This window comes from Planotetraspora sp. GP83, from assembly GCF_041262585.1.
Lineage (GTDB): Bacteria > Actinomycetota > Actinomycetes > Streptosporangiales > Streptosporangiaceae > JAOEGB01.
In genome coordinates this window covers 55,964-113,634 of record NZ_JBGCBZ010000022.1, presented here as the reverse complement: position 1 = coordinate 113,634, position 57,671 = coordinate 55,964, and the positions used below count along the sequence as shown (strand labels likewise).

The following is a 57,671-nucleotide window of genomic DNA, read 5'->3' as shown; positions in this document are numbered from 1 at the left end:
CATCCTCGACGAGCCGACGGCGCAGCTCGATGGTCCGGCGATCCAGCGGCTGTTCACGCGCATGCGCGCCCTGAAGGAGCAGGGCGTCACGATGCTGTTCATCTCGCACCACCTGAACGAGGTCTACGAGGTGTGCGACGACGTGACGGTGTTCCGTGACGCGCGGCACGTGCTCACCACGCCCGTGGCGGAGCTGCCGCACGGTGACCTGGTCGCGGCGATGACCGGTGACGCCGTCACGCTGGGCGAGCGATCCGACCGAGCCGCACCGGCGCCGGAGATCGTGCTACGCACCGACGAGCTGAGCCTCAGGGGGCACTACGAGGACGTCAGCCTGGAGATCCACCGGGGCGAGGTGCTGGGCCTCGCGGGGTCGGGCAGCAGCGGCAAGGTGGCGCTGGCCGAGACCCTCGCCGGGCTGCGCGGGGCCGGCCGTGGCATGGTGTCGATCGACGGCGTACGGCTCCGCCCCGGCGACGTGGCGGCCTCGGTGGAGGCGGGCCTGGGATTCGTCCCCGAGGACCGAAACAAGGAGGGGTTCGTTCCTCTGCTGTCACTCGCGGAGAACGTCACGCTGCCAGTCACGCGAAGGCTCGGCCGGTACGGCGCGGTCTCGGCGGCCAGGCAGCGGGCGTACGCCTCCCGGATGATCGGGGAGCTCGACATCCGCGCGAGCGGGCCGGAGCAGCCGGTGGGCGAGCTGTCCGGCGGCAACGCGCAGAAGGCCGTGATGGCCCGGGCCCTCTCCAACGAGCCGAAGGCCCTGGTCGTGGTGGACCCGACGGCAGGGGTTGACGTCCGGGCGAAGGAGGCGCTGCTCGGCGCGATCGAGGACGCGGCACGCCTCGGCTCGGGCGTGCTCGTCGTCTCCGACGACCTCGACGACCTGCGCGTCTGCGACCGGGTGCTGGTGATGTTCCACGGCCGCGTCGTCCGGGACCTGCCGCGCGGCTGGACCGACCAGGAACTGGTCGCCCTGATGGAAGGCGTCGCATAAGTGAATCGCATAGGTGATCAGCGTGAGTGTGTGGCATGACTGAGCGGAGTGAGCGGATGAGGGTCGCGCCGGTCGCGTTGCGGCTCGGCAGGTTCAGGGATCTCACGCTGGTGCCGGTGATCCTCGTCCTGCTCGGGGCGGGCGCGGTGGTGAGCCCGACGTTCCTGACGGCCGAGAACCTCATCAACGTCATGCAGCAGCAGACGGCGCTCGCGCTGGTCGTGCTGGCCGAGGCGCTGATCCTGATCACTGGGAAGTTCGACCTCTCGCTGGAGTCGACCGTGGGCCTCGCGCCCGCGCTGGCGGTGATGCTCGTCATCCCGTCGTCGGCCGGAGGGTTCGGCATCGGGCTGCCCACGTTCCTCGCCATCCCCCTGTGCCTGCTGATCGGGGCCCTCATCGGGACGGTCAACGGTTTTCTGATCCTGCGTTTCCAGCTCTCGGCGTTCGTCGTCACGCTGGCGATGCTGATCGTCGTGCGGGGGCTCCAACTCGGGCTCACCGGCGGCAAGAGCCTGTTCGAGCTGCCGCAGTCGTTCCTCTATCTCGGCAGCGCCACGTGGCTGGGCCTGCCCGCGTCGATCTGGATCACCGGGGCGCTGTTCGCCGTCGGCATCGTCGCTCTCGGCTACTTCCGGCTGGGCCGGTCGCTGTACGCCATCGGCGGCAACGCGGACGCGGCGCGGGCGGCGGGCGTGCGGGTGGAGCGGGTCGTGTGGGGCGTGTTCGTCATCGGCGGGGTGCTGGCGGCCCTGGCCGGGGTCCTCACCACTGGCTGGCTGGGCTCGATCAGCGCCAACCAGGGCAACGGCTGGATCTTCATGGTGTTCGCGGCGGCGGTGATCGGCGGTGTGAGCCTCGACGGCGGCAAGGGCACGGTGTTCGGCGCGCTGACCGGCGTGCTCGTCATCGGCCTGGTGGAGAACATCCTGACCCTGCGCGGAGTGCCGGGTGAGTGGAAGCAGCTCGTCTACGGAGTGATCATCCTCGTGGCCCTCATGATCAGCCGCCTCGCCGGAGGAAAGGCGCAGGACTAGGCGCTAAGGTCCGATGACTTTGGGTCCTTACAGCACGTATTGCATATCCGTTAAGGTCCTTAACAACAAATAGATCCGATGTGTGAGGTGCGCATGGACGATGGCAACTGCCCCACCGATGACCACTCCGCCGACAAATACCCCGCTGACAAGTACCCCCTGTCGCGGCGGACGGTTATCGGCATGGCGGTCGGAGGCGCGGCCGTCGCGGTCCTGTCCCCCAGGGCCCCGGCAGCGGCAGCGACGGCGAGCCGGGCGTCCGGCCTGCCCGCGCAGGTCCTGGCGGGAGTGCCGCTCGACAACCGAATGGCCACCGACACGCAGTGGGCGGACTTCCTGCGCGGGCAGGACCTGATCTGGAAGCGGCTGCCCACGGTCTGGCACGAGGGCCCCTTCCTCGGCGACGGCCGGCTCGGCTCGATGGTCTACAAGGAGCCGAACCAGAACCAGGTCAGGTTCACCGTGCAGCACGGCGAGGTCCAGGACCACCGGCCGCAGTTCGGCAGCGGGTGGGGCACCGCCCGCCTGCCGGTGGGCCACCTCACCCTCCAGCCGGTCGGCACGATCTCGTCGGTCAACTGGCGCCTCGACCTGTGGAACGCCGAACTGGTCGGCACCATCACGACCAGCTCCGGCACGCTGACGCTGCAGGTGTCCATCCACGACCAGGTCTTCGTGGCCTCGGTCACGCCGAGTGGCTCCGAGAAGGTCAAGTGGGTGTTCACCCCGGAGAAGGCGATCACCCCGAGATCGGCGTCGGAGGCGCCGCCCACCGGGTACACGGAGAACCCGGCGTGGACGACGAAGACCACCGGTGACGTGAAGCAGGTCATCCAGCCGCTCACCGGCGGCGGCCAGACCGCCACCGCGTACCGGGAGATCGCCGGGCCCTCCTCCGGCCAGCGCCTCCTCTATCTGTCCGTCGCGCACAGCTATCCGGCCACCACGGCCGAGGCGACCTCGCTCAACCGCGTGCAGACCGCGAGCGCCGTGCCGTACGACACCTATCTGGGCACCCACCGATCGTGGTGGCACGACTTCTACAAGAAGAGCTTCCTGTCGATCCCCGACCAGCGCCTCCAGGCGTTCCACTGGATCCAGCTCTACAAGGTCGCGTCGGCCACGCGGGCCGGGGCTCCCGTCATGGCGACGACCGGGCCGTGGCTGGAGCCGACGCCGTGGCCGGGGGTGTGGTGGAACCTCAACGTGCAGCTCGAATACTGGCTGATCCACGGCTCCAACCACCTCGAGCTCGACTCGGTCACCTCCACGCTCGCCGACAACAAGCAGCAACTGATCAACAACGTGGGCAGCGCGTACCGCTCGGACTCCGCAGGCGTGGGCCGCAGCTCCGACATGTTCGCCAACCGGAGCGTGGGCGCCCCGGGGTCCGGTGCGGAGGTCGGCGACCTCACCTGGGCCCTCCACAACGTGTGGCTGTCCTACCGCCACACGATGGACGACACGATGCTGCGGGACACGCTGTTCCCGCTCCTGCGCCGGGCGATCAACTACTACCTGCACTTCCTCACGACCGGCAGCGACGGCAAGCTGCACCTGCCTTCCACGTTCTCGCCGGAGTACCCCGTCACCCCGAGCGGTGACACCAACTATGACCTCGCACTGATCCGGTGGGGCTGCCAGACGCTGCTCGACTCGGCGGTGAGGCTGGGCATCGCCGACCCCCTCGAGAACAAGTGGCGGCAGGTGCTCAGCACGCTCACGCCGTACCCGACCGACTCCAACGGCTTCATGATCGGCGCGGGCACGCCGTACGACCAGTCGCACCGGCACTACTCGCACCTGCTGATGATCTATCCGTTGTACCTGGTCAACTGGGACCAGCCGCAGAACTGGGCGCTGATCGAGAAGTCGATCGTCCGCTGGCACGCGCTCACGGGCGCGCAGCGCGGCTACAGCTACACCGGCGCCGGGTCGATGTACGCGATGATGGGCCGGGGCGACACCGCCCTGTCGTATCTCATGAAGTTCTTCGACCCCGCGACGTCCTTCCCGTGCCGGGCGAACACCCACTACACCGAGGCCGGCCCGGTGATCGAGACGCCGCTGTCGGCCTCGCAGACCATCCACGACATGCTGTGCCAGAGCTGGGGCGGGGTGATCCGGGTGTTCCCCGGCGTGCCGACGGCGTGGAAGGACGTCACGCTGCACGACTTCCGCGTGCAGGGCGCGTTCCTCGTCAGCGCGGTCCGCTCCGGAGGGGTGACCAAGTTCGTACGGCTGCGCAGCCTCGCGGGCGAGCCGCTCCGGTTGAAGCACGGCCTGGCCGTGTCCACGTCGTCGGACGTCTACCAGGCCGAGAACGCGACCATCTCGCAGGGCATCCTGGAGACGCTGCACACCGGGTTCACCGGCACCGGCTACGTCAACCTCGACAACATCGTCGGCAGCTACCTGGAGTTCACCGTGAACGCGGCGACGGCCGGCCCGGTCAACCTGCGCCTGCGCTTCGCGAACGGGACCACCGCCAACCGCCCGACGGCCATCGCGGTCAACGGCACGACGGTGGCCACCCCCGACTTCCCGCCCACCGTAAACTGGGACACCTGGCAGACGGTCTCGATCCCGGCCACCCTCAACGCCGGGGCCAACAAGATCCGGGCCACCTCCACCACGGCGAACGGCGGCCCCAACCTCGACTCGCTGGAGGTCGAGCCGCAGAGCGCCACCACGAGCTACCAGGCCGAGAGCGCGACCATCTCCCAGGGCGTCGTCGAGTCCAACCACCTCGGCTTCACCGGGACGGGCTTCGTCAACCTCGACAACGTCACCGGCAGCTCGATCGAGTTCACCGTCAACGTGGCGGCCACCACCCGCGCCACTTTCACGTTCCGGTACGCCAACGGCACGACCGTGGAACGACCGATGGCCATCACGGTGAACGGCATGAACGCGGGCACCATCCTCTTCCCCGGGACGGCCAACTGGGACACCTGGCAGACCCTCTCGTTCACCGACACCCTCACCGCCGGGACCAACCTCATCAAGGCCACGTCCACGACCGCCAACGGCGGCCCCAACCTCGACCGGCTGGACGTCACGCCCCAGCAGCAGGACTCCACGCTGACGGTCACGCTGGACGACGGCTCGCCCGCCACGTGGCGGGACACCGGCGGCGGCGTGATCGAGATCGACCTGGCGAAGAACCGGGAGGTGCTCGTGTACCCCGCCGGTTCCACTCCCCCGCTGACGATCGCCCCCGTCCCCATCAGCCAGCCCGGCGCCGCCTGGGGCCTGCCCACCTGACCGGTTGGAGCGCCCCGTCCCCGGCCCGCCGACCGGCGGGCCGGGGACCAGGCATTTCACGCCAACGCCCCACGCGGCACGGGGGCGGGCCCCGGCCGTCTGGGATAATCGGTGGAATAGGGCGATCCTGGGCGCCGTTCGCATCCAGGTCTGCCCCAGGCGGGTAGGCACGATTACGAGGGACGGCTCCACGCGCCGCGCGGCCACGCGCGCTCCCCGTGATTAGGACGACACGGCGGAACGGCTGCCGCGCGACGACAGGAGATAGCTTGCGCCCATCAACGGCCGGAACCACGGTTGGAACAGCGGACCTCCTCGCGACGGAAGGACCGTGGGAGACGCCCGCGGTGTTCCCCTCGCGCGGAGAGACCCCGGTGGCCCGCACCCTGCTCGACGTGCTCGACCGCACGGCCCGACGGCACCCCCACCAGCCCGCGCTGGACGACGGCACGGTCACCCTCGACTACGCCGGTCTGCGCGCGGAGGCGGATCGGCTCGCGGCCCGGCTGCGCGAGATCGGCGTCGGACCCGGCGACCGCGTCGGCGTGCGCGTGCCGTCCGGCACCGCGGACCTCTACATCGCGATCCTCGGGGTGCTGGCGGCGGGCGCGGCCTACGTGCCGGTCGACGCCGACGACCCGGACGAGCGCGCCGCCCTGGTCTTCTCCGAGGCCGCCGTCTGCGCCTCCATCGGCGCGGATTCGGTCATCACCACGCACCACGCGCCGGCGGGCCGTACAGGAGCGCCGGGGCCGGGCGACGACGCGTGGATCATCTTCACGTCCGGGTCCACCGGCACGCCGAAGGGCGTCGCGGTGACGCACCGCAGCGCCGCCGCGTTCGTGGACGCGGAGGCACGGCTGTTCCTCGCGGACGCGCCGATCGGCCCAGGAGACCGGGTGCTCGCCGGGCTGTCCGTCGCCTTCGACGCCTCCTGCGAGGAGATGTGGCTGGCATGGCGGCACGGCGCGTGCCTGGTGCCCGCTCCGCGCGCGCTCGTGCGGACCGGCATGGACCTGGGTCCCTGGCTGGTCGGCAAGGACATCACCGTCGTCTCGACCGTGCCTACCCTCGCGGCGCTGTGGCCGGTGGAGACGCTCGACCGCGTCCGCCTGCTCATCTTCGGCGGCGAGGCCTGCCCGCCCGAGCTGGCCGAACGCCTGGCCGTGCCGGGACGCGAGGTGTGGAACACCTACGGCCCGACCGAGGCCACCGTGGTCGCCTGCGCGGCCAGGCTGGACGGCGGGGGGCCCGTGCGGATCGGCCTGCCGCTCGACGGCTGGGACCTGGCCGTCGTGGACAAGACCGGGGAGCCGGTCGCCATGGGCGCGACCGGAGAGCTGGTCATCGGCGGAGTGGGGCTCGCCCGCTACCTCGACGAGGCGAAGGACGCCGAGAAGTACGCCCCGCTTCCCGCTCTCGGCTGGGAACGGGCCTACCGCAGCGGCGACCTCGTGCGGGCGGACCCGGAGGGGCTGGTCTTCGTCGGACGGGCGGACGAGCAGGTCAAGCTCGGCGGCCGCCGGATCGAGCTGGGCGAGGTGGACGCCGCTCTGCAGGCGCTGCCCGGTGTCGCGGGCGCGGCGGCGGCAGTGCGCACGGCCGCCGCCGGGCACCAGTTGCTCGTCGGCTACGTCGTCCCCGGCGAGGGCTTCGACGAGGCCGCCGCCAGGACGCTGCTGCGCGAGTCGCTGCCCGCCGCGCTCGTCCCCCGCCTGGCGACCGTGGACGCCCTGCCGACGCGGACCTCCGGCAAGATCGACCGTGACGCGCTCCCCTGGCCGCTGCCGACGTCGGCCGGCGCACCCGACGCCGAAGGCCGGGAACTGCCGGAACTGTCGGAAACCGAGAGATGGCTCGCCGAGCGCTGGGCCGAGATCCTCGGCGTCACGACGAGCGACCCGGACGCCGACTTCTTCACCGAGGGCGGCGGCAGCCTCGCGGCGGCGCGGCTGGTCTCGTCCCTGCGTGAGAGGTATCCCACCGTCGCCGTCGGCGATCTCTACGACAACCCGACTCTGCGCGGGCTCGCGGCCCACCTCTCGGGAACGGACACCGCTCCCGTCCGGACGATCGAGCGAACCGTACGGCCGATGCCGGCGCGGGCGTCGGTCGCGCAGGCGGCGCTGATGGTGCCGCTGCTGACCGTCGGCGCGCTGCGCTGGGTGACGGTGCTGGCCACGCTCAACAACTTCTTCTCCTTCCCATGGGCACCCGCCGTGCCCTGGGGCTGGGTGCTCGCGGGCTGGCTGCTGTTCCTCACCCCGGCGGGCCGGATGGTCATCGCCGCCGGCGGCGCCCGCGCGCTCCTCCGGGGCCTCACGCCCGGCACCTATCCGCGCGGCGGCGGCGTGCACCTCCGCCTGTGGGCCGCCGAGCAGCTCGCCGCCCGGCTGGGTGTCGCGGGGGTGTCCGGCGCGCCCTGGATCACCTACTACGCGCGGGCGCTCGGCGCGCAGGTCGGCGAGGACGCCGATCTGCACTCGCTGCCGCCGATCACGGGCATGCTGAAGCTCGGAGCGAACTCCGCCGTCGAGCCCGAGGTGGATCTCAGCGGCCACTGGCTCGACGGTGACCTCCTGCACGTCGGCGAGATCCAGGTGGGCGCCGGCGCGACCGTCGGCTCCCGCGCGACGCTCTTCCCCGGCGCGCGGATCGGCAAGAACGCACAGGTGGCGCCCGGGTCCGCGGTGACGGGCGGCGTTCCGGCCGGCCAGCGCTGGGCCGGAGCTCCCGCCATCCGGAAGGGCAAGGCCAGGCGGCACCCGGAGCGACCGGCGCGTTCCCGGCGATGGATCGCGTTGTACGGCCTGTCCGCCCTGGTTCTCAGCCTGCTCCCGGCGCTCGCGGCGCTGGCCGGGCTCGTCGTCCTCAGCCGGTTCCTGCGCGGCACGGCGACGCTGGGCGAGGCGCTGACGGCCGCGCTGTACGGCGTGCCCCTCGCGACGATCACCGGGATGGCCGCGCTGGCCTTCGCGATCCACGCGTGCGTCCGCCTGCTGGCGATCGGCCTGCGCGAGGGCAGCCACCCCGTCCACAGCCGCGTGGCCTGGCAGGCCTGGGCCACCGGCCACCTGATGGCGATGGCCCGCGTCTGGCTGTTCCCGCTGTACGCGAGCGTTCTCACGCCCGCGTGGCTGCGCGCCCTCGGGATGCGGGTGGGCCGCGACGTCGAGCTGTCGACCGTGCTGGCCCTGCCGTCCCTCACCTCCGTCGGAGACGGGGCGTTCCTCGCCGACGACACGATGGTCGCGCCGTATGAGCTGGAGGGCGGGCGGCTGCGGCTGGCCGGCGCGCGCATCGGGAAGCGCGCGTTCCTCGGCAACTCGGGCATGACCGCGCCGGGCCGCAAGGTGCCGAAGGACGGTCTCGTCGGAGTGCTCTCGGCGACGCCGAAGAAGGCCAAGGCCGGCTCGTCCTACCTCGGCATGCCGCCGGTCGAGCTCCGCCGTACCGCCGAGGGCGGCGACCGGAGCCGCACCTACGACCCGCCGCTCGGCCTGAAGGTGGCCCGCGCCGCCGTCGAGCTGTGCCGGCTCGTCCCGGCGATGGCGACCGTGGGCCTCGCCGTTCTGGTGGCGGCGGCCCTCGAATGGCTCGCGGCGTCGTACGGCTTCGCGGCGGCGGCCCTGCTCGGCGGTGTGACGCTGCTGGCGGCGGGGGCCGTGGCGGCGGTGACCGCGAGCCTGGCGAAGTGGGCTCTGGTCGGCCGGATCCGCGCCGGCAACCGCCCGCTGTGGAGCTCGTTCGTGTGGCGCAACGAGCTGGCGGACAACTTCGTCGAGGTGCTGGCCGCGCCGTGGTTCGCCGAGGCCTGGCTGGGGACCGCGCCGCTCAACCTGTGGCTGCGGTCGCTCGGCGCGCGGATCGGGCGAGGGGTGTCGTGCCACACCTACTGGCTGCCCGAGGCGGACCTGATCGAGCTCGGTGACGGGGTGAGCGTGAACCGGGGCTGCGTGCTGCAGACCCACCTCTTCCACGACCGGGTGATGAGCATCGATACGGTGGTGCTGCGGGAGGGCGCGACGCTCGGCCCGCACGGGGTCGTCCTCCCCGCGGCGGAGGTGGGGGCGAACACCACGATCGGGCCCGCGTCCCTGGTGATGCGCGGCGAGTCCGTGCCCGCGCGGACCCGCTGGCTCGGGAACCCGATCGCGGCGTGGGCCCCGTCCGAGTGACGCGGTTTGAAGTGACCGCCTGAAGTGCCGCTGAGCAAGGGAACCTGAACGAACGTGAGCGTGGCCCACTCCTACTTTCCGAATCGAGGCGACGACGGGTATCGGGTCGAGCATTACGACCTGTCCCTCGACTACCGGATAGGGTCGAACAAGCTCACCGCCGTGGCGCGGGTCTCGGCGGTGGCGACGCGGCAGGCCGAGTCGTTCGGGCTAGACCTGGGCGCGTTCCGCGTCGGGAAGGTCCTCGTGGGGGGTGCTCAAGCCCGGCATGCCCGCCGGGGTGACAAGCTCGTCGTCACCCCGGCCACCGCTCTGCGGGAGGGCGAGCCGTTCGTGGCCGAGGTGCACTACGCCGGGACCCCGCGGCCGATCTCGACGCGCTGGGGCGAGCTGGGCTGGGAGGAGCTCAGCGACGGCGTGCTCGTCGCCAGCCAGCCGATCGGCGCACCGTCGTGGTTCCCGTGCAACGACCGCCCGGACGACAAGGCGGCCTACCGGATCTCGGTGACGACCGCCTCGCCGTACGAGGTCGTCGCGACCGGAGCCCTGGTCGGCAAGCGCCGCGCGGGATCGGCCACCACGTGGATGTACGAGCAGCGCGAGCCGATGGCGACCTACCTCGCGAGCGTGCAGATCGGGCGATACCGCCAGGAGGTGGTGCCGGGTCCGGTGCCGCAGAGGCTCGCCTTCCCCTGGCGGGCCGCGGCCCGGGTCAGGCACGACTTCGGCCGCCAGGGGCAGATGCTGGAGGCGTTCGCGAAGCGGTTCGGGCCCTACCCCTTCGGCGGCTACACCGTCGTCGTGGCGGGCGACGAACTGGAGATCCCGATCGAGGCTCAGGGCATGTCCGTCTTCGGCGTCAACCACGCGGACGGCCGCCGGGGCAGCGAGCGGCTGGTCGCCCACGAGCTGGCGCACCAGTGGTTCGGCAACAGCCTGACGATCGGCGACTGGCGGGACATCTGGCTGCACGAGGGCTTCGCCGCGTACGCCGAGTGGCTCTGGTCCGAGGACTCCGGAGGAGACTCCGCCGACGAGCACGCCCGGCGGGCGCACCGGAAGCTGGCCGCGCTGCCGCAGGACTTCTCTCTCACCGACCCGGGGCTGGACCGGCTGTTCGACGACCGCGTGTACAAGCGCGGCGCGCTCGCCGTGCACGCCCTGCGCCGGACACTCGGAGACGCGGCGTTCCACCCCATGCTGCACGAATGGACGGCCACGCACCGATATGGGACCGTCAGCACGCGGCAGTTCACCAGCCACGCCGAGCGCTACAGCGCGCGCCCTCTGGAGACGTTCTTCTGGACCTGGCTCCGCGACCCCCGGCTCCCCTTCCTCCCGTAGAGCGCCGGCCGTGCGGCCGCCCGGCGAACCCAAGAGATCCGATCAATGCTGATATTGACAGCCGAAACTTGCCATATCTAGCATCTGATCAGCGCGATATCCAACTTTTTCCCACATGACCCGAGATAATCCCACGTAGAGGGTGGGATGTGGTCGGAGGACTCGACGGGGTCACGGCACCACGGTCAAGGCGCAGGGTCTAGGCAGCACGGTCGGGAGGAAAATGACCGGCGACGGGGACGACGGACGCCGTGTGGGGGTCGGGGTGATCGGGTGTGGCGACGTGTTCCCTCGCTACATCCAGGGCATGCGGAGGTTCGCGGGCCTCGAGGTCGTGCGGTGCGCGGACATCGACGGGTCCCGCGCCGAGCGGGCGGCCAAGCAGGCGGGGCTCTCCGTCTGGGGATCGGTCGAGGAACTCCTGGCCGACCCGGCGGTGGACATCGCGGTGAACATCACCCCGCCCTCGGTCCACGCGGCCGTGACGATGGCGGCGCTCGACGCGGGGAAGCACGTATACGTCGAGAAGCCTCTGGCCGCCACGCTTCCGGACGCCGCCGGCGTGCTGGCCCGCGCCGAGGCGACGGGAAGACGCCTGGGCGTGGCTCCCGACACGTTTCTCGGCAGCGCCTGCCAGACGGCGCGCTCGGCCATCGACCAGGGGCTGATCGGCCGTCCGGTAGGCGTCACCGCCTTCCTGACCCACAACAGGGCGGAGACCTGGCATCCCGACCCGACATTCCTGTTCAAGCCCGGCGGCGGGCCGGTGCTGGACATGGGTCCGTACTACCTGAGCTGGCTCGTCACGTGTCTCGGCCCGGTCATGGAGGTGATCGGGGCCACGACGACCGGCTCGCGCCGGCGCCAGGTCACGACCCCGGGCCGCCTGGTGGACACGATCGACGTGGAGGTGGCCACCCACGCGTCGGCGGTTCTCCGGTTCGCCTCCGGGGCGGTCGGCACGGCGATGATGAGCTTCGACGTCTGGGACGCGCATCTGCCCTCCATCGAGATCTACGGCACGCAGGGCACGCTGTCCCTGCCCGACCCGAACGGCTTCGACGGGGACGTGCTGCTCAAGCGCTGGGACAGCGAGGGATGGCGCCTGCTCCCACCGGTCACGCCGCCCGGCGGCCCGGACGAGCAGCGATTACGCGGCCGGGGCGTCGCGGACCTCGCCGCGTCCCTCTCGACCGGTGTGCAACGCGCCACCGGAGCCCTGGCGTACCACGTCCTGGAGGTTCTCACGGCCATCGAGACGTCGAGCCGCGAGCGCCGGGTCGTGGTGATCGGCAGCACCTGCGACCGGCCGGAGCCGGTGTGATGGGACACGCGATGGGCGCCGGGATGACGGACGTCCGCCTGGTCTTTCCCGAACGGGGCGTGGTCGAGCCGTGGCCGCACGAGGCTCCGGACCCCGGCCCGGGAGAGGTGCGGGTGACCAGCACGCTCACGCTCATGTCGACCGGCACCGAGAACATCGTCTTCAACGGCGACTTCTCCCGCGGCACGCACTTCGCGGCGTGGGGCACGCTGCCCTTCCATCCGGGCTACCTGACCGTCGGGGTGGTCGACGCCGTGGGGCCGGAGGTGTCCGGGCTCGCTGAGGGAGTCCGGGTGTTCCATCGCGCCGGGCACGGCTCCCGCTTCACCGTGCCGAGCGCGGCCGTCAACCCGATCCCGGACAAGGTGGATGACGAGCAGGCCGTGTGGGCGGGCCTCGCCAAGATCGGCTTCCGGGCAGCGCACCGGACGCCGTTCCGGCTCGGCCAGCGGCTCGTCGTCATCGGCGCCGGACCGGTGGGGCAGATGGCCGTCCGCTGGGCGTCCGCCGCCGGTTGCGAATCCATCGTGGTGGTCTGCCCGTCACGGGAACGCCTGAGGTTCGCGGCGGCCGGGGGCGCGACGCACCTCGTCGAGGCGACGGTGAGCGAGGCGGCCCCCGCGGTGCTCGACGCGATCGGCGGACCGCCCGAGGTCGTCGTCGACGCCACCGGCAACGCCGAGGTCTTCAGGAGCGCGCTCGCCCTCGCCGGGCGTTACGGCACGGTGGTCCTGCTCGGGGACACCGGCCATCCGGGGGCGCAGCGCCTGTCCTCTGAGGTCATGACCAAGGGGCTGACGGTCACGGCGGTCCACGACACGCACGACCGGCCCGGCTGGGACGAGCCGCGGCTGCTGCGCTACGTGCTCGGCATGATGGAGCGCGGATCGCTGGACTGCTCCGGCCTGATCACCCATCGCTTCTCCTGGCGGGACGCGCCCGAGGCGTACCGGCTCGTCAACGAGCGCCGCGGCGAGACGATGGGCGTCGCCTTCCTGTGGGACGCCGCCTGATGCGGATCGCCCACGTCTGCCGCGACCTCGCCGCCGATCGGGCGACGGGCACCGGCGCCCAGGTGTTCGCCACCGCGCTCGCCCAGGCGGGGCAGGGGCACGAGGTGTGCCTTGTCAGTGAGGCGCTGCCCGGCTCCCGCCTCCGGCCACCCCTCACGTGGGTGCGCCTGAGCCCTCCGCGCCCGGACCACCGCTATTTCACCGAGCAGCTCGAGTACGCCGACCGGGTCTACGACACCCTGCGCGAGCACGGGCCGTTCGACGTGATCGAGTTCTCCGACGCCGGCGGGGAGGCGCTCACCGTGCTCCGCGCGCGGCGGCTGCTCGGCGAGTTCGCGCCGGCCACGATCGCGGTGACGCTCACACCCTGGCTGTCAGCGACAGGGGCGGGCGCCAGGTCGGGTCCGGGAGCGCATCGGCCCGTCACCTACCAGAGCATGATCGCCGAGTTCGCGGAGGGCTACTGCCGGGCACGGGCCGACGTTCTCATCGCCGAGTCGGTGGCGGTGGCCCGCACCTCGTCCCGCCCGGTCACCCTGCGGCGGCCGTCGCCTCCCGACCTGCCCGGCAAGGGGATGTCGGAGGAGCGGACGGTGCTGCGGCTCGGCGCCCTCTACCCGGGGTCGGGGGTGGAGGCGTTCCTGCGGGCCGCCGAGCGGGCGGCGGGCAAGGACCCGGATCTGCGGTTCACGCTGCGCGGCGACGACACGCCGACCGACCCGGTGGGCCGTTCCTACTGGGACCACCTGCGCCGGATGCTGCCTCCGGCGCTGCGGGACAGGGTCGTCTACGGCGGTCCCGTCCGGACGGAGGACATCGGCACGCTGCCGGTTCCCGGCACGCCGTGCGTGCTCCCGGAGTCGGCCTGCGAGCCGCCCGGCACCGCCGCCCTCGCGGCGGCGCTGGGCTACCCGGTCATCGCGGCGCACGGCAGCACGGCGGCCGACCTGCTGGACGGCGTGCGTATCGTGCCTCCCGGCGATCCGGACCGGCTGGCCGGCGCGATCCTCGACGCCGTGGCCCGCCCCTCGGTGGATCCGGTGCGGCCCGCCGTCCGGCCCACTCCGGGCAAGCGCGCCGCCGCGGCCGTGCCGGTCCGCGCGCGGCCGGTGGTGGCGGCGCCCGCGCGCCGCGCGCCCGGCTGCCTGGTGACCGTGGTCATCCCCCTCCACGACCAGGGCCGATACGTCCAGGAGGCCGTCGAGTCGGTACGGCGAAGCGACTACCCCGACGTGGAGATCCTCGTGGTCGACGACGGTTCGACCGACCCCGAGACGATCCAGGCGTTCGACTCCCTGCACGGCGTCACGAAGGTACGGCAGGCCAACGCGGGCCTGCCGGCCGCCCGGAACGCCGGGGTGGACAAGGCCGCCGGGCGGTACATCGTGCCCCTGGACGCCGACGACCTCCTGCCGCCCGGCTTCATCGGCCCCGCCGTACGGGCGATGGAACGGCATCCCGACCTCGGCTACGTGGCCGGCTACCTGCGCTACTTCGGGCTGCTGGAGTTCACCCACGTGCCGGTGGGCCACGTACCGGGGCTCAGCCTGGTGCTGAACACCCACCCGCGGGCGACCGGCATGTTCCGCAGGGACGCGCTCCTGGAGGTCGGCGGCTACGACGCCGCGCTCCCCGCGTACGAGGACTGGGACCTCTACATCCGCCTGCACAAGGCGGGCTACGACTCCGACATCCTGCCGATCGAGGGCCAGCTCTACCGCCGCCATGCCGAGTCGATGACGTTCAGCACGAGCAACGGACTGCGGCTGGAGCTGCTTCAGCACCTGCTGCGCAAGCACGCCGACCTGCTGTCCCCGGACCGGTCGCTGCCCCTGGTGCTCACTTTGGCCCATTTGTGGAAGACGGGATACGAGCCCAGCGCGTCCGTGCTGCTCCAGCGGGAAGGAGGCCCACGGTGACGCCTACAGTGACGCCTACGGTGACGCCCACGACGCTGCCCGCGTTGCTGGCGGCGCGCGCCTCGGTGGAGCCGGACCGCGTCGCGCTCATCGTCCCGGGCGCAGGCACGGGCGACCCGGCGCTCGGTGAGCTGACCTTCGGGGAATGGGAAACGCGATCGGGCGCGGTCGCGGCCGGGTTGCCGGGCCGCGGGCTCCGGCGCGGGGACCGGGTCGGGCTGCTGTTCGGCGGCGAGAGCTGGATCGACTACGCCGTCACCTTCCTCGGGGTGCTCAAGGCCGGCGGCGTCGCCGTGCCGCTGTCGGCCTGGCTGGCCCCGGCGGAGGTGAGCGACCTCATGGCCCGCTGCTCGGCGGCGGGCCTCGTCCACGAGCCGGGTTCCACACCGCCGGCCGTACCGGGATGGACGGCCACGCCGGGAAGCCTCGGCCTCTCCCCCAGGAGCCTCGCGCCGGACGCCCCCGCTCCCGCTGCCGGCGACCTCGCGCAGATCATCTACACGTCGGGCACGACCGGCACGCCCAAGGGGGTGGCCGCGAGCCATGCCAACCTGGCCTACGGCCAGCGTCCCGACCCTCCCCAGCGGAGATACGCCCACTCCGAGCACCTGCTGCACGCCTTCCCGATCGGGACCAACGCGGGTCAGATGATGCTGGTGGACGCGCTGGTCGCGCATCCGGCGGTGATCGCCGTTCCCCGGTTCGAGGCGGAGCTGTTCGGCCGGCTGATCGAGGCGTACGGCGTCGGCACGGTGTTCCTGGTGCCCTCGATGGCGATCGACCTGCTGAACGCGGGCGTCCACGACCGGCGCGACCTGTCGAGCGTGCAGTTGCTCAGCTCGTCGGCGGCCGCCCTCCCCGCGCCGGTCGCCCTCTCGCTGGCCGACGCCTTCCCGAACGCGACGATCGTCAACTACTACACGTCCACGGAGGCCGTTCCCGCGCAGACCACCATGATCGTCGATCCGGACCGGCCCGCCTCGGTCGGCCGACCCGGCGACGGAGAGCTCATGATCGCCGACAAGGCGGGCAGGCGTCTGCCGGCCGGGGAGACCGGGGAGGTGTGGCTGCGCTCACCGGGCGCCCCGCGCTCCTATTTCGGCGACCCGCGGGCCGGCGCCGAGGTCTTCAGGAACGGCTGGGTCCGGATGGGCGACCTCGGCTACCTCGACGAGGAGGGCTACCTCTTCCTGGTCGACCGGGAGAGCGACGTCATCAAGTCGGGCGGCCTGAAGGTGTCGACGCTCCAGGTGGAGACCGCGCTCTACGAACATCCCGCCGTCGCCGAGGCCGCCGTGCTGGGCGTCCCGCACCCGGTCATGGGGATGGTCCCCGCCGCCGCGGTGGTGGCGCGGGAGCCGGTCTCCCCGGCCGAGCTGCGCGGCTTCCTCACCGGCAGGCTGGCGCGGCACGAGGTGCCCGCGCGGGTGCTCGTCGTGGAGTCGCTTCCCCGCAACGACAACGGCAAGGTGGTCAAGCGGGAGCTGCGCACGCTGTTCGCGGAACATATCTCCGGGCCTCTCCCCGGGCGGCGCGAGGGGCGTCCCCCCGCCACGCCGGACGAGACGACGCTGGCGGAGATCTGGGCCACCCTGCTCGGCGCCCGTGACGTGACGGCCGACGACGACTTCTTCGCCCTCGGCGGCGACTCGATGAAGGCCACCCAGCTCGCCTCGCTGGCGTCCGACGCCTTCGGCGCCGAGCTGGGGCCGTCGCTGGCCTTCGACGCCCCGGTCCTCGCCGACCAGGCTCTACGCGTGCGCGCGGCGACGCCCAGGCACAGCGGGGCGAATCCGGAGCCCCGGCCCACGGCGGCTTCTGGAAACGCGACACCGCTGAGCTCACTGCAGGCCTACTTCCTGCGGTGGATGTACGAGACGCCGGAGCCTCGGGCGGTGTCGGCGGTGAACGTCGCCCTCAGAATCCGGGACGAGCTGGACATGCCCGCGCTGCGCCGCGCGCTGGACCTGCTCGTGGCCCGGCACGAGTCGTTGCGCACCGTCTTTCCCAGCTCCACCGTCTTTCCCAGCCCCACCGTCTTTCCCGGCTCCGCCGCGCCCGTGCCGCGAGAAGTGCTGCCGGAATGCCCGCCAGACGTCGTGGAGCTCTGGGCGCGGGACGAGGCCGAGGGCGAGGCGATAGCCGTACGGGAGCTGGAACGGCCCTTCGACGTGACGACGGGACCGCTGACCCGCCTGGTGGTCGCGCATCTGGGCCCCACCCCGATCGAGACCGACGACCACGTGGTCGTCCTGGCGGTCCATCACCTCGTGTCGGACGGGTGGTCGATGGCCGTGCTGCTCCGCGAGCTGGGGCTGGCCTACTCGGGCTCGCCGCTGCCGCCGCAGGCCACGACCTGCGCGGACGTCTACGCCCGGGCGTCGGCCCGCTGGCCGGAGGCCAGGCCGTACTGGCACAAGGTCCTCGACGGAGCGCCGCCCGCGCTCACCGCTCCGCGCCGCCCGGCGGACCGCTTCACCGGCACGTCGATCCCCGTGCGCCTGCCGGCCGGCCTGTCCGTACGGCTGGCCGCGCGGGCTCGCCGGGACGGTGCGTCGGTGTCGATGGCGCTCCTCGCGGCCTGGGCCGAGGTGCTTCGCGAGTGGACCGGGTCGGACGATCTCGTGTTCCTCTCCCCCGTCCCCGGGCGCGTCCGGCCGGAGGACGACGTCCTGGTGGGCTGCCTCGTCCAGCCGCTGCTGCTGCGGGTCGACGCGAGCGGGCGCCCGCCGTACGGCGAGCTGCTGCGACGAGTGCGCGCCGCCGTATTGGACGCGGCCGAGCACCAGTTCTACCCCTACGAGGAGTTCAGCCGCCTGATCCCGCACCCGGCCTGGTTCCGTTTCGAGAGCTGGGGCGGGCCCGCCCACTTCCCCGGCCTGGAGTCGGGCCCCTTCGAGCTGCCCCGCGAGCTGATGTTCGACTGGGCGCTGCCGCCCGGCGAGGCCGATCTCAGCGTGCCGGAGCTCGCGGTCAGCGAGGGACCGGACGGCTCGCTGACCGGGTGGCTGGTCTACAACCGGCGCGCCTACGACCGGCCGGAGGTCGAGCGCCTCGCCCAGAACCTCCTGGCCCGGCTGGAGCACATCCATGATGCCTGACCACACACCTGACCCCATATCTTTTGAACCCACGCCGCTGTCCTCCGCCCAGAACGGGATCTGGTTCAACGAGCAGCTCGGCGGCATGGGCGCGGTCTACCACATGCCCTTCTCCATCTCGTTCGACGGCGACCTCGACGCCGCGGCGCTGGCGGACGCCTGCCGGGCCGTGGCGGAGCGGCATCCGGTGCTCTTGTCGGCCGTGGCGGAGCGCGACGGCACGCCGCACCTCGTCCCGGCGCGAGACGTGCCACCCATGCCCGTGATCGTCGACGTGGGCGAGGACGAGCCGGCCACCGCCCTGGACAGGGAGATCCTCCGGCCCTTCGACCTGCGGCGCGGGCCACTCGGCCGATGGACGCTGTTCCGGCTGGGGCCGCGCCGCCACGTGCTGCTCGTGGTGGTGCACCACCTGGCGTTCGACGGCCAGTCGACCGACATCTACCTCCGCGACCTGGCGGCGCTCTACTCCGGCCGTGCCCTTCCGGCGCTTCCGCCGGAGGAGGACGACCCGCTTCCAGTCGCCGAGGCGCGCGAGTTCTGGGCGCGGCACGAGTTCATGAAGCACGAGTTCATGAAGCACGAGTTCATGAACCACGGGGCCGAACCGCCCGACGTGCTCCTCCCCGGGCTGTCCGGGCCGGTCCCGCAGGTGGACGAGGGCGGATCGGTGGAGTTCTCCCTGCCGTCCGAGCTGCGCAAACGGATCGCGGTGGCGGCGGAGGACCTGGAGGTCAGCCGCTTCGAGCTGCTGCTGGGCTCGCTGCACGCCCTTCTCTTCCGGTACGGCAACGCCGGCCCGGTCATCGCGGTCGACCTCGGCACGCGGAACGCCTCGGCTCGTGACCGCATCGGCGCCCACGTCAACGAGGTCCCGATCGGCACCCGGCCGGCGGCGGAGACGAGCTTCCGATCGTTCGTCCGGGAGTTGCGCCGAGACCTGCGCGCCATGTACCCCTACCGCGCGGTGCCGCTCGCGCGTGTCGTCAGCGGCCTGCGGCCCGCGGTGGGGCTCGCCCCCGTCACGCTGACCTACCGCAGGCGCGAACCGGCCCCCGAGTTCGCCGGCGTCCCGGCCTCGGTCGGCTGGGTCGTCTTCAACCGCACGGCCCGGAACGCGCTGCGGATCCACCTCGTCGAGGGCCCGGACAACCTCGGGGTCATCCTGCAGTACGGCACGAGCTCGCTCGACCGGGAGAGCGTCGAACGCGTCCGGGGGCACTGGCTCACCCTCCTCGAAGCCGCGACGGCGCACCCGGACACTCCTCTCGCCGAGCTTCCGCTGCTCGACGAGGCGGAGCAGCGGCCGCTGCGCGGGAAGGCCGCGGATTACGGCGATGCGACCGTGGCCGCCCTCTTCGCGGCGCAGGCCGCCGCCACGCCCGGCGCGGAGGCGCTGGTGTGCGGCGCCGAACGGCTCACCTACCGCGAGCTGGCCGCAGCCGTGACCGAGACGGCCGGGGGCATCACGCCGGGCACGCTCGTGCCGATCAGGTCGCGGCGGTCGGTGGAGATGGTCGTGACCATGCTGGCCGCGCTCGCGGCGGGCGCGGCCTACCTTCCGATCGACCCCGAGCACCCCGCCGACCGGCGTGCGTTCATCCTGGAGGACGCCCAGCGGCCCGGCCAGGACAGCCAGGGCGACCGGGACGGCCTGGCCTACGTCATCTACACCTCGGGGTCGACCGGCCGCCCCAAGGGCGTGGAGGTGACCGGGCCCGCGCTCGTCAACCTGCTGCTCGCCATGCGCGACGAACTCGGCATCGGCGCCCGCACCGCCGCCGGCACGACCTGGCTGGCGCACACCTCGCTGTCGTTCGACATCGCGAACCTCGAGATCCTGCTGCCGCTGGTCACAGGCGGCCGGGTGGTCGTGGCCGAGGACGTCCGAGACCCCCAGGAGCTGCTCCGGCTCATCCGCGCCCACTCGGTCAACCACGTCCAGGCGACCCCGTCGGGGTGGCGGATGCTGCTGGACGCCGGGTTCGACGAGCCTGCCGTACACGCCCTGAGCGGCGGGGAGGCGCTGCCGCCGCCTCTCGCGCGGGAGCTGCGGGCCAGGACCGGACGGTTGTGGAACGTCTACGGGCCCACGGAGACGACCATCTGGTCGATGATCTGGGAGGTCCCGGAGGAGCCCGCGCACGTCTCGATCGGGCGGCCGATCGCCAACACCGAGATCCGGGTGCTCGACGAGCGGCTCCAGCCGGTGCCGGTCGGCCTGCCGGGCGAGCTGCACATCGGCGGTGACGGCCTCGCGCGTGGCTACCGCGGCCGTCCCGAGCTGACGGCGGAGCGGTTCGTCCGCGACCCGGAGAGCGGGGCGCGGCTCTACAAGACCGGGGACCGTGTGCGGCGGCTTCCGGACGGGACCGTCGAGTTCCTCGGCCGGATGGACGATCAGGTCAAGATCCGCGGCCACCGGATCGAGCCGGGTGAGATCGAGGCCCGGCTGATGGCCCATCCCCGGGTGTCGCAGGCGGCGGTGACCGTGGTCGACGGAGACCGCCTCGTCGCCTACGTCAGCCCGGAGGCCGCGCCCGACCTGCGCGAGCATCTGGCGAAGTGGCTGCCGCCGATCATGATCCCGGCCGCGTTCGTGGCTCTCGACCGGCTGCCGCTGACCCCGAACGGCAAGCTCGACCGCGGGGCGCTCCCCGAGCCGCCGCCCTCCTCCGGCCGACCGTACAGGGAGGACCGGTACAGGGAGGACAAGAAGGAGAGCCCGGCGGACGGGCTGACGGAGCAGGTCACCGCGATCTGGCGGGAGGTCCTGAAGCACGACGGCTTCGGGCCGGACGACAGCCTGTTCGACCTCGGCGGCCACTCGCTGACGATCACCCAGATCGCCTCACGGGTCCGGAGGCGGCTCAAGATCCATCTGCCGCTGCACGTGTACTACGACAATCCCACCCTCGCGGGGCTGGTCGAGGCCATCAGGCCGGCCCATGAAGATAGAGCGGGCAGGGAGGGCGGCGACACGTGATGGACGACCCGCCCATCGGGCCGCGTCCGGCCGGCATGGCCGAGATCCCGCTGTCGCCGGGCCAGGAACGGCTCTGGTTCCTCGACCGGCTCGACCCCGGCGATCCGGCGTACAACATGGTGCTCGTCGAACGGCTGCGCGGCCGGCTCGACACCGGGGCGCTGGAGCGCGCGCTCAACGGGATCGTCGCCAGGCACGAGATCCTGCGGACCCGTTTCCCGGCCGTGGACGGCCGTCCGGTCCAGGTCGTGGCGCCCGAGCAGTGGATCGAGATCGAGCGCCTCGGCCCCGTGACGGACAAGCGGGCCCGCGAGCTCGTCGCCGAGCGCACCAACGCGCCGTTCGACCTGGCGGCCGGACCGATGCTGCGGGCGACCCTGCTGGAGCTGGACGGCCGCGACCACGTGCTGTGCGTCGTCCTGCACCACATCGTGGCCGACGGATGGTCGTTCGGCGTGCTGTTCGACGAGCTGGCGGCGGGCTACGAGGAGACGCCCGTGGACGGGCCGCCCATCCAGTACGGCGACTACGCCGTATGGCAGCGCGACCGGCTGACGGACGAGGTGATCGCGGAGCAGCTGGCCTACTGGAAGGACCGGCTGGCCGGCGCGACGCCCATCGACCTCCCCATCGACCACCCCCGCCCGCCCGTCAAGACGACCAACGGCGCGTTCGCCGACAGGCCGATCACGGAGCGGCTCTGGGACGACGTCGTACGGCTGGCCCGCGAGGAACGCTGCACGCCGTACATGACGCTGCTGGCGGCCTTCCAGGTGCTCCTCGCCCGCTACTCGGGCCAGGACGACGTCTGCGTGGGGTCGCCGGTCTCCGGACGCGACTGCGAGGAGTTGGAGGGCCTCGTCGGCTTCCTCGTCAACACGCTGGTCCTGCGGGGCGACCTGTCGGGCGACCCGGCCTTCCGCGAGGTGATGGGCCGGACCAGGCAGACCGCGCTGGAGGCCTACGACCATCAGGACATCCCGTTCGAGCACCTGCTGGCCGAGCTGGGCGTCGACCGCGACCTCGGGCGGAACCCGCTGTTCGAGACGCTGTTCAACCTCTACCCGCCCTCGACGGGCCCGCGGCTCGCCGGGCTGGAGGCGGAGCCGTTCGACCCCGGGCACACCTGCGCGAAGTTCGACCTGATGCTGGAGGTCCACCCGGCGGAGCACGGCGCCCGGGCCTCGTTCAACTACAACACCGACCTCTTCGAGGCCGCGACCGTCGAGCAGCTCGCCGGGCACTTCATCGACGTGCTGGAGGCGGTCGTCGCCGACCGGGACATCCGCCTGTCGCGTCTCTACGGGCACATCGGACTCCGCCCCGGCGACGTGCGCACCGACCCGGCCCTGCCGGTTCCGCTGTTCGAACTGAGCCGCCACGAGGGCGTCGCGCTCGCGAGCCAGGGCGAGCCCGGTCAGCGGGGCCGGGACGAGGACGGCGAAAACGTCGAGGTCACCTATGCGGAGCTGGCCGAGCGGGCCGACCGGCTGGCACGGGCGCTGCGCGCTCGGGGGGTCGGCCCCGGCTCGCTGGTGGGAGTGTGCCTCGAACGCGGTCCGGAGGCGGTGACCACGCTGCTCGCCGTGTGGCGGGCCGGGGCGGCCTACCTGCCGCTCGACCCGGCGTATCCGCCCGCGCGCCTCGCCTACATGCTCTCCGACAGCGGCGCCGGGCTGGTGGTCACCAGGCAACGGCTCCTCGGGAGGCTGCCCGACGTCCCGGCGCTGTGCCTGGAAAACCCACGCCTGGAAAACCTGTGCCCGGGCGGCCCGGTCTCGGCTGGTGAGCCCGCGCCCGGTGACCTCGCGTATGTGATCTACACCTCGGGGTCCACGGGGCTGCCGAAGGCGGTCGCCGTGGGGCATGGCGCTCTGGCGTCCCGCGTGGCGTGGATGCGCGACCACTACGGGCTGCGGCCCGGCGACCGCGTCCTGCAGTTCGCGTCGCTAAGCTTCGACACGCACGCGGAGGAGATCTACCCCTGTCTCGCCGCCGGGGCGACTCTGGTGATGACCGGCGAGCCGCTCCCCGACTTCCTCTCCGGCCCGTACGGCCGCGCGCTCACGGTGCTGGACCTGCCGACGTCGTACTGGCACGAGTTGGTGGCGGCGCCGGTGGCATGGCCGTCCTCGCTCCGATTGATGATCATCGGGGCGGAGCATGCGGATCCGGCGGCCGTGACCCGATGGCACGAGATCGCCCGAGAGGGCGTACGGCTGGTCAACACGTACGGCCCGACGGAGACGACGATCGTGGCGACGGCGGCCGAGCTGACGGGCACCCGTGGGCCGCGCCGACCGCCGATCGGGCGCCCGCTGCCCGGGACGACGGCGCACGTGCTGGACAGGTGGCTCAATCCGGTGCCGCTGGGCGTCCCCGGCGAGCTGTACCTCGGCGGCGCGGGGCTGGCGCGGGGCTACCTGGGCCGTCCGGGGCTGACGGCGGAGCGGTTCGTCCCCGGCCCGTTCGGCCCTCCTGGCGCGCGGCTCTACCGTACGGGCGACCGGGTGCGCCGCCGCCGCGACGGGCAGCTCGAGTTCCTCGGCCGCCTCGACGACCAGGTGAAGGTCCGGGGGTACCGGATCGAGCCGGGTGAGATCGAGGCGCGGATCACGGCCCACCCGGGGGTGCGGCAGGCCCGGGTGGTGGTCAGGGAAGACTCCCCCGGGCTGCTCGTGGCCTACGTCGCGGCGGACGCCGACACCGTCTCCGGCCTGAGGGCGCACCTGGCCGAGCGGCTGCCCGAGCACATGATCCCGGCGGCGTTCGTGCCGCTCGACCGGCTCCCGCTGACGCCCGGCGGGAAGCTGGACCTGGCCGCGCTCCCGGCCCCGGAGTGGCGCTCCGCGTCCTTCGTCGCACCGCGCACGGAGGCGGAGGAGCTCATCGCGGCGGTCTGGGCCGAGGTGCTGGGCCTCGATCGCGTCGGCGCGCTCGACGACTTCTTCGACCTGGGCGGCCACTCCCTGCTCGCCACCCGGGTCATCGCGAGGATCGGGCAGAACGTCCAGCTCGACGTGCCGCTGCGGACGGCCTTCACCCACCGCACGGTCGAACGGCTCGCGGCGGCGGTGGAGGAGCTGGTGATGGCCGACCTCGAACGGCTGTCCGACGAGGAGGCCGCCCGCCTGCTCTCCAGCGAAGCCTAGCCGAGCTAAGCACAAGCCGGGCGGGCGGTAGACTTCGGCAGCCGGACCGGGACGAAAGGGTCCTCCGCCCGGCAGACCACTTCCCCGGCCCCACGGGTCGGCCTAACGTGGTCTTTCAGTGCAACAGATGGTCCTTGATCCCCGACCGCTGCCTGCCTTACGGAACCGATCAGATCAATTGATTGCCCGGCCACCGGTGAAGAGGTCGCGTCGCGCGCTCCAGCCCCTGGCCCCGACCGAGGAGCGCGGAACAACATATGGGTGATGGCGTGGACACGACCGTGAAGCGTGGGGGCCCCTCGACGGCCGTCGAGGAGGTGGACCTCCGCCAGCTCCTGGCCGGTCTGACGGCGGTGCGCGACGGTGACTTCGGCACGCGGCTGCCCGACGAGGGCGACGGGCTGCTGAAGGAGATCGCCACCGTCTTCAACGGCATGGTGGACCAGTTGTCGCTGTTCACCTCGGAGGTGACCCGCGTGGCGCGGGAGGTGGGCACGGAGGGCCAGCTGGGCGGCCAGGCCGACGTGCCGGGCGTGTCGGGCACCTGGAAGGACCTGACCGACTCCGTGAACGCGATGGCGGGCAACCTCACCGACCAGGTGCGCGACATCGCCCAGGTCGCGACGGCCGTGGCCACCGGCGACCTGTCGCAGAAGATCACCGTGGACGTCCGGGGCGAGATCCTGGAGCTGAAGAACACGCTCAACACGATGGTGGACCAGCTCTCGTCCTTCGCCGACGAGGTCACCCGGGTCGCCCGCGAGGTCGGCACCGACGGGCGGCTGGGCGGCCAGGCGGAGGTGACCGGCGTGGCCGGCACCTGGCGCGACCTCACCGACTCGGTGAACTTCATGGCCGGCAACCTCACCGACCAGGTCCGCAGCATCGCGCAGGTGACCACGGCGGTCGCCCAGGGCGACCTGTCGCAGAAGATCACCGTGGACGCGCGCGGCGAGATCCTGGAGCTGAAGAACACCATCAACACGATGGTCGACCAGCTCTCGTCCTTCGCCGACGAGGTCACCCGAATGGCCCGCGAGGTCGGCACCGACGGCCGGCTCGGCGGCCAGGCCGACGTGAAGGGCGTCTCCGGCACCTGGCGCGACCTCACCGACTCGGTGAACTACATGGCCGGCAACCTCACCGACCAGGTCCGGAACATCTCCCAGGTGGCCACGGCCGTCGCCCGGGGCGACCTGTCACAGAAGATCACCGTCTCGGCGCGCGGTGAGATCCTGGAGCTGAAGAACACGCTCAACACGATGGTGGACCAGCTCTCGTCCTTCGCCGACGAGGTCACCCGGGTCGCCCGCGAGGTCGGCACCGAGGGACGCCTGGGCGGCCAGGCCGACGTGAAGGGCGTCTCCGGCACCTGGAAGGCGCTGACCGAGTCGGTGAACGTCATGGCCGACAACCTCACCGCGCAGGTCCGCAGCATCGCCGAGGTCACCACCGCCGTGGCGAAGGGCGACCTGTCGCAGAAGATCCGGGTCGACGCCCGCGGCGAGATCATGGAGCTGAAGGAGACCATCAACACCATGGTCGACCAGCTCTCGGCCTTCGCCGACGAGGTCACCCGGGTCGCCCGGGAGGTCGGCACCGAAGGCAACCTGGGCGGCCAGGCCACCGTCCGCGGCGTGTCGGGAACCTGGAAGGACCTCACCGACAATGTGAACGTGATGGCCTCCAACCTGACCAGCCAGGTGCGGTCGATCGCGCAGGTGGCCACGGCCGTCGCCCGGGGCGACCTGTCACAGAAGATCACCGTCGAGGCCAAGGGCGAGGTCGCCGCGCTCGCGCAGACCATCAACACCATGGTGGACACGCTGTCCGCCTTCGCGGACGAGGTCACCCGGGTCGCCCGGGAGGTCGGCACCGAAGGCCAGCTCGGCGGCCAGGCCCGGGTGCCCAACGTGGCCGGCACCTGGAAGGACCTCACCGACAACGTCAACTCCATGGCGAACAACCTGACCAGCCAGGTTCGCAACATCGCACAGGTCACCACGGCGGTCGCCCAGGGCGACCTGACCAAGAAGATCGACGTGGACGCGCGCGGCGAGATCCTGGAGCTCAAGACCACCATCAACACCATGGTCGACCAGCTCTCCAGCTTCGCGGCCGAGGTGACCCGAGTCGCCCGGGAGGTCGGCAGCGAGGGGCGCCTGGGCGGCCAGGCCGAGGTCGAGGGCGTCTCCGGCACCTGGAAGCGGCTGACGGAGAACGTCAACGAGCTGGCGGGCAACCTCACCCGGCAGGTCCGCGCGATCGCCGAGGTGACCAGCGCCGTGACCTCGGGCGACCTGACCCGGTCGATCACCGTGGACGCCTCGGGAGAAGTCGCCGAGCTCAAGGACAACATCAACTCGATGGTGAAGTCCCTGCGTGAGACCACTCTGGCCAACCAGGAGCAGGACTGGCTGAAGTCCAACCTGGCCCGGATCTCAGGGCTGATGCAGGGCCATCGGGACCTGGCCGTCGTGGCCGAGCTGGTCATGAACGAGCTCGCCCCGCTCGTCTCCGCGCAGCAGGGCACGTTCCTGCTGGCCGAGGAGACGGCCAGCGGGGTCGAGCTGCGCGTCGTCGGCAGCTACGGCCACCGCGACACCTCCCGCAGCTTCGCCCTCGGCGACTCCCTGGTGGGCCAGGCGGCGCTGGCCAAGCGGACGATCCTCGTCGAGGACATCCCCAACGGCTACCTCACCGTGTCCTCCAGCCTCGGGGTGGCCGACCCGGTGAGCCTGATCGTGCTGCCCATCGTGGTCGAGGACCAGGCGCTCGGAGTCATCGAGCTGGCCAGTCTCAGCAGGTTCACCCAGGTGCACCAGAACTTCCTGGACCAGCTCGTGGAGACGATCGGCGTCAACGTCAACACCATCGTCGCCAACGCCCGGACCGACGCCCTGCTGACGGAGTCGCAGCGGCTGGCGACCGAGCTGCAGGTCGGGCAGGAGGAGCTCCAGCGCTCCAACGCCGAACTGGAGGAGAAGGCCGAGCTGCTGGCCCGGCAGAACCGCGACATCGAGACCAAGAACAGCGAGATCGAGCAGGCCCGCCAGGAGCTGGAGGACCGCGCCCAGCAGCTCGCGCTGGCCTCGAAGTACAAGAGCGAGTTCCTCGCCAACATGAGCCACGAGCTGCGCACGCCGCTCAACTCGCTGCTCATCCTGGCCCAGCTCCTCGCGCAGAACCCGACCCGCAACCTCACCGCCAAGCAGGTCGAGTACGCCAACGTCATCCACTCCGCCGGCACCGACCTGCTCCAGCTCATCAACGACATCCTCGACCTGTCCAAGATCGAGGCCGGCAAGATGAACATCACGCTGGAGCCGCTGAGCATCCGCCAGCTCCTCGACTACGTGGAGGCGACGTTCCGCCCGCTGACCACGGAGAAGGGGCTGCGCTTCGAGGTCACCGTCGCGCCCGACGTCCCGACCTCGCTGCTGATGGACGAGCAGCGGCTGCGGCAGGTGCTGCGCAACCTGCTGTCCAACGCCGTGAAGTTCACCGAGCGCGGCTCCGTGGAGCTGCGCATCGAGCGCGTGGACGCGCTGGATCTGCCGCACGGGACGGGATCGCTGGAGGCGATCGCCTTCCACGTGGTCGACACCGGCATCGGGATCACCGAGAAGAACCTTTCGCAGATCTTCGACGCCTTCCAGCAGGCCGACGGCACGACGAGCCGCAAGTACGGGGGGACCGGTCTCGGCCTGTCCATCAGCCGTGAGATCGCCACGCTCCTGAACGGCGAGATCCGGGCCTCCAGCGTCTTCGGCGAAGGCAGCACCTTCAGCCTCTACCTGCCGGTGACCCCGGTCGACCCCGGCAGGGTGTACGAGCCGGCCTCCGGTGAGCAGCCGCGGCGGGTGGCGCCGGTCTCGCCCGGCCCTGCCGTACCGGCCGTGAGGCCGAGGGCCGTGGACAGGCCGGTGACCGGAGACGGGCGCCGCCTGCTCGTCCTGGAGTCGCGCCCGAACGGCCTGCTGTCCCAGCTCGCCGAGAACGTGGCCGCCGACCTCAGCGAGACCCACGGCACGGTATGGGTGTCCACCGCCAACAGCCCGGACGCCGCGCTGGAGGCCCTGGTCAGTGACGACTACCACTGCATCGTGCTGGATCTCGGCATGCCGCACAACGCGGCCGCCGACTTCCTGAGCAGGCTGGACGACAACCCGGCCCTCCGCGAGCTGCCCGTGCTGGCCCACCACTCCCGCACGCTGACGCGGCCCCAGGAGAACCTGCTCCAGGGCCGCGCGAGCACCCAGCCGCTGGAGCGGCTGCCCAGCCTCGACGAGCTGCGGGAACGCATCACCCTGCACCTGTCGGCCGAGGGGCCGGGCGACGTGCTGCCGCTCGTCCAGGCCAGCCCCGACGAGCGGCCGCGGGCGACCGCCCCGGTGGACACCGGGCTGACCGGCCGCAAGGTCCTGGTGGTCGACGACGACGTCCGCAACGTCTTCGCGCTCACCAACATCCTGGAGCTGCACGGCATGCAGGTCCTCTACGCCGAGAACGGCCGCAAGGGCATCGAGGTGCTGAGCCGGAACGACGACGTGGATCTTGTCCTGATGGACATCATGATGCCGGAGATGGACGGATACGCCGCGACCGCCGCCATCCGCAAGATGCCGCGCTTCGCCGACCTGCCCATCATCGCGGTCACGGCCAAGGCCATGCACGGAGACCGGGAGAAGACGCTGTCCGCCGGAGCCAGCGACTACGTCACCAAGCCCGTCGACGCGGAGGACCTGATCAGCCGCATGCAGCAGTGGCTGGAACTCTGAGTGCCCGACATGCCGCCCGGCGCGCGGCAGGGCATGATGTCAACGGACACAGCCTAGGGTGATCAGAGGATTCCCGGCCAGGAGGGGGCGTTTCATGGCAGGTCGGCATGGCTGACGCTCGGATGTGGCGGTTCGCCGCGGGCGCGCTGGCTCTCGCGGCGGTCGCGGCGGCCGGATGGGCGGTGCGCGACGTCCCGGCCGCCCTGGGCGCCCGGCCGTCGGGCGAGCGGGCCCGCCGGATGCGGCGGTCTCGGCAGTTCCGCGGATCGGCGTTCCAGAACGCGACGCCGAGCCCGGTGCTGCCTCCGGGGACGACCGGCGAGATGGCCCGCGAGTTCCTCTTCGGGCGGCAGAGGCGCACACCGCGGCTGCCGGTGCCGCTGATGACTCCCTCCTCCGATAACGCCGCCACTCCCGGCAGCGACCTCGACGTCGTCTGGTACGGCCACTCGTCGGCGCTGGTGGAGATCGAGAGCCGCCGGGTGCTGTTCGACCCGGTGTGGAGCGAGCGCTGCTCGCCGTCCTCGCTGCTCGGCCCGCGCCGCCTGCATCCCGCGCCGGTGGCGCTGCACGAGCTGCCCGAGGTCGACGCGATCGTGATCTCCCACGACCACTACGACCACCTCGACATGGCGACCGTTCGCACGCTGGTCCGCACGCAGTCGGCGCCGTTCCTGGTGCCGCTGGGGGTCGGCGCCCACCTGGAGCGGTGGGGGGTGCCCGCGTCCCGGATCGTCGAGCTGGACTGGGAGGAGGAGGCGTCGATCGCCGGGCTGCGCTTCGTCGCGACGGCGGCGCACCACTTCTCGGGCCGGCTCTTCGTCCGCAACCCCACCCTGTGGACCTCCTGGGTGATCGCGGGCGAGCGCCGGCGGGTCTTCTACACCGGCGACTCGGGCTACTTCGACGGCTACGCCGCCATCGGTGAAACGCACGGGCCGTTCGACCTCGCCCTGATCCAGATCGGCGCCTACAGCCCCGGCTGGCCGGACATCCACATGACGCCGGAGGAGGCGATCCTCGCCCACCTCGATCTCCGCGCCCGCCTGCTGCTGCCTGTGCACTGGGGGACGTTCAACCTGGCGCTCCACGCCTGGAGTGAGCCGGTGGACCGGCTGTGGCGGGAGGCCAAGGCGCGCGACGTCCGCCTGGTGGTGCCGCGCCCCGGCGAGCGGTTCAGCGTCGACGACCCGCCACCGGTCGACGGCTGGTGGCAGACGATCGCCTGACCCCCCAGGTCTACAGCGACAGTGTGGCGACGACCGGGGCGTGGTCGGAGTCGGCCGCGTCCCGGCGCGCCGTGGGCTGGTCGCCCACGGACGGCAGCCCGTGGGCGACGACCGAGCGGACCGACTCGACCCGGTCGAGCAGCGCGCGGCTGACCAGGATGTGATCGATCAGCTCCCTGCGGTCGTGGTAGACGCGGGAGTACCGCTCCGCCTCCGGGATCAGCGGCGCCAGGTTCCACAGCCGCGACCCGTCGCCGCCGTCGGGGCGCCGCTCTCCCACCGTGCCGATCTCCGAGCCGGGCGGCCCGAGGAGGATCTGCGTGGTGGCGGCCTGCGGCTCGTCGTTGAGGTCGCCGAGCACGACGACGTTCCTGGTCCGGCCGTGCCCGTCCAGCAGCCGGTCGGCCAGGCCGCGGACGGTGACGGCCTCGGCGCTGCGCCGGTAGAGCGCGTAGGCGCCGAACCGGGCCCGCTCCCCCTCGTCGTGCGGCTGGAACCGCTGGCCGGGAAAGCTCAGCAGCTTGGACTTGAGGTGGCAGACCACCAGGTCCAGAGCCGCGCCGGGGGCCGCGCCGGCCCGTACGGCGAGCACGCCCCGGCTGGTCTGCGCGGACGTGGCTCCCGTGTCGTCCGCCTGGATCGCGGCGAGCGGCGGGGAGAAGGCGCTCACATCGTGCAGCACGGTCAGCGGGAGCCTGCTCACGACGCCGACGCGGATGCCGCGCGCGTCGGGGTGTCCGGAGAGGGCGACGTGCCACTCGCCGTCGAGGAGCGCGACCAGGTCGTCGAGAGCGGCGGGGTCCCCCACCTCCTCGACGCCGAGGACGTCCGGCCCGACCTGGGCGATCGTGCCGCTCAGCGCCTTCAGCTTCGCCTCGTAGGCCGCCATGTCGCGCGGGCCGTACTCGCCGCCCGGACGGTACAGGTTCTCGAGGTTCCACGTGCCGACTACAACCATGACCGCCACCCAAAGAGCGCCTAAGCATGAAATATCAGTTCCGCGTCCACTATGAACCGGTCGAAGGGTCTTGACGAGCGGATTTGAGTGATCTTCCGTACATATCGTTGCAATGTCGTTTGTGCGGCTTGCGCCGCGAGATGCCGGTCCTGTTCGCTGTGACGCATGAGCCCGACCACGGACGGCGCCCGCGCGAAATCCTGGCCCGACGCCGACGCCTTCGGGACGGGTGTCAGTGACCCCGTCACCGTGTACGGCACGGCCGACAGGGACGCGAGGGGCGAACTGCGGCACGAAGGCAACCGGGTGCCCGACATCGTGGCGCTCGACCCCCTGCGTCTGGTCGTCGGCTGGCGGGCGGGTGTGGCCGACCCGATCGACGCCACCCCGACCGACCAGGGATCCATAATGTTCGCGCGGTCCGGCGACGGAGGCCGGACATGGACGACCGGCACGCTGGCGGCGGCCACCTCGACCCACCGCTACCACTACGTGATCTTTCTCCGTGACGGCGGCACGCTGTACGCCCTCCTGGGCCGGATCACGATCGGCGAGGACCGGGAGCCAGGTGGCGGAGTCGACGGCTTCCCGGTGCGGATGACGGCCAAGCGGAGCATCGACGGCGGCCTCACCTGGGCCGACTTCCCCATCACCGTCGACGTGCCCGGCAACGGCCGGGGCGTGGTCGTCGCCGGGAAGCCGCTGCGGCACGGCGGGCACTGGCTCGTGCCGTACTGGCGGAGGGTGGGGACGGCGACGCGGGCGGGCGTACTGCGCTCGGCGGACCTGGCAACCTGGACGTCCGGCGGCCTGGCCGAGAACCCGCGGGACATCGCGATCGAGGAGCCGCAGGTCGCGGTCTCCCACGATGACCCCGGCACGCTGCTGATGGTGACCCGGACGCTCGACCTGCGAGGCGGGACGTCGCCCGAGCAGAAGGACGCCTACTACCGGACGCACGCGACCTACGCCGCCACGGCGACCAGCACCGACGGCGGCCTCACCTGGTCGGCGCTGGAACTCGACCCGGGCCTGCCGAACTATTACGTCAAGGCCTTCCTCACCAGTGACTCCGCGGGCCGGTACCTGACGATCTACAACACGCTCGCCGGGCCGTTCAGCGGGGCGGGAGCGGACAAGCCGGACCAATACCGCGAGGTGCTGCACTACAAGGTCAAGCGGCCGGGCGACACCTGGGGGCCGGGGCGGCTGTTCGCCGACTGCGCCCGGCGGACGGCGGGCGCCGGCCGGGGCTGGGACGTCTACGCGAGCGCCGACGAGTTCGAGCCGGGGAAGTTCTTCGTGGTCTGGGAGCACAACCAGATCGAGATCAAGGTGGCGCGACTCGACGTGTCGGCCGCGTTCACCGGGGTCGGCGCCGGCTGGGGCGGCCCGTGGAACTTCACCGGCACGGCGGAGGTCACGTCGTCGGGGCGGCTCCGGCTCGCCGACACCGGCAGTGGTGGCGGCGGTGGCGGCGACGGGGGGATTTCCGGCGCCGACCGGCCGTACGGACCCTCCGGGGCGTTCGTCGCGACGCTGAAGGGCCAGGTCACGTCGCCCTCCACGCTCGATCGGAGGACGGGCGCTGGGGTGGGCCTGGGGCTGAAGGTGTCCACCGGGGCGCGGCGGCTCATGCTGGCCGTCCAGCCCGACGGCGTCCACTCGATGATCGAGGGCGGAGCGGGGTGGAGCCGCGTCCACGCCGCCGCGCTGGACACGACGGCCGCCCATATGTGGCGGGTCACCGTCGACGCCAGGGGGAACGCGGCGCTGTTCGCCGACTCGGCCGACACGGGCGCGCGCTGGGTCGTCGCCGCCGCTCCCGACGCTCCCGAGGTGTCGGTCTGGGTCTCGGGGACTCCCGGCCGGCCGGCCGAGGCGCTGCTGGACTCACTGGAGGTCGCCGAAACCGTCGCCGCGACCACCTGGGACGCCTGGGGCGACTGGAGGCCGGAGCCGGGCGGCGGCGTGGCCGAGCTGTCCGGGGGCCGCCTGCGCCTCAGGAGCGCCACAGGGAAGGCCGCCCGTGCGGCCATCGCCCTCGACATATCGAAGAGCGGCGACTTCACGCTGGAGTTCCGGGGGCAGGTCGACGACGACAGCGCCCTGAACCCCGCCACCGGGCACGGCGTCAGCCTCGGCACCAAGGTCGCCAACGGCGCCAGGCGGCTCATGCTGACGATCCAGCGCAACGGAGTCTGGACGATCAAGAAGGGCGCGACCGCCTGGGAGAGGGTCCACTCCCTCAACGGGGCGGGAGCCCTGGCGACGTGGAAGGTGACGGTCGACAGCGCCGGGGTGGCCCGGCTCTACCGCGACGGCGCCGGCACGGGGGCCACCTGGGTGACGCAGGACAGCAGGGAGAGCCCGCAGGTGACGCACTGGGCGACCGGGACGCCGGGCGGCAACGCCGCGGAGGCCCGGGTGGAGTGGACCTGCGTCACGTGCCCCTGACCGGTTGACCAGGGACGGAGGTTGCCTCCCCCGGCGTCGGGGTACGTGGACGGTTCCAGCCCAACCGCGGGAAGGAGCCGCACGATGACCTTCAACCCATTGGAGGAACGCGGGATCCCACTGGACCGGCAGGTGCGCAACTGGCGCGAACTCGACGTGATGCCGATCGATCCCGACCATGCCGATCCGTACACGAGGTGCCGGATCATCGCGATGAACGGCATCGAGGTCGAGGCGATCCTGTTCAATCACCAGTTCGCACGGCACTGCACGATCCCTGAGGTCAGGCGGCAGCTCGCCGAGACGCGTTACATTGAGGCCCAGCAGCAGAAGGTGGTCAACTGGCTGCTGCCGGGGCTCGCGTCGGTCCTGGAGACCACGATCGCCTACGAGCAGGTGGCCGTGGACCTCACCGCCTGGGTGGCCCGGATGGAGCCCGATCCGTATTTGAAGCAGGCCTACGAGTTCGGCGTGCTGGAGGACTTCGACCACCTCTACCGGTACGCCAACCTGTTCGAGCTGATCGAGCACCGCCGCGCCGAGAGGGTCGTCGACCAGCTCACCGAGGTGATGCCGGGACGGCCGACGATGCTGCACCACCGGCATCCGATCGACAACCTGCGCGAGCCGTACGACAAGAACACGACCGCGCCGCTGTCGAAGCTGCACGCGCTGACGATCATGTCGGCTGAGCAGCAGACCATGAACTTCTACATGAACGTCGGCCCCGAGTACATGGAGCCGATCGCCCGTCAGCTCTACCAGGAGATCGGCCTCATCGAGGAGGAGCACGTCACGCACTACGAGTCGCTGGTGGATCCGGGCGAGACGTGGTGGGAGCAGCTCGTGAACCACGAGTACAACGAGTGCTACATGTACTACTCGTTCCTCGAGACCGAGTCGGACCGGAGGGTGAGGTCGATCTGGGAGCTGCACCTCAACATGGAGCTGGAGCACCTGCGCATCGCCACCGAGCTCATGCGGCGCCACGACGGCCGAGACCCGAAGGAGGTTCTCGCGCCGCGGTTCCCGGCCCCGGTGAGGTTCGAGCCCAACAAGGAGTATCTGCGGGAGCTGATCGCCACGCAGATCGACTACACGACCCTCGGGACGGGGTACGTGCAGGAGGCGCACGAGCGGTTCCAGCGCTGGCAGGAGCAGATCCACGACGACGAGCGGGCGCCCAGCGAGCGCGTCATCGACGAGAACCGGGCCAAGGCCGGCGAGGAGTACCGGCTGGAGACGGAGGGCGTGCATCCCCTCCCGAGCCTCCGGCGGCACTGACCCCGAGCCTCCGGCGGCTTCCACAGCTCGTACGGCTCGCGTCCCCCATCCGGGCGGGAGGCGCGAGCCGTACGACATGGACGTCTGGATGGATGTCCTGTCAGCCGCCGCCCCTGCCTATGACGCCTATGGCGTTGCGGATGATGTCGCGGGCGCGGTCCAGGACGGCGACCGGCGGCCCGAGCAGCAGGTTCCTGGTCGCCGACTCCACGCCGGGATGAGGGTGGGTCGGCCCGAGCGCCTGAGCCGCCCGCACGGCCACGGCCATCGCCCTGCGCTCCGCAGAGGTGGTGTGCGCCCGTAGCTGGGTGAATTCGTAACGCTCCTCGGCACGGGCGTGCGTGAGCACCGCCACGCGGAGCAGGTCGAGGATGCCCGCGAACTCCGGATCCATGGGGCCCTTCCGCTCCAGCCAGGAGAGCAGCCGCTTGGCCTCGTTCTCCTCCTTCAGCCGGTCGGCGACCACCGCGCCGCCGCCTTCGAACTTGCGGCGGGCGTACGGGTGGACGAACTCCTCCTCGGCCGTCTCGTGGACGGCCAGCAGGCGAACCAGCCGCCGGAACGGTTCACGCCGCCGCTCCGGGGCCGCGCGCTCCACCTCGTCGAACAGGTCCCTGATCATGGCGTGCTGGTGCAGGAGGAGGTCGATGACGTCGCCCTCCCGCATCACCTCCGGAACCTGGCGGACATGGGCCATGGGGCTCTCCCTTCGAAGATCGGGTAGCTGCACCGGTTCGCAGGTCCATACCCGCCCAAACAAGGCAAATCGCCCACAAGGCCCAGACGGCGAGTAAAGAATGGGGAGCGCTGACCGGGATCGCCCGCCTGTGCCTTGGGAGCCGTCGTCTCGTAGTCTTCGCTCTGACACGCGCGGACATAAGGAACTCCCATGGCACATGCAGGGTCCTGGGTCGTCGTCGGCCTGGACAACGGCGGCACCAGCAACAACGCGACCGTTCTCGACGCGTCGGGGCGGTTCCTGGTGGACCGGCTGGTCGAGACCCCCAGCCTGGTGAAGGAGGGCCCCGGGGTGGCCGTCGAGCGCCTCGTCCACGCGCTCGACAACATTCTGGAGGTGACCGGCACGTCGCTGTCCCAGGTGCGCGCCGTGGGCCTGGACACCCCCGGGCCCGCGAGCGCGGACGGCGTGATCTCCTCGAAGGGCGCCACCAACTTCGTCGATCCCGGCTGGTACGGCTTCGATTTCCGGGCCGCTCTGGAGGCCCGGCTGGAAGTGCCGGTGATCTACAACAACGACGGCAACGCCGCCGCGCTCTACGCCCACCACGTGCACTTCGGCGCGGACGCCTGGGAGCACTCCTCCGTGTCCGCGATCGTCGGCACCGGGCTCGGCGGCGGCGTGATCGAGGCCGGGCAGGTGGTCAAGGGCGCGGCCGGGATGGCGGGCGAGCTCGGCCACGTCCACATCCCGCTGCACGGCCTGCTGGAGGACGGGCAGCCGCTGCCCGAGTGCAACTGCGGCTTCATCGGCGACGCCGAGAGCGTCGCCTCCTTGACGGGCATCGAGAAGAACCTGCTGCCCTACTGGCTGACCCGCTTCCCCGATCACGAGCTGGCCCGGGTCGAGACCATCGGGAAGGCAGCGAAGCTGCTGCGCGGCTACGGCGAGAACGGCGACCCCCTCGCGCTCAAGGTCTTCGAGCAGCAGGCGATGGCGATCGGCCGGCTCTTCACGATCGCGGCCAACTTCACCGACCCCAGCGCGTACTTCCTGGGCGGCGGCGTGGTCGAGGCGGCGCCGCACTTCCGCGAGTGGTTCCTGGAGACGGTCCGCGAGCACACGCTGCTCCGGGAGGAGCAGCGGCGCGTGGCCACCGTGGCACTCGTGCGGGACCTCGACATGGCCGGAGCACGAGGCGCCGCCCTCGCCGCCCTTTCCCGAATCGTCGGCCGCTGACCTCCCCGTTCTCCCCACCCTCAGACCGTCCGGCCATTACCCTCCTACACAGAGGGCTACCGAGATGTCACGAAACGCGGTCAGTGCGGCCTCTGGGAGGCGTCGCGACGACCTGCGACACTGGGAAGGAAGGTGATGAGCATGCGTGCCGTTACCACGATCTCCGTGCCGAGGACGACGATGACCGCCGCACCCGACTGGCCGTACGGTCCCTACACCGTTGACGACCTGGACGCGCTTCCCGATGACGGAATGCGTCGCGAGCTGGTGAATGGATGGATCGTCGTGTCTCCCTGGCCGAGCACGCGGCATGACCACGCGGGCAAAGTCCTCGAGCGGGCCCTGGAGGACGCGGCCACGGCCGTTGACGCCGATGTCTACATCCGGGGCCCGGTCGACGTCGACACCGGCCCCTCGCTGCGCGTTCCCGACCTCGTGGTCGTCGAGGGCGAGGCGGCGCGGGCGGCGCGGGCGAGGAAGGCCCGAGCCTACGACGCTCCGGACGTGCTCCTGGTGGTCGAGATCGTGTCGCCCCGGAGCGGCAGCGAGCAGCACGACCGGGTGGACAAGGTCTTCGAGTACGCCCGAGCCACGCCGAGCCACCATGCGGGCGCGGCGCCTGCCTGGCGGGCCTGCTCCTTCCCCCCTCGTACGGCTGAGCTTTCCTGGACGTATCACTACGCCCGACAGCGATTGTGAGAGAAACGTCCAGCCCGGGTCGCACTCTCGCGGAAGACCGGCACGATGCGGTGTCGTGAACGACGTCGCAAATGACAAGGACCTCCTCAACGGCCGCAGATTCGTCATGGTCAGCTCGACGGCGAGCTCCGTCGACCCGGCCGATCCCACCCGGTTCGAATACGAGGAGTCCGGTGGGGTCATCTGGGGAAGCTACGCCGGCGACACCGTGGTGCACGGCCACTTCGTCGGCACCCGCGACGCCGACCGGATCGAGCTTTCCTACGTCCACCTGCTCAAGAACGGCGAGCGCGCCGGCGGGCAGAGCAGCAGCCGCATCGAGACCATGCCCGGCGGCGGTCTGCGGCTGGTCGAGGAGTTCCAGTTCGCCGGCGACGACGCGACGCACGTCAGCGTGTGCGCCGAGATCCCCTGACCCGCCGAGATCCCCTGACCACCGGCTCAGGGCTCCTTCCGCAGGGAGGCCCGGCCCTCGGCGGCGCCGACGAAGCGGGTCATGCCGAGCGGCACCGGGTCCTGCGCGGGCTCGGGGGCGAGCCGGCGCGGCGGCTGGCCGGCGCCCCGGTCCTTGGGCAGGTCGCTGGGCAGGACGTAGGGCCGCCTGAGCACCTCGTCGAGGATGAAGACGGTCTCGGTGGCCTTGACCGCCGGGATGCCGGCCAGCCTCTCGGTGACCATGGTGTGGACGGCGGACACGTCCGCCACCCTGACCTGGATCATGGCGTCGTGCTGGCCGGTGGTGATCGCGCAGTACTCCACCTCGGGCATCTGGGCGAGCTGGGCGCGGAACTGCCGCCACATCTGCTGCCGTACGGTCACGAAGATCAGCGCGGTGATGCCGAGCCCGACGCGGGCGTGGTCGATCTCGGCGGTGAACCGCCTGATCGCGCCGTCGGCGCGGAGCGCCTCGAAGCGCGTGTAGGCGTTGGCCCGGGAGATGCCGACCCGCTCGGCGAGCGCCGCCACCGAGATCCGCCCGTTCTCCCGGAGCACTTCGAGGATCTTCAGGTGGGTGTCGTCGAGCTCGAGACCGATGCCGATCCGTCCAGGCCTGCCGCCCTCCTGGCCCGAGTTCCTTGACATTTCGGTCATCGTCTAATCCTCCGTGTGACTTTCGTCTCGGCTTGGCCTTATGAGCTGGACTTTCTGCCGGACAATCCTGGACGATCGGCGACCAAACGTCTACATGGCCCATTTTCGGAGGACACAGAATGGCGACCCGTTCGCGGCAGGCGCAGGCAGCCCTGCTGCCGGTGCTGCTCACCGGCTTCCTCGCTCTTGCCGCCTGCTCCGGTGGCGGCTCGTCCAGCAGCCAGAGCTCCCAGGGCGGCGGCGCGGGCAAGACGCTCGTGATCGACACCTCTTTCAACCTCAAGACCGCGGACCCGGGGCGGACCTACGAGCCGACCGGCCTGATCGTCGGCAAGGCGGCCTATGACACGCTGCTGACCTTCAACGGCGGCGACCTGACCAAGCCGGTGCCGGACCTCGCCGAGTCCTACGACGTGTCGGCCGACGGCACCAAGCTAACGCTCAAGCTCCGGCAGGGCGCCACCTTCGCCGACGGCTCCCCCGTCACCGCCGACGACGTGGTGTTCTCGCTGACCCGCGTGCGCGACATGAAGGGCACGCCGTCGTTCCTGCTCGACGGGGTGGAGATCGCCAAGACGGACGAGACGACGATCACGCTCACGTCGAAGGCTCCCAACCCCGCGCTGCCGTTCATCCTGCCGAACCCCGCGCTCGGCATCCTCAACTCCAAGGTCGCCAAGGAGCACGGGGCCACCACGGACGCGGCCGACAAGGCCGAGCAGTACCTGAACTCCGCGTCCGCGGGCTCGGGGCCGTACACGATCGAGTCGCTCAACGTGAGCAGCGAGGTCGTGCTGAAGCGGAACGCGAAGTACTGGGGCGCCCGCAAGCCGGTCTACGACAAGGTCGTCATCCGCAACGTTCAGGCGGCGACGCAGAAGCTCAACGTCCAGCGCGGGGACAGCCAGGTCGCGCTCGACCTGTCGGGCGACCAGCTCGCCGGCATCTCGGGCGGCCTCCAGGTCACCAAGACGGCCTCGGCCAACGTGGTGTTCCTGCTGGCCAACCAGGACCCGTCGGTCAGCAAGGTCACCTCCAGCCCCAAGTTCGCCGAGGCGGTCCGCAAGGGCCTCGACTACCCGGGCCTGCTGGAGCTCGCGGGCGAGGGCTCGGTGCAGGCCCCCGGCGTGATCCCGTCGATGCTGCTCGGCGCGCTGCCGGCGGACCAGGTCGTCCAGCGCGACGTCGAGGGCGCCAAGGCCGCGCTCAAGGAGAGCGGCGTGTCGAACCCGACGGTCAAGCTGGAGTACCCGAGCGAGCTGACCGTGAACGGGCTGTCCCTGCAGCCCGTCGCCGAGCGGATCCAGGCCAACCTCAAGGAGGTCGGCATCACCGTGGAGCTGGCTCCCTCTCCGGTCACGACGGCCCTGGACAACTACCGCAACGGCAAGGAGCAGCTCGGCCTGTGGTACTGGGGTCCGGACTACCCGGACCCGAGCGACTACCTGGCGTTCCTGCCCGGCAAGCTGGTCGGCCTGCGGGCCGGGTGGAAGGCCGGGGCGGACAAGGAGCTGGAGGCGGCCGGTGCGAAGGCGGCCACCACGGTGGGCGACGACGCGCGGAAGCAGGCCTACGTGGACATCCAGACGAAGCTCAACGCGTCCGGCCCGTTCATCCCGCTCATCCAGCCGAGCCAGAACATCGTGACGGCCGCCTCCGTCACGGGTCTCACGTACAACCCGGTGTGGACCATCGATGTCGCCGACCTCGGCACCAAGTAAGCCACCGAGTAAGCCACCGAGTAAGGCGCGAACCAAGAGGAGCCCGCTGGCCCGGTTCCTGGTCCGCAGGGCCGTCACCGCGCTGCTGCTTGCGCTCGGGATCACGCTGGTCACGTTCGTCCTGACCAACCTGGTCCCGGGCGACCCGGTGTCGGCCAACCTCGGCCAGCGGGCGCTCGGCGACCCGGCGATCGTGGCCCAGTGGCGGGCGGACCACGGCCTCGACAAGCCGCTCCCGCAGCAGTACCTGCTGTATCTCGGCGGCCTGGTCCACGGCGACCTCGGGGAGAGCCAGCAGAGCCACCGCCCGGTCAGCGAGGACCTGGCCGAGTTCGTGCCGGCCACGCTGGAGCTGGCGGGAGCCGCGATCCTGGTCTCCCTCGTGCTGGGCGTGGCGTTCGGCGTGTTCGCGGCGCTGCGCCGGGACCGGCTGCCCGACCACGTGCTGCGCGTCCTCAGCCTGGTGGGCATCTCGGTGCCGACGTTCTGGCTGGCGCTGGTGGCGTTCTACATCTTCTTCTACCGGCTGCAGATCACGCCGGGCAGCGGCCGGATCGACCCGGGCATGACCGCTCCGCCGCACGTCACGGGCCTGTACACGATCGACTCCGCGCTCGCGGGCCAGTGGGACGTGTTGTCGTCCGCAATCGGGCACCTGATCGCCCCGGCGCTCGTGCTGGCCCTCTACACGATCGGCCTGCTGACCCGCTTCACCCGCTCGGCGGTACTGGAGGTGCTCGGGCAGGACTACGTGCGCGCGGCCCGCGCGAAGGGCCTGCCGGGACGGGTGATCCTGTTCCGGTACGTCGTGCGCCCGGCGCTCGTGCCGATCATCACGGTGGCCGGTCTCGCGTTCGGCAGCCTGCTGTCCGGCACGGTCCTCGTCGAGGCGGTCTTCGCGTGGCCCGGCGTCGGCCAGTACGCCTACAAGAGCGCCACGACCCTCGACCTGCCCGCCGTCATGGGCGTCGGCCTGGTGGTGGGCGTGGTCTACCTGATCATCAACCTCGTCGTCGACGTCCTGTACGGCGTCATCGACCCGAGAGTGAGGGTCTCGTGAAACGACGTGCGGGTCTCCGCGGGAGTCTGACCGCGCGGTTGCCGGAGGCGTGGCGGCAGCCCCTCGCGGTCGCCGGGGGCGTCGTCGCGGTCGCCTGGGTCGTGATCGCGCTCGCCGCTCCCCTGCTGGCGCCGCACGATCCGCTCGCCCAGGACCTGCCGCGGCTCGCGCCGCCGGGCTCCGGGCACTGGTTCGGCACCGACCAGCTCGGCCGGGACGTCCTCAGCAGGGTGATGTACGGCGCGCGGGTCTCGATCCCGCTCACGCTGCTCCTCGTGGCGCTGTCGGTGCTGATCGGCGGTCTGCTGGGAGCCGTCGCCGGATATGTCGGCAAGTGGGCGGATGAGACGATCATGCGGCTGGCCGACCTCGTGTTCGCCTTCCCCACCGTGATCCTCGCCATGGTCGTGGCGGCCGCCCTGGGGGCCAGCCTGACCAACGCCGTGCTCGCCGTGCTGGTCGTGGCCTGGCCGGCCTACGCCCGCGTGACCCGCGGGCTCGTGCTGGGCGTGCGGGGGCGGGAGTTCGTGCTGAGCGGGCGGCTCCTCGGGTTCTCCGCGTGGCGGTCCCTGCGGGTCGACGTCCTGCCCAACGTCACGGGCCCCGTCCTGGTGCTGGCGACGCTCGACATCGGCACCGCGCTGCTGCTGCTGTCCGGCCTGTCGTTCCTCGGCCTCGGCGCGAAGCCTCCGTCCCCGGAATGGGGCGCGATGGTCGCCTCTGGTGTGGAGGTGTTCGACAGCTGGTGGGTCGCGACGTTCCCCGGCCTGGCCATCCTGACCGTGGTCCTGGCGTTCAACTTCCTCGGCGACACGCTGCGGGACGCGCTCGACCCCCGGACCGCCCGCGCCATCAAGGAGCGTGCGCTGTGACGCTACCCATCTCCGGCCTGACGATCTCCGGCCTGACGGTCTCCATCGGCGACGCCGAGATCCTGCACGGCGTCGATCTGGAAGTCCAGGCCGGCCGGGTGCACGGCCTGGCCGGCGAGAGCGGCTCTGGCAAGACCATGACCGGCCTCGCCGTGCTGGGCCTGCTCCCCCACGGATCCCGTACGGCCGGCCGGATCGAGCTGGCGGGCCGCGACCTGCTGGGCCTGTCCGCCAAGGAGCTCAACGCCGTGCGGGGCGCGGAGATCGCCATGGTGTTCCAGGACCCGGCGACCAGCCTGCATCCCATGCTGACCGTCGGCCGCCAGCTCACCGAGCACATGCGCCACCACCTCGGCCTCGGGGCCAAGGAGGCGCGGGCCAGGGCCGTCGGGCTGCTCGCCAAAGTGCGGATCCCGGGCCCGGAGACGGCGATCGACCGCTACCCGCACCAGTTCTCCGGCGGCATGCGGCAGCGGATCGCGATCGCGATCGCGCTGGCCTGCGAGCCGAAGGTGCTCATCGCCGACGAGCCCACGACCGCGCTCGACGTGACCGTGCAGGCGGGCATCCTCCGGCTGCTCCGCGGTCTCTGCGACGACCTCGGCCTGGCCGTACTGCTCGTCACGCATGACCTGGGCGTGATGTCGGCGGTCGCGGACGAGGTGAGCGTGATGAAGGACGGCCTGGTCGTGGAGACGGGGCCACGCGGGCAGGTGCTCCGCGAGCCGCGCCACCCCTACACCCGCGCCCTGCTGGACGCCCTCCCCCGGGAGACCCAAACGGAGGAGCCGCGATGACGCTGCTGACAGTGGACGACCTGGTCGTCGAGCACCGCGCGCCCGGCCGTCCCCACGTGCGCGCCGTCGCGGGGGCCAGCCTGACCGTCGAGGCGGGGGAGGTGGTCGGCCTCGTCGGCGAGTCCGGATGCGGCAAGTCGACCCTGGCCCGCGCGGTCTGCGGCCTCCACCCGGCCGCCTCCGGAAAGATCGAGGTCGGCGGCCACCCGGTCACCCCGCTCGGCCTGCGCCGCCGGGACCGGGCGCTGACCGGGGTCCAGATGGTGTTCCAGGACCCCTACGCCTCGCTCAACCCGCGCCGCCGGGTGGGAGCCCAGATCGCCGACGGGCTCCGTACGGCGGGCGACACGGCCACCACCCCGGCTGACCTGCTGGAACGGGTCGGGCTGCCGCGCGAGTTCGCCGGGCGGTTCCCGCACGAGTTCTCCGGCGGCCAGCGGCAGCGGATCGCGATCGCCAGAGCTCTGGCGGCCGGGCCGTCCCTGCTGATCGGGGACGAGCCGATCTCCGCGCTCGACGCCTCGGCCCAGTCGCAGGTGGCGAGACTCATGCGCGACCTGGCCGTGGAGTCCGGCGCGGGCCTGCTGTTCATCAGCCACGACCTGTCCGTGGTGCGGCTCATCGCGGACCGGATCGCGGTGATGTATCTCGGGAAGATCGTGGAGACCGGGCCGACCGCCGAGGTCTGGGCCGATCCGAGACATCCGTACACCCGGGCCCTGCTCGGCGCGATCCCCGCCCCCGACGGCGCGGGCGTGCTCCCGGCCGAGCTGCCGGGGGACGTTCCGGACCCGGCCGACCCGCCCTCGGGCTGCCGGTTCCACCCGCGCTGCCCGCTGGTGATGGACATCTGCCGGGATCGGGAGCCCGAGTTCGGCCCGGTCGCGTGCTGGCTGCACGAACCCACCATGAGGTCGACAGCCGGGCCGGCGACGACCGGACCGGCCTGAACGGCATGATCGAGGATGTCCGGGCGGGAATGGCCGAGGCGGGGGCCGACGCCCTGGTGCTGCGCCCCTCCCCCGATTTTCGCTATCTGGGCGGCCGTGGCGGCGGCTACCTGGTCCTCACCCCCGACGGGCCGCTCAGCACGGTGGACGCTCCCGCCGAGGCGGCGGCGCTCATCCCCTCCTCGGCCCGCCGCGTCGCCGTCGATCCCGAGATGCGGGCGTCGGAGCTGTTCGCGCTGCGGCTCGACACCGAGCTCATGCTGGCGTCGGCCGTGCTGGCCCCGCTCCGGCTCCGGAAGCGGCCGGAGGAGGTGGCCGCGATGCGGCGCGCGACCTCGGCGGCGGACGCGGTGCTGCTGTCGGCCCGTCAACTGACGTGGTTCGGCGCGACCGAGCGGGCGATGGCCTTCCGGCTCCGGGCCATGCTCGCGGAGACCGGCTGTGAGGACGTGATCTCCCTTGTCGTCGCGGCGGGCGAGCACACGGCCGTCGCCGCGCACACGCCCTGCGAGCGGGTGATCAACCCCGGGGACGCGCTGCTCGTCTCGGTCTGCGGACGGTGGGACGGCTACTGCACAGAGGTCGCGCGGGTCTTCGCGGTGGCCGAGCCGCCCGACGACTTCGAGGCGATGTACTCCGTGGTCCTCTCCGCGCAGCACGCCGCCCTGGAGGCCGTACGGCCGGGCGTCCCGGCCTCGGAGCCCGCCAGGATCGCCGGGGAGGTGATCGACGGCAGCGGTTACGGGCACTACGCCGCCGGACGGCAGGCGCGCGGCATCGGGCTCAGCCCCGACGAGGGGCCGAGGCCCGTGCCGGACGAGGTCTTCTCGCCCGGCATGACGGTGTGCCTGGAGCCGGCCATCTTCCTTCCCGAGCTTTTCGGCGCCAGGGTGGCGGACGTCGTGGTGTGCGGCTCTCATGGGCCGGAACCCCTGAGTCTGAGCTCGCCGTCCCTTCATGTCATGGATCGCTGAGGCGCCTCCCCCCGACCACGATGGATCCTGCAAAAGTGGGCAAATAACACCTGTAAGCAGCAGAAACCCCTGATGGCACGACGGAGGATGGACAGGTCGTTCTGCACTCGTGGACCTCACGGGTGGCTAGACCAAACCCCGCCGTCACATCGGGGAGTCCCTCGGGGGAGGAACCATGACAGTGACCCAGACGACACGTCCGTCCCGCACGCGCACGGCGCCCGAACCGGCCCGTCCCGCGAAGGCGGAGGACACGAGTCACCAGTTCAACCTGAACCTGCCCTTCCTGCGCATCCAGGTCAGGCCGCCGGAGCTGCACATGCCGCACGTGGAGGTGCCGCATGTCAGCCGGCGGGAGATGGGGCAGGCGATGGACATCGCGCGGACGTTCCTGCCGCCGCCTGAGCGGATGGTCTACTACGGCGGGCTCGGCGCGCTCGCGGTCCTCGGCTTGATCGACTGGCCGGTGGCGGCCGCGATCGGCGCGGGGACGATGATCGCGCAGCGCACCCGCGAGCAGCGCTGGTCCCCGCTTCGAGGGCGGGACACCACGCCTCCGCGGACCACGCGGACCGCCGAGCGCCCGTCCGAACAAGCGGCCGAGGGCGCCGGCGAGAAGGCGCGGCCGAGGGCTACGAGAGCGGGCGCGGCCTCGAGAACCGCGACGCCCAGAACCCGGGCGACGCCGAAAGCCGGCACGACGTCGGGAGCGGGGACGACGTCGGGAGCGGGGACGACGTCGAGAGCGAGGACGTCACGGACCGAGACGGCGTCAGGGACAGAGCCGAGGACCGAGACCAGGACAGGGACCAGGACAGAGACCAGGAGGCAGCCGAGAAGCACCGCGACCGCACGCTCGGGCACGTCCACCAGGTAACAGCACGCGGGCCAGGCCCGCGTGAGGGACGTGCTCGCCGGCTCGCGCCGCCGAGCCGAGGCGGCCCGGCGGTCATCGTCCCGCGCCCCTGATCGGGCATTCGTGTAGGCCGGACCGATCACCCTTGGTCGGCCCGTGGATTTCTCGCGCCCTTCCAAGCTTTGACCACCGGAGACGACATGTGGCCGCTCGGCTCGCTTTCCGCTGTATCGCTGCCGGCACTGGTGTGCGGCCAGGTGCTCAGTCTGATGCCCGACCCCGTTCTGAGCCTGATCCCACTGGCTCGCCGTACGCGGGCGTGCGCGGGCGGAGTGCGCATCGCCCTGCACGCGATCGGCGGCCCGGGCACCGAACGGGCCGCCCGCCGTCTCGAAGACCGGCTCCTGGCGGCGGGGATGGCGCGGGCGGAGGTCAACGGCGCGCTCGGTTGCGTCTTCGTCGCCTGCGAGGCGGCCACAGTGGACATGGCCAAGCTGCTGGCCATCGTGGAGGAACTCGACAGCGAGGACACTGAGGGTGGCGAGGACGCCGAGGACGCCGAGGATCGGGCCGGCGGTTCGCTTGACGCGGACGGCTCCTCCGGCACAGGCGACGATGAGCCAACCGACGAGGGGGCGTGGGCGCGGGACGCTCGCGAACACCACGCGCGCGCGGCGCTGAGCCTCGCCGGCAGCCTGGCCGGGACCGGCCTGGCCCTCGCGGGCCGCGTCACGCACATCTGGCGGCTGCCCCCCACCCTTCCCACGCTCGTCCAGCTCGCGGAGCACACCCCGAGGGTGCGCCGGGGACTGGAGCGCCGCATGGGCGTGCACGCCACCGACCTGCTGTTCGCCACCACGCGGCTCGTCACCCAGACGCTGGGCCAGCGGCCGGCGGGGTTGCTGGTGGACTCTCTGGCGGCGGCCGGACGGTACGCCGAGGCCCGTGCGGGGCTCGACGCCTGGGCGCGGCGGGAGGCGGAGTTCGCCGGTCGTGAGGGCGGCTACCACCATGTCCGGCCGGCGAAGGCCCCCCGGCCCGCGCCTCTGCCACGCGGACCGATCGAGCGGTACTGCGACGTGGCGAGCCCGGTCTCGCTGGCGGCCCACGGCCTGACGCTCGTCGCGAGCCGGAGCCATTCGCGGGCGCTGTCCGTGCTGATCACAGGGACTCCGAAGTCGGCGCGCGCCGGTCGCGACGCCTTCACGAGCGCCGTGGGCCGGGCGCTGGCACGGCGCGGCGGCCTCGTCCTCAGCCGGCACGCCCTGCGCCGCATGGACCGCGTGGACACGGTCGTGCTGGACGCGGCGGCACTGACCACCGGAGCGTGGACGATCGACGCGGTGGTCCCCCTCGTCCACGAGCTCGACCTCGAGGAGCTCCATGCCAGGCTCTACACGCTGCTCGATCTGACCGACCCCACGGCCCGGCGGGGGTACGACGGCTGGGAGGCCGAGCCGTACGCCGGGAACGACCGGCCGGCGCAGTTGGCGCACTGGCGTGAGCTCGGCATCCGGCCGGTCGCGGTGGGGCGGGACGGTTCCGTGCTGGCCCTGGTGGGTCTGGCTCCCGAGCTCCACCCACTGGCCGAGAGCCTCGTGGACGCGCCGAGGAGCACGTGCCAGGTGCTGATCGCCGGTGGGGAGCCCTGGCTCGGCCGGAGGCTGGGCGCGGACCAGGTCGCGGGCGGCCGGCGGCTCGCGGAGACCATCCGGACCCTGCAGGCGGAAGGGCACGGTGTGGCCCTGGTGGCGAAGCGGTCGCGGAACGCGCTCCGCCAGGCCGACCTCGGCGTCGGCCTGCTCGCAAGCCCCATCCCCGGAAGCCCTCTGGTCAGGGATCGCGTGCCGTGGGACGCGGATGTCCTGGCCGATCTCGACGCGGCGCACCTGCTGCTCCGCTGTCTGCCCTCGGCGCGGGCGGTGAGCGAGCTGAGCGTGCGGCTCGCCGCGGCGGCCGCGGTCATCGGGGGCGGCCTCGCGGTGCTGGGCCCCGGGCGCACCGCCGTACGGCGGGCGCATCTCGTGGCCGACGGCACCTCGCTCATCTCCCTGGCGATGGGGGCGTGGTCGGGGCGGAGGGCCGGGAACGGCGAGGCGCCGATCACGGCCGACGGCACGCCCTGGCATGCGATGACGACGAGAGACGTCCTGACCCGGCTGAACTCCTCCGCCAACGGGTTGAGCGAGGCGGAGGCCGTACAGCGCAGGACCCTGTCCGCGCGGCCCGGCGACGCGGGGCCGCAGTCCCTGGCGCGGGCCTCGGTGGAGGAGCTCGCCAACCCGCTGACCCCGGTGCTCGCGGCGGGCGCGGGAGTGTCGGCGGTGGTCGGCTCGGTCCTGGACGCCGTGCTGATCGCCGGGGTGATGGTGGTCAACGCCGTGGTCGGGGGGGCGCAGCGGCGCGACGCGGGACGGGTGCTGCGGACGCTTTCCGAGGCCACCGCCGTGCGGGTACGGCTGCGCCGCCCGGACTGGGACGACGGCGGCAAGGGCGGGGACGGCGGCTGCGCGGCCACCGCCGGGGACCTGGTCGCGGGCGACGTGATCGAGCTGCGCGCGGGCGACGCCGTGCCGGCGGACGGCAGGCTGCTCAAGGCGGTCGGCCTGGAGATCGACGAGTCCACGCTGACCGGGGAGTCGCAGCTCGTCGGCAAGGGCACGGCCCCCACCGCCGCGCCCGCGGTGGCCGACCGGAGCTCCATGGTGTACGAGGGCAGCTCGGTGGCCGCGGGGCACGGCCTCGCGGTGGTCGTGGCCACGGGCGAGGAGACCGAGGCCGGCCGGACCGCCAGGCTGGGCCGAGGGGGTCCTCCTCCGAGCGGCGTGGAGCTGCGGCTGCGGGAGCTGAGCCGCCGCATCCTCCCGGCGGCGATCGGCTCCGGGGTCGCCTTGATGGCCGTCGAGCTGATGCGCGGATCGTCGCTGTCGCGGGCGCTCGGTCCCGCGATCAGCCTCGCGGTCGCGGCCGTTCCGGAAGGTTTGCCGTTCGTCGCGACGCTCGCGGAGCTGGCGGCCGCCAAGAGGCTGTCCGCGCGGAAGGCGCTGGTCCGCAACCCCTCGACGATCGAGGCGCTCGGCCGGGTCGACGTCCTGTGCTTCGACAAGACCGGGACGCTGACCGAAGGTCACATCAGCCTGCGCCGGGTCTCCGACGGCGAGGCCGAGGGCACGGTCGACAGGGTGATGACGCCGCGGCTCCGGCGGGTGGTGGCGGCGGCGCTGCGGGCCGGGCCGAAGTCGGGAGGCGGGCGGGCCCTGGCCCACCCGACCGACCGGGCGGTGGTGGGCGGGGCGGAAGGCCTCGGCGTGACGCCGCAGGAAGGGCTGGCGGAGTGGCGGCGGGTCGACGAGATGCCGTTCGAGCCGGCCCGGGGCTACCACGCCGTCCTCGGGCTGTCGGAATCCGGCCATGTGCTCAGCGTCAAGGGCGCCCCGGAGGTCGTGCTGACCCGGTGCGCGACCCGGCTCCACGACGGGCGGGAGGTCGACCTCGACGAGGCGGGCAGGCAGATGCTGGAGGCGGAGGTCGAACGGCTCGCGCTGCGGGGCTTCCGGGTGCTCGCCGTGGCGGAGCGGGCCGCCTCGAGCCGGGCCGACCTGGACGAGTCGCGGGTCGAGCGGCTGTGCTTCCTCGGGTTCCTCGGCCTCGCCGACCCCGTGCGGCCCACCGCGGCCCGGAGTGTCGCGGGCCTGATGAAGGCCGGCGTCCGCGTCGTCATGCTCACCGGCGACCATCCGAGCACCGCGGAGGCGATCGCCGCCGAGATCGACGCGGTCAACGGGTTGCGGGTCATGACCGGTCCGGAGCTCGACGGGATGGGCGACGACGAACTGGTGACGGTGCTGCCGGAGGTGGCCGTCTTCGCACGCGTCACACCGGCGCACAAGGCGCGGATCGTCTCCGCGCTGCGCCGGTCGGGGAAGGTCGTGGCGGTCACCGGTGACGGGGCCAACGACGTGCCCGCGATCCGGCTCGCCGACGTGGGGGTGGCCCTCGGATCCCGCGCCACCCCTGCCGCGCGGGCCGCCGCCGACATCGTGGTGACCGACGACCGCATCGAGACGATCATCGACGCGATCGCCGAGGGCAGGGCGATGTGGGGCTCGGTCCGCGACGCGCTCGGCATTCTGCTCGGCGGCAACATCGGAGAGATCGTCTTCACCGTCGGTTCGAGCGTGCTGACCGGGCGGAGCGCGCTCAACGCCCGGCAGTTGCTCCTGGTCAACCTGCTCACGGACATGCTGCCCGCCATGGCGGTCGCCGTACGGGCGCCGGATGCGGCAAACGCCGACGGGAGCGCCGGGGAGCTGCTGACGGAGGGGCCGGAAGCGTCCCTGGGGTCGGCCCTGACCCGGGACATCAAGGTGAGGGCCGTGACGACGGCCGCCGCGGCGAGCGCCGCGTGGCTGCTCGGCCGGATGACGGGCACTCGAGGCAGGGCGGACACGATCGGGCTGATCGGCCTCGTCTCGGCACAACTGCTGCGCACCCTGACGGCCGGGGGCAGGGACCGCACGGTCACCATCGCCGCGGTGTCCTCGATGGGCGCCCTCGCGCTGATCATCTCGACGCCCGGCCTCAGCCACTTCTTCGGGTCACGCCCCGTCGGGCCCTTCGGATGGGCCATCGGGCTGGGCGCGGCGGGCGCGGCCGGTCTGCTCGGCCGGGCGATCGAGAGGACGTACGCCTAGCGGCCACCGATCGTTCACCGAACGGTAACCTTAACTATGCCGTTTTAGGTATGTTTGTCAGGCACTATGCCATGGAACGCAAATTTGTCCCTATGAGGTATCAAGTGTCTGAGTTCTTCGCCGCCATCCTCACCAGGGCGGCCCTGATGCTCCTGGAGGCGCTGCTCATGCGCCTGATCCAGTCCTTCGCCACGTCCGGATTCCGCGTCACCTTCCCACAGGCCGCCTGAACCCGGCCTCCAGGGATCACGGCCCCTGGGGACGAGAGGACGCGGCACCTGACGATGCCGGGATCTCCATCCGCCCCTCGTCCCCCTGCCAGCCGATTGATCAATCCTTGAAGGCGTCCTTGACCTTGCCGGCGGCGTCCTTGACCTTCTCGCCGGCCTGCTTGACGTGGCTCTCGCTCTGGTCGGCCCGGCCCTCGGCCTCGAGACTCTCGTCGTCGGTCACCTTGCCGAGGCCCTCCTTCGCCTTGCCGGCGAGTTCTTCGGCCTTGTTGTTGAACTTGTCCTCGGTCCCCATGGGTTCGCTCCCTCGCGGGTCTCACGGATTGACGTGGGGTTCCTCTTTCCCCAGGTGAGCGGCCTAAACACGGCCCCCTTCCCGACGTGACGCACGTCACCGCCGTCCCGAATCAGGATTAAACGGACGAATCAGGCGTAAGGTAGGAAAGAGGGAATCTTCCACGCCTCAGAAGGGTGGTGTGCCAGATGACGCACCCCGCAGACATCGGGACGCATCCCGACATCGTGCAGATGCGCGCACGCTACGAGGCCGCCGCGGCGAATCCGAGGGCGCAAGTCACGGACGGCCTCACGTTGCTGGCGGGCACGTATCTCGCGCTCTCGCCCTGGATCGTCGGGTTCCATAGATTGAGCCCGTTCACCGTCAACAACCTGATCACGGGCATCCTGGTCGCGCTCCTGGCACTCGGGTTCAGCTCGGCGTTTGGCCGCACCTACGGCATCTCCTGGGTCGCGCCCGCCATCGGCGTGTGGACCATCGTCGCGCCGTGGGTCATCCGCGGACACGCGACCACGGGGACGATCGTGAACAACGTGATCACGGGCGCGATCATCCTGATCCTGGGCCTGGCCACCATGCGGTTCGGCATGGGCGAGCGCGGCCGGCCGGGCGGCGGCGGTTTCCGCAGGCCGACGCCCTAGCGACACGTCATCCGCGGATCGGCGCTCCTCGCCCCGTCAACCGGCCGGGAGCGCCACCAGGCTCCGACCGAGGTCGAAACCGGGGTCACGGGGCCAGGAGCGCTGTCATGGTGACGGGCCGCAGCCCCTTGCGCTTGAGGCCGTCCAGCATCGCGGGCAGGGCGTCAGCCGTACCCGGATGGCCGAGGTGCAGGCTGATAATCGAGCCGGGCCGTACGGCGCTGAGGACGTTGGCCGTCACGGCGGCCGGGCCGGGGTCGGTGTAGTCGAGCGAGTCGACGTCATACGAGAGGCAGGTGCGGTAGCCGGCGTCGGCCGACAGCCGGCGGATGAGCTGCGTGGCGACCCGGCTCGCGGACGGCCGGAACCACGAACCGGCCGACCCGGTGAGCGCGCGCAGGCGCGCGGCGCACTCCTCGATCTCCTCGCGGGCGGCGGACGCGTCCATCGCCGAGATGTCGAGGTGATGCTGGGTGTGATTGCCGAGGTCATGGCCGCCGTCGAGGATGCGCCGGGCGATCGCGGGATACTGGTCGAGCCAGGTGCCGACGGCGAGGATCGTGGCCGCTCCCCCAGCCCGCTCGATCGCTGCGAGGACCTGCTCGGCGAGCCGGCGAGGTCCCGCGCCGTGGAAGGTCAAGGCCACGAGCGGCCGGTTCCGCGGCCCGTGCGCCACCTCGGGCGGGAGCCGGCGGGGCGCCGGTGCGGGCGGCGTGGGCGCCGGCTTCACGGTCGGAGCCGGCTTCGACCGCGCGGCGGGGCCGGGCGGGACTGCCTGTCCCGAGCAGCCGGACGCCGCCGTCCATAGACCGGCCAGGAGCAGGAACCCGCGCCGTCTCATCGGCGCCTTCATCGGAAGATTCCGGTGTGGCCGAGCGAGTAGCGACCGGGCTGCGGGTATACGCACAGTCCGTGAGGCCCGCTGCCCACATGGATCTTGCGGATGAGCTTGCCGGTCACGGTGGAGAACACATAGACGACCCCGTCGTAGCGGCCGCTCAGCCAGAGCTTCCGGCCGTCGGCCGACAGGCCGCCCATGTCGGGAGATCCGCCACCCGGTATGTGCCAGGTGCCGACCACCTCGCGTCTCGCGAACGAGACGACGGAGACCGATCCGGCGCCCCGGTTGGAGACGTAGAGATCCCGGGAGTCGCGGCTGACGTACAGGCCGTGCGCTCCCGCGCCTGTCCTCATGAAGCCGATCTTTTTGAAGGTCGCGGCGTCGATCAACCAGAGCCCGTCCCGGCTCATGTCGGCCACGTAGAACACCGTGCCGTCGGGCGAGAGCTTCACGTCCTGCGGCATGCTTCTGTGGCTCAGTCCGATCACGTGCCGCACCCGCGGCCGCTTCCAGTCGATGGCGACGAGCTCGCCGGAGAACTCGCAGCTGGCGAGGAAGACGGAGCCGTCGGCGGTGAAGTCGGCGTGGTTGACACCGCGGCAGGGCAGCGGCAGCGAATGCTCCAGGCGCATGGTGTGCGGGTCGCGGAGGTCGAGCTCGTTGTTACGCTCCGCCATGACGAGCGCGTAGCGGCCGTCCGGCGTGAAGTACAGGTTGTAGGGATCCTCAACCTCCACGGGCTTGCCGGGTTCGCCGGTCCGCGGGTCGATCGGGGTGAGGGAGTTGCCCCTGTTGTTGTTGACCCACAGCGTCTTCAGGTCCCAGGAGGGCACGACGTGCTGCGGGCGGCCGCCGACCGGGAAGTGCCGGATGATCTTGTAGGTCTTCGGGTCGATGACGTCGACGGTGTCGCTCTCGCTGTTGGGAACGTAGACGAGCGAGGGGAAGCCCGCGGCCACCGGGCTGATCATTCCCGGCTTGTCGGCCGCGTAGACGTGGAGCGGGTCGGGCGACGGCGGAGGCGCCGACGGCCTCGTGGCGTGCGGGGGCGGTGTCACGATGGCGGCCGGGGACGTCCGCGGCTCGGAAGCGCACCCCACGAGCACGCCCAGCGCCATGAGCGCCAAGACCGGCGCCACCGCGAGGGCCTGTCCGCCCATGACGTTCCGCACGACCACGCGCACGCCGACCCCCCCGTCTCCAGCGCGCGACCCCGGCGCACGACCGGACCCGCGCTTCACGATCACGACGTACGTGAGCGGCGGGCCAGTGGAACGCTAGCGTGCCATCCGCCTGGTCAAGGAGCGCTTTACCTGCGGTTTCCCGCCTTCGTTGGGGAACTTGGCGTCCGGAATGGGGACGACGAGCCGCACGTCACGTCCGCGACCGACCAGGCCAGAGCCCGCGCGGCCGCCAGCATCGCGCGCTCGGCCTCGGGCGTGCCGGCCGCCGCGGTGAAGTCGGGATGGTGGTTGGCCACCGCCCGCCCGATCGAGAAGATCGGGTGCAGGGCGGGCAGCACCTGCGAGACGTTGCCGAAGTCCGTGGACCCGAAGACCTCGCCGCGTGGCGGCAGCGGCCCCGGCCAGTTGTCCTCATACCGCCGGGCCAGCTCCGCGTCCGACCGCAACTCGGCGTAGACCACGGGATCGGGCGAGACGGTCACCTGGGCACCGGTCGCCAGCGCTCCCGCCTCGAAGCAGGCGGTCACCCGGTCCGTCAGGGCCGACAGCCGGGCGAGGTCGGGGGCGCGGACGTTGTACACGGCCGAGGCGAGGTCGGGGACCACGTTCGGGGCCGACCCCGCCGCCGTGGTCACGCCGTGCACGAACTCGCCCGGCCCCACGTGCTGGCGCAGCAGGCCTATGGCCACCTGGGCCACGGTCAGCGCGTCGGCGGCGTTCACCCCCTCGTGGGGGTTGAGCGCGGCGTGCGCCGCCCGGCCCTGATATCGCACGGTCAGCCCGCCGCAGGCGACGAACCGCGGCCGCACGCAGTCATACGGCCCCGGATGCGCCATCAGCACGAGGTCGCTCCCGTCGAACGCCCCGCGCGACAGCATCAGGACCTTGCCGCCGCCGGTCTCCTCGGCCGGGGTGCCGAGGACCCGCACCGTGATCCCGAGGTCGTCGGCGAGCGGCGCCAGGGCCAGTGCGGCGGCAACGGCGACTCCCGCGATCAGGTTGTGCCCGCAGGCGTGCCCGATGTCCGGCAGCGCGTCGTACTCGGCGCAGAGCGTGATCACCCGCTCGCCCGTGCCGTACGTCGCGCGGAGCGAGGTGGGCAGCGAGAACGCGCCGACGGACACGTCGAACCCGGCGGCGGCCAGCGGCTCCGCCGTCCACGCCGCCGCCCGGTGCTCCTCGAACCCCAGCTCCGGATGGCCGTGAATCAGACGGCTCAGCCGTACGGCGTGGGGCGCGGCGGCGTCGATGCCGGCGGCCAGGGCCTCCTTCACGCGTACCTCGACGCGATCGCGGAGGCGTTCCGCTCGGCGAGGTCGAGCGCGGCGGCGCGCAGGGGGACTCCCTTGCCGGCGGCGTCGTCCCAGACCGTGCCGAGCAGGCGGCGCATCGTCCGGGAGATCTTGGCGAAGGACTCGGGGGCCGTCGGGGCGATGTCCCCGAACACGACCCACCACCACCAGGCGTTCGTCATGACGTTGGCCAGGAAGTCCGGCACGACCGGGACGCCACGGGCGAACAGATCCGCCTCGGCCGAGGGGAGTGTCGGCATGTTGGCCCCCTCGACCACGACCCGGGCCCGCACGGGAGCCGCGTCGGGGATCACGTAGGACATGGCGCACGGCACGAGGATGTCGGCGGGGACGTCAAGCCAGTCGCCGCCGGTCCGCGCGCCGGACGGCAGGCTCGACCGGTCGATCACCCCGGAGCGGTCGCGGGCCGCCAGCATGGCCTCGACGTCGAGTCCGTCGGGATCGGTCACCAGGCCCAGCCGGTCGGCCACGGCGACGACCCGCACGCCCGCCTGCGAGAGGTACCGCGCGGCCGCGCCGCCGATCGTGCCGAACCCCTGCACCACGGCGGTGGCGTCCTTGGCCTCGATGCCGAGCCGTTCGGCCGTCACGACGCAGGCGTCGGCCACTCCGAAGCCGCCCACCAGGTCGGCGAGCGGCACCCCGTCGACCACGACCTCGAACGCCTCCCGGAGCCGTTCCCGCGCGGCGGCGGCGTCGTCAAGCAGGGCGAACACCGGCTCGATCGTGGACGGCAGGCCGAGGTCGGCCATGAGCCGGTCGAGCAGGTCCTGGCTGAGGCCGAAGTCCTCGCCCGTGTTCCACTGCGCGCGCAGGACGGGCAGCACGGCGGTGAGGAACCGGGCAAGTACGGCGGGCGCCTCGGGGTCGTCGGAGCCGATGTCGATTCCGCCCTTGGCGCCGCCGAGCGGGATGTAGCGGTCGGCCGGGTCGTAGACCAGCGCCTCCTTGAGCGCCATGCCCCTGGCCAGCCCGGCGACCTCGTCGAGCGTGCAGCCCGCCCGGAGCCGCAGCCCGCCGCTCGCGATGCCGCGGACCAGGCTGTGGATCACCACATAGCCCCGTCGCTCGGTGACCGGGTCGGTCCAGGTGATCTCCAGCAGGTTCACTTCGCCTCCACATCGGGCCTGTTGAGCAGCTGCACATGGATCAAGGTCGGGCGGTCCGCGACGAACGCGTCCGTCACCGCGTCCGCGAGCTTGCCCGCCGAGGCGCGGACGCCCCTGCAGCCGAGGGCTTCCGCGAGCGCCGCGAAGTCGGGCGACGGCAGCTCGACCGCCTGGACGGGATCGCCGCGGCCCGCCATCTCGTCGCGGATCTCGCCGTAGCCGCCGTTGTCCACGACGACCACGGGCAGCGGGAGGCCGAGCGACGCGGCCGCCGCGAGCTCGGCCACGGTGAACATCACGCCGCCGTCGCCGAGCAGCGCCACGACCGGCGTGTCCGGACTGCCGATCTTGGCGCCCACGGCCGCCGGCAGGCCGTACCCGAGCGTGCCGTACCCCGTCGGATAGAGGAACGCGCCGGGGCGGTAGGCGGGCAGGTTGGCCAGCGCGCCGTAGTAGCAGACCATGGCGCTGTCGGCCGCCACGACGCCGTCCCGGGGCAGGGCGGAGGCCAGCGCGTCGACGATCTCCAGCCAGTCCCGGCCCTCGGCCCGGGACTCGGCCCGCTTCCGCTCCCGCCACTCCCCCCAATCCCGCGCGTCGTCACGCGGGCCGAGCCGGTCGAACAGCCCACGCAGGGCCAGGGCCGCGTCCCCGGCGATCGCGACGTCGGGGACCGCGTTCGTGACGATCTGCGCCGGATCCACGTCGATCCGGAGCAGCCGGCCCTCCAGGGGCAGGGGGCCGTTCCACAGGTCGGACGGCGCCAGCTCGCTGCCGACGACCAGGACGGCGTCGGCCTGCTCCACCAGGTCGGCGACGGCGCGCAGGTGGAGGCCCGCGCCGAGCGCCAGCGGGTGGTTGTCCCACAGCACGCCCTTGCCGTTCGCCGTCGTGACGACGGGAGCGCCGAGCCGCTCGGCCACCGCGCGCAGCTCGCGCGAGGCGCCTCGCGCGCCGCCTCCCGCCAGGATCACCGGGCGGCGCGCCGCCGCGAGCCGCCGCGCCGCCGCGTCCAGGTCCGCGTCCCTCGGGGCGGGTACGGCGATGCCGAACGGGCCGACGGGCGGAGCGGCGTCCAGCTCCTCCAGCACGTCCAGCGGGACCTCGATGTGCACCGGGCGGGGCCGTCCCGAGGTCATCGCGGCGAACGCCTGCGCGACCGCGACCGGGATCTCGGCCACGCTGGTGACCCGGTGGCTGTAGGCGGCGATCGCGTCCATCGCGGCCCGCTGGTCCTTGGTCTCGTGCAGCAGGCCGCGTCCCCGGCCGGGGTTGCGCAGCGGCATCCCGGGCGAGAGGAGCAGGACCGGCACCGAGTCGGAGTACGCCTGACCGATCGCCGCGGCCGCGTTCAGCGTGGCGGGCCCGGAGGTGACCAGGCAGACGCCCGGGCGC

The 57,671-nt window shown here is 72.0% G+C and carries 37 protein-coding genes (2 of these 37 running past the window's edge); 28 read left to right on the top strand and 9 right to left on the bottom strand.

Features of this window, described 5'->3' with window-relative positions; genetic code table 11:
• The 13 genes from ABH927_RS27100 to ABH927_RS27040 form a co-directional block, all read left to right on the top strand.
• Positions 1–997, top strand: partial view of a sugar ABC transporter ATP-binding protein gene (locus ABH927_RS27100; protein WP_370026081.1) — the 3' portion only. The gene continues 479 nt to the left of window position 1, outside the view; only the last 997 of its 1,476 coding nucleotides appear in the window; its start codon lies beyond the left edge, outside the window; it ends in the stop codon at positions 995–997.
• A 35-nt stretch (positions 998–1,032) separates the two neighbouring features.
• Positions 1,033–2,034 carry an ABC transporter permease gene (locus ABH927_RS27095; protein WP_370026079.1) on the top strand — a complete coding sequence of 334 codons (1,002 nt, stop codon included), beginning with the start codon at positions 1,033–1,035 and terminating at the stop codon, positions 2,032–2,034.
• Positions 2,035–2,127: 93 nt separating this feature from the next.
• Positions 2,128–5,301 carry a glycosyl hydrolase family 95 catalytic domain-containing protein gene (locus tag ABH927_RS27090; protein ID WP_370026101.1) on the top strand — a complete coding sequence of 1,058 codons (3,174 nt, stop codon included), beginning with the start codon at positions 2,128–2,130 and terminating at the stop codon, positions 5,299–5,301.
• A 269-nt stretch (positions 5,302–5,570) separates the two neighbouring features.
• Positions 5,571–9,479 (top strand): Pls/PosA family non-ribosomal peptide synthetase, encoded by a 3,909-nt coding sequence (locus ABH927_RS27085; protein WP_370026078.1) that lies wholly within the window; start codon positions 5,571–5,573, stop codon positions 9,477–9,479.
• A gap of 54 nt (positions 9,480–9,533) precedes the next feature.
• Complete coding sequence (locus tag ABH927_RS27080) at positions 9,534–10,823, top strand: M1 family metallopeptidase (protein WP_370026076.1); 1,290 nt, start codon at positions 9,534–9,536, stop codon at positions 10,821–10,823.
• Positions 10,824–11,046: 223 nt separating this feature from the next.
• The gene (locus ABH927_RS27075) at positions 11,047–12,147 is read left to right on the top strand and encodes a Gfo/Idh/MocA family protein (RefSeq protein WP_370026074.1); all 1,101 of its coding nucleotides are present in this window, start codon (positions 11,047–11,049) and stop codon (positions 12,145–12,147) included.
• On the top strand, positions 12,147–13,160 hold the full coding sequence (locus ABH927_RS27070; protein ID WP_370026072.1) for a zinc-binding alcohol dehydrogenase: 1,014 nt from the start codon (positions 12,147–12,149) through the stop codon (positions 13,158–13,160). Before ABH927_RS27075 ends, ABH927_RS27070 begins: the two co-directional genes overlap by 1 nt.
• Complete coding sequence (locus tag ABH927_RS27065) at positions 13,160–15,079, top strand: glycosyltransferase (RefSeq protein ID WP_370026070.1); 1,920 nt, start codon at positions 13,160–13,162, stop codon at positions 15,077–15,079. The genes ABH927_RS27070 and ABH927_RS27065 overlap by 1 nt, the downstream gene beginning before the upstream one ends.
• Positions 15,076–18,180 carry an AMP-binding protein gene (locus ABH927_RS27060; protein ID WP_370026068.1) on the top strand — a complete coding sequence of 1,035 codons (3,105 nt, stop codon included), beginning with the start codon at positions 15,076–15,078 and terminating at the stop codon, positions 18,178–18,180. Before ABH927_RS27065 ends, ABH927_RS27060 begins: the two co-directional genes overlap by 4 nt.
• Positions 18,170–21,166 (top strand): amino acid adenylation domain-containing protein, encoded by a 2,997-nt coding sequence (locus tag ABH927_RS27055; RefSeq protein ID WP_370026066.1) that lies wholly within the window; start codon positions 18,170–18,172, stop codon positions 21,164–21,166. The genes ABH927_RS27060 and ABH927_RS27055 overlap by 11 nt, the downstream gene beginning before the upstream one ends.
• Positions 21,166–24,318, top strand: coding sequence for an amino acid adenylation domain-containing protein (locus ABH927_RS27050; RefSeq protein WP_370026064.1), 3,153 nt, complete (start codon positions 21,166–21,168; stop codon positions 24,316–24,318). Before ABH927_RS27055 ends, ABH927_RS27050 begins: the two co-directional genes overlap by 1 nt.
• A gap of 269 nt (positions 24,319–24,587) precedes the next feature.
• Positions 24,588–29,099, top strand: a complete 4,512-nt coding sequence (locus tag ABH927_RS27045) for a HAMP domain-containing protein (protein WP_407072837.1) — start codon at positions 24,588–24,590, stop codon at positions 29,097–29,099.
• A 107-nt stretch (positions 29,100–29,206) separates the two neighbouring features.
• Positions 29,207–30,328: an MBL fold metallo-hydrolase gene (locus ABH927_RS27040; protein ID WP_370026062.1), complete on the top strand. Its 1,122-nt coding sequence runs from the start codon at positions 29,207–29,209 to the stop codon at positions 30,326–30,328.
• A gap of 10 nt (positions 30,329–30,338) precedes the next feature.
• Here the strand turns inward: ABH927_RS27040 and ABH927_RS27035 are convergent, their stop codons facing one another.
• Positions 30,339–31,286, bottom strand: coding sequence for an endonuclease/exonuclease/phosphatase family protein (locus ABH927_RS27035; RefSeq protein ID WP_370026060.1), 948 nt, complete (start codon positions 31,284–31,286; stop codon positions 30,339–30,341).
• A 165-nt stretch (positions 31,287–31,451) separates the two neighbouring features.
• On the opposite strand from ABH927_RS27035, the gene ABH927_RS27030 reads away from it, so the two are divergent.
• The gene (locus ABH927_RS27030; RefSeq protein WP_370026058.1) at positions 31,452–33,743 is read left to right on the top strand and encodes a sialidase family protein; all 2,292 of its coding nucleotides are present in this window, start codon (positions 31,452–31,454) and stop codon (positions 33,741–33,743) included.
• A gap of 84 nt (positions 33,744–33,827) precedes the next feature.
• Positions 33,828–35,027 (top strand): hypothetical protein, encoded by a 1,200-nt coding sequence (locus ABH927_RS27025; protein WP_370026056.1) that lies wholly within the window; start codon positions 33,828–33,830, stop codon positions 35,025–35,027.
• 100 nt (positions 35,028–35,127) lie between these two features.
• Here ABH927_RS27025 and ABH927_RS27020 read toward each other — a convergent pair whose 3' ends face one another.
• Positions 35,128–35,724: a hemerythrin domain-containing protein gene (locus ABH927_RS27020; protein WP_370026055.1), complete on the bottom strand. Its 597-nt coding sequence runs from the start codon at positions 35,722–35,724 to the stop codon at positions 35,128–35,130.
• A gap of 192 nt (positions 35,725–35,916) precedes the next feature.
• On the opposite strand from ABH927_RS27020, the gene ABH927_RS27015 reads away from it, so the two are divergent.
• The 3 genes from ABH927_RS27015 to ABH927_RS27005 all read left to right on the top strand — a co-directional run bounded on the left by ABH927_RS27015 (position 35,917) and on the right by ABH927_RS27005 (position 38,059).
• Positions 35,917–36,945: an ROK family protein gene (locus ABH927_RS27015; RefSeq protein WP_370026053.1), complete on the top strand. Its 1,029-nt coding sequence runs from the start codon at positions 35,917–35,919 to the stop codon at positions 36,943–36,945.
• A gap of 141 nt (positions 36,946–37,086) precedes the next feature.
• A complete protein-coding gene (locus ABH927_RS27010; protein WP_370026051.1) occupies positions 37,087–37,644 on the top strand; it encodes a Uma2 family endonuclease in 558 nt (185 codons plus the stop codon).
• A 55-nt stretch (positions 37,645–37,699) separates the two neighbouring features.
• Entirely contained in the window at positions 37,700–38,059 is a 360-nt protein-coding gene (locus tag ABH927_RS27005) for a hypothetical protein (protein WP_370026049.1), read from the top strand.
• Between the two features lie 26 nt (positions 38,060–38,085).
• Here ABH927_RS27005 and ABH927_RS27000 read toward each other — a convergent pair whose 3' ends face one another.
• Positions 38,086–38,736 (bottom strand): Lrp/AsnC family transcriptional regulator, encoded by a 651-nt coding sequence (locus tag ABH927_RS27000; protein WP_370026048.1) that lies wholly within the window; start codon positions 38,734–38,736, stop codon positions 38,086–38,088.
• 119 nt (positions 38,737–38,855) lie between these two features.
• Between ABH927_RS27000 and ABH927_RS26995 the strand changes: the two genes are divergently transcribed.
• The 9 genes from ABH927_RS26995 (at position 38,856) to ABH927_RS26955 (ending at position 50,890) form a co-directional block, all read left to right on the top strand.
• A complete protein-coding gene (locus tag ABH927_RS26995; RefSeq protein WP_370026046.1) occupies positions 38,856–40,457 on the top strand; it encodes an ABC transporter substrate-binding protein in 1,602 nt (533 codons plus the stop codon).
• Positions 40,432–41,517, top strand: coding sequence for an ABC transporter permease (locus ABH927_RS26990; RefSeq protein WP_370026044.1), 1,086 nt, complete (start codon positions 40,432–40,434; stop codon positions 41,515–41,517). Before ABH927_RS26995 ends, ABH927_RS26990 begins: the two co-directional genes overlap by 26 nt.
• Positions 41,514–42,389, top strand: a complete 876-nt coding sequence (locus ABH927_RS26985; protein WP_370026042.1) for an ABC transporter permease — start codon at positions 41,514–41,516, stop codon at positions 42,387–42,389. Before ABH927_RS26990 ends, ABH927_RS26985 begins: the two co-directional genes overlap by 4 nt.
• Positions 42,386–43,186, top strand: coding sequence for an ABC transporter ATP-binding protein (locus tag ABH927_RS26980; RefSeq protein ID WP_370026040.1), 801 nt, complete (start codon positions 42,386–42,388; stop codon positions 43,184–43,186). Before ABH927_RS26985 ends, ABH927_RS26980 begins: the two co-directional genes overlap by 4 nt.
• Positions 43,183–44,136: an ABC transporter ATP-binding protein gene (locus ABH927_RS26975; RefSeq protein ID WP_370026038.1), complete on the top strand. Its 954-nt coding sequence runs from the start codon at positions 43,183–43,185 to the stop codon at positions 44,134–44,136. Before ABH927_RS26980 ends, ABH927_RS26975 begins: the two co-directional genes overlap by 4 nt.
• Positions 44,073–45,110 (top strand): M24 family metallopeptidase, encoded by a 1,038-nt coding sequence (locus tag ABH927_RS26970; protein ID WP_370026037.1) that lies wholly within the window; start codon positions 44,073–44,075, stop codon positions 45,108–45,110. The genes ABH927_RS26975 and ABH927_RS26970 overlap by 64 nt, the downstream gene beginning before the upstream one ends.
• A gap of 175 nt (positions 45,111–45,285) precedes the next feature.
• Positions 45,286–45,987 carry a hypothetical protein gene (locus ABH927_RS26965; protein WP_370026035.1) on the top strand — a complete coding sequence of 234 codons (702 nt, stop codon included), beginning with the start codon at positions 45,286–45,288 and terminating at the stop codon, positions 45,985–45,987.
• A 161-nt stretch (positions 45,988–46,148) separates the two neighbouring features.
• Entirely contained in the window at positions 46,149–50,660 is a 4,512-nt protein-coding gene (locus tag ABH927_RS26960) for an HAD-IC family P-type ATPase (protein WP_370026033.1), read from the top strand.
• Between the two features lie 104 nt (positions 50,661–50,764).
• Positions 50,765–50,890 (top strand): hypothetical protein, encoded by a 126-nt coding sequence (locus ABH927_RS26955; protein ID WP_370026031.1) that lies wholly within the window; start codon positions 50,765–50,767, stop codon positions 50,888–50,890.
• A gap of 100 nt (positions 50,891–50,990) precedes the next feature.
• Here the strand turns inward: ABH927_RS26955 and ABH927_RS26950 are convergent, their stop codons facing one another.
• On the bottom strand, positions 50,991–51,185 hold the full coding sequence (locus ABH927_RS26950) for a CsbD family protein (protein ID WP_370026029.1): 195 nt from the start codon (positions 51,183–51,185) through the stop codon (positions 50,991–50,993).
• A 188-nt stretch (positions 51,186–51,373) separates the two neighbouring features.
• Here ABH927_RS26950 and ABH927_RS26945 point away from each other — a divergent pair, with 188 nt between their 5' ends.
• Entirely contained in the window at positions 51,374–51,829 is a 456-nt protein-coding gene (locus tag ABH927_RS26945) for an SPW repeat protein (protein WP_370026027.1), read from the top strand.
• An 85-nt stretch (positions 51,830–51,914) separates the two neighbouring features.
• On the opposite strand, the gene ABH927_RS26940 is transcribed toward ABH927_RS26945, so the two are convergent.
• From ABH927_RS26940 to ABH927_RS26920, 5 genes are all read right to left on the bottom strand, one after another.
• Positions 51,915–52,670: a polysaccharide deacetylase family protein gene (locus tag ABH927_RS26940; RefSeq protein ID WP_370026025.1), complete on the bottom strand. Its 756-nt coding sequence runs from the start codon at positions 52,668–52,670 to the stop codon at positions 51,915–51,917.
• An 8-nt stretch (positions 52,671–52,678) separates the two neighbouring features.
• Positions 52,679–53,854, bottom strand: a complete 1,176-nt coding sequence (locus ABH927_RS26935) for a YncE family protein (RefSeq protein ID WP_370026023.1) — start codon at positions 53,852–53,854, stop codon at positions 52,679–52,681.
• Positions 53,855–53,979: 125 nt separating this feature from the next.
• Positions 53,980–55,128 (bottom strand): M20 family metallopeptidase, encoded by a 1,149-nt coding sequence (locus ABH927_RS26930; protein WP_370026022.1) that lies wholly within the window; start codon positions 55,126–55,128, stop codon positions 53,980–53,982.
• On the bottom strand, positions 55,125–56,276 hold the full coding sequence (locus ABH927_RS26925; RefSeq protein WP_370026020.1) for a Glu/Leu/Phe/Val dehydrogenase dimerization domain-containing protein: 1,152 nt from the start codon (positions 56,274–56,276) through the stop codon (positions 55,125–55,127). Before ABH927_RS26925 ends, ABH927_RS26930 begins: the two co-directional genes overlap by 4 nt.
• A protein-coding gene (locus ABH927_RS26920; protein ID WP_370026018.1) for a 5-guanidino-2-oxopentanoate decarboxylase crosses the window boundary here: on the bottom strand, positions 56,273–57,671 show its 3' portion. 194 nt of this gene lie beyond the right edge of the window; the window shows 1,399 of its 1,593 coding nt (coding positions 195–1,593); its start codon lies beyond the right edge, outside the window; its stop codon occupies positions 56,273–56,275. Before ABH927_RS26920 ends, ABH927_RS26925 begins: the two co-directional genes overlap by 4 nt.

Bases quoted from the DNA above. Each gene is read 5' to 3' on its own strand.
- ABH927_RS27095 (WP_370026079.1), top strand. From the start codon at position 1,033: ATGACTGAGCGGAGTGAGCGGATGAGGGTCGCGCCGGTCGCGTTGCGG.
- ABH927_RS27090 (WP_370026101.1), top strand. From the start codon at position 2,128: ATGGACGATGGCAACTGCCCCACCGATGACCACTCCGCCGACAAATAC.
- ABH927_RS27075 (WP_370026074.1), top strand. From the start codon at position 11,047: ATGACCGGCGACGGGGACGACGGACGCCGTGTGGGGGTCGGGGTGATC.
- ABH927_RS27070 (WP_370026072.1), top strand. From the start codon at position 12,147: ATGGGACACGCGATGGGCGCCGGGATGACGGACGTCCGCCTGGTCTTT.
- ABH927_RS27065 (WP_370026070.1), top strand. From the start codon at position 13,160: ATGCGGATCGCCCACGTCTGCCGCGACCTCGCCGCCGATCGGGCGACG.
- ABH927_RS27055 (WP_370026066.1), top strand. From the start codon at position 18,170: ATGATGCCTGACCACACACCTGACCCCATATCTTTTGAACCCACGCCG.
- ABH927_RS27050 (WP_370026064.1), top strand. From the start codon at position 21,166: ATGGACGACCCGCCCATCGGGCCGCGTCCGGCCGGCATGGCCGAGATC.
- ABH927_RS27040 (WP_370026062.1), top strand. From the start codon at position 29,207: ATGGCTGACGCTCGGATGTGGCGGTTCGCCGCGGGCGCGCTGGCTCTC.
- ABH927_RS27035 (WP_370026060.1), bottom strand. From the start codon at position 31,286: ATGGTTGTAGTCGGCACGTGGAACCTCGAGAACCTGTACCGTCCGGGC.
- ABH927_RS27030 (WP_370026058.1), top strand. From the start codon at position 31,452: ATGAGCCCGACCACGGACGGCGCCCGCGCGAAATCCTGGCCCGACGCC.
- ABH927_RS27025 (WP_370026056.1), top strand. From the start codon at position 33,828: ATGACCTTCAACCCATTGGAGGAACGCGGGATCCCACTGGACCGGCAG.
- ABH927_RS27020 (WP_370026055.1), bottom strand. From the start codon at position 35,724: ATGGCCCATGTCCGCCAGGTTCCGGAGGTGATGCGGGAGGGCGACGTC.
- ABH927_RS27015 (WP_370026053.1), top strand. From the start codon at position 35,917: ATGGCACATGCAGGGTCCTGGGTCGTCGTCGGCCTGGACAACGGCGGC.
- ABH927_RS27010 (WP_370026051.1), top strand. From the start codon at position 37,087: ATGCGTGCCGTTACCACGATCTCCGTGCCGAGGACGACGATGACCGCC.
- ABH927_RS27000 (WP_370026048.1), bottom strand. From the start codon at position 38,736: ATGACCGAAATGTCAAGGAACTCGGGCCAGGAGGGCGGCAGGCCTGGA.
- ABH927_RS26995 (WP_370026046.1), top strand. From the start codon at position 38,856: ATGGCGACCCGTTCGCGGCAGGCGCAGGCAGCCCTGCTGCCGGTGCTG.
- ABH927_RS26990 (WP_370026044.1), top strand. From the start codon at position 40,432: ATGTCGCCGACCTCGGCACCAAGTAAGCCACCGAGTAAGCCACCGAGT.
- ABH927_RS26975 (WP_370026038.1), top strand. From the start codon at position 43,183: ATGACGCTGCTGACAGTGGACGACCTGGTCGTCGAGCACCGCGCGCCC.
- ABH927_RS26965 (WP_370026035.1), top strand. From the start codon at position 45,286: ATGACAGTGACCCAGACGACACGTCCGTCCCGCACGCGCACGGCGCCC.
- ABH927_RS26950 (WP_370026029.1), bottom strand. From the start codon at position 51,185: ATGGGGACCGAGGACAAGTTCAACAACAAGGCCGAAGAACTCGCCGGC.
- ABH927_RS26945 (WP_370026027.1), top strand. From the start codon at position 51,374: ATGACGCACCCCGCAGACATCGGGACGCATCCCGACATCGTGCAGATG.
- ABH927_RS26940 (WP_370026025.1), bottom strand. From the start codon at position 52,670: ATGAGACGGCGCGGGTTCCTGCTCCTGGCCGGTCTATGGACGGCGGCG.